Here is a 57,671-nt window from a genome sequence, read left to right as displayed (position 1 = left end):
CCAACGGGCCCACAGGTCTGCCTGGGGATATTTCCGTATGGCGCCGAACAAGCCCAATACTGTAGTGCTCGGGTGACTACGGCCTGTCGTATCGGCCAAGCGGAGGCATCCGAGAGACGACTCACGAACATGGGGCTGTCTATCGTGACCTGGGGTTTCTTCAGCACGGCGAGATGTCGCGCACATTTCCTCACAGGACCCGTCCAACTGGTGGGCACGGGGGCCTCCGCGCTGACACGGGGAGCGCCACATGCTTGCCAGTGACCTGATGGCCGCTTTCTGGCGACCGTTACGGAAGATGGTCAAGGAGCACGGCGTACCCCGCACCCGACTGTGCAGGGAACTGGGCCTGGGCGCTTCCGGCTTGTCCGAGCTGCTGAACGGCAAGCGCGCCAAGGCTCCGAGTTGGGACACGGTGCGGACGATCGTGACCGCCTGCGACGAGGCCTCGCAACTCGAGTACTGGCGTACGCGGCTGACGGAGCTGGAGACGGAACTCGAACGCATCGTCCCTGGGCGGCGGGAGGAACAGCCGGGGACCGCGGACGATCGTGACGCTTCGGCCGACTGTTCCGTCTGCGCCGACGAGTACGAGGACGAGCGTTTCCGGGCATCCGTACGGGCACTGGTCGGCGACGAATGGCAGATCCGGTCCTTCGGCGCGGCGACGAGGGTCCTCGCGAGCCGACACCCCGTTCTGCGCCGCGACGCCGAGACCCTCGTCGAAGACGAGGTGGAGTCACGGGAGGATCTGGCAGTCTTCCGCGACCGCTTCGAAGACATCGCCCGGCGCATGCTAGCCGGACTCGGCCCCAGGGTGCGCCAAGCGTGCCACCTTCACCGCGTGGGGCTCCTGCGGGCGGCGCACACGATTCTGCTGCTGGAGGGCAGCGTCAGGAGCCCGTCGCTCGACGCGCTGTGGACCGAGGGCCGGGCCGGTGGCACGCTCGGCATGGAGGACCTCTCGGCCACGGCTCTCGGTGACGGCACCCTGGCGTCCGGAACCCTGCCCATCACCGACGTGCCGTATGTCGACCACCGTGCCCGCATCCTGGCCCACTACGAGTCCGCAGAGTCCTGGGGGGACGACGAGAACCCCCCTGCCGCCGCCGAGGTCTCCACGGCCGTGTACGAGTCCCGCCTCGCGGAAGTGGCCGCCGAATGCCCCGAACTGCTCGTGTGGGCGACCATGCTGGACGGCCCGCACGCGATGCGGGGCCTGGACGCCTGCCCGAAGGGAGAGGCACGAGAGCATCTGGAGGCGCTGTACCAGGAGGTAGGGGCACAGAACGGGGGCTTGGACGGCCTGGAGACCCTCCTGCGGGCCCTCACCCGCCAGACCACGCCGGGTGCGTGGCCGGCCCGGCTCTCGGAGATCTACCGGCACGAGCTGAACCGGCCGATCTCGCCTGTCGGGGAGGCTGACGACGAGCCGAGCCCCTGCATCCCGCGTCTTTCCGAGGGATACGTGAACCCGGCCTTCCGGGTCGCCGTCCACTCGCCCCACGGAATGCCCCACGTCGATGCCTGGTGGAGCAGCCGCCCCCTGAGCGAAGAGATCCAGGGCTTCCTGGCCGCATATCTCACCGGTTTCCCGACGGTCCGCCCGCTGATCGTCCTGGGCGACCCCGGCGCGGGCAAGTCACTGCTCACACGGCTGCTCGCCGCCCGTCTCCCGCCCGAGGACTACCTCCCCATCCGGATCGAGCTCCGCAACGTCTTCGCCGACGCCGACATCCTCGAACAGATCCGGCAGGCGTTGCGGCTCGCCACCCTCATGGACGTCACGTGGGCCACGGTCACGGAGCTGTCGGACGGAGTGCTGCCCGTCCTGATCTTCGATGGCTTCGACGAACTGCTCCAGGCCAGCGGCGCCGACCACTGGCGCTATCTGCAGGACATCGCAGACTTCCAGGAGGCCTCGGCCCGCAACGGCCTCCCGGTGGCCGCCATCGTCACCAGCCGCACGGTCGTCGCCGACCAAGCGAAGTTCCCCGACGACAGCGTCATCATCCGTCTGGAACCCTTCGACGGGACCCGCATCGCCCGCTGGACGGACACGTGGAACAGGGCCAACGCCAGCTACTTCCGGCGTAACAGGCGCAAGGGACTCGCACCGCTCCGCCGAGACCTCGGTGCCATCTACCCGGATCTGGCGGGTCAGCCTCTCCTGCTGCTCATGCTCGCTCTGTACTTCAGCGTGGAGCAGGGAGCGGGACCGGCGCGCGTCGACCACGCTTCCATGAGCCGCGTCGATCTGTACGAGCGGCTCTTTCGCCTCTTCGTCCGCCGCCAGATCACCAAGCTGGAGCCCGGGCTGCGCCCCAGGGCCTTGGAGGAGCGCATCGAGAACGAACTCGACCTCCTGTCGGTCATAGCCGCCGCCATGTTCAACCGCGGCAGCCAGGGAGTCAGCGCGGAGGAGGCCGACCACGATCTCCGCTTCCTGCGCGCCCCCGACAGCAGGACAGCCTGCCCCGAGGCCCGGCTTCTTTTCGGCAGGTTCTTCTTCATCCATGAGGCCAGGGCCACCTTCGAGCAGGGAGCCGACCGGCGGTGGTACGAATTTCTGCACGCCACCTTCGGAGAGCACCTGGTCGCCCGGAAGATCGCCCGCACTCTGGCCCGCTGCCCCGACGGCGGCCCTCACGACGGCCTGTTGTTCGACCTGCTCTCCCACTCCCTGCTGACCGACCGCGCCCAGATCCTCGACAACCTCCGCGACCTCCTGTCCTCCTGGGACGCCGTACGCCCTCTCTTCCCCACCGCACTCGACGAGCGTCCGGCCGAGAGCCGCACGGGCTACACGGCGAGACCGGCCCGCGTCACCCACCGCCATGCCTGCTACAGCGCAAACCTCCTCCTGCTGGCCCTGGCCCCGGGTCAGGTGGTCAACTTTTCCGAACTCGTCGCCGACGCCCCCGACCCCGCTGCCCACTGGACCGAGCACGCACTGCTCTGGAAGTCCCAACTGCCCTCCGACTCCTGGGACGCCTTCACTCGCGCGGTGGGCAGCGTGCCCCAGCGGGCGGTCTTCGGCGCACTGGAGGGGCGGCGGGACATAGCTCTCTGCCTGGGCCGACACGAGGTGCCCGACACGGTGAGTCGCGCCGCCTGGGTGCTGGACCCGACCGAGAAGGAGACCGCACCGGACATGGACGACCAGTCGTCCTCGTCCGACCGGTGGCACGAGACGCTGCGCCGCGCCCGCCTGCTGTACGACCGCGATGTGGAGCTCCTCCTGGAGCCTGCGCTCCCGGTGTTCGAGGAACTCGACGAACTCACCCGCACCTGCTCCGTCGACCAGTTCGGACGGGGAACGTCTGTGGCTCATGCCCTGGTCACCCTGATGGTGTGCGAAGCCGCGCCCGCCCGTGACCTGATGACCCGCTACAAGACATGCCTGCGTGCCCTTGACGGCTCCATGGGGCCATGGGCCGAAGAGCGACTCGTCGCACTGGTCGCCCAACGGTTGGTGGGCGAGAGCGACCGGCTTCCCCGGGACTTCGTGAGCGACACCGTGTGGACCCTGGCGCGTGCGTGGGCGGAGCTCAGGCCTCTCTCCGACAGGGACGAGCGGACACCTCTGCATCTGCTCTCAGTGGCCTGCCGCCAGCTCGCCCGCGCCTGCGACGAACAACTGGCTGTCGCCGCCGCTCGGCTTCTTGCGCTCGACGCCGGGCAGGTGGTGAGCGACCTGGCCATCGACGTGGCCGGGGAGCCGCCCGTGCCCGACGTCACGACCACGCACGACGTGCTTGCCCGGCTCCACCGCAGAGTACAGACGCGCGCCGACCCGGACGCGCGTGCACTGTCCGGCCTACGCCTGCTGAAACTGGCCGTCGCGCTCGACCAGCGCGAGTGGTGCGATGCCTACGGCACACAGGTACTGGACACCATGGACGCCGCAGGCTTGGACGGCGTGCTCCCGTCAGAGGCCGAGTACGTCAGAGGGGTGGACGGACGGCGCGCCTCCGACGAGTGAGCGCCGCCCCGCAACGTCCTGACCCCTCAGCCCGCGTCCTTGTCGTCGGCGATGAGCCGGTCCAGCTTCTCGGCAAACCAGAGGGACACGGCTCCGGTGACGATCGGCCCCACCCCGGACAAGGGTTCCCCGGCGAGTTGCCCCAGGGTTTCGGCGACGGCCCCCGCCACCGACCCGGCGGCCACGGCGACCCTCCATGATCACCGCGCTCCGCAAGGTGACGATCTTTCCCATGACATCCTCCCGAACCAGTAGGTGTGACCCCACCTTCGAGGAGCCGCGCAGGAGAGTGGCAGAACACCGAAGCACCCCGAAGACGACGGGTAGCGGCCGACGATCGGCGGCAGCACCCCGAACAGCAAAAAGACCCCTGATGGACAGGGGTCTCAGCTGGTGTCCGAGGGGGGACTTGAACCCCCACGCCCGATAAAGGGCACTAGCACCTCAAGCTAGCGCGTCTGCCATTCCGCCACCCGGACAAGGTGTCTGCCGTGCGAGGTGTCCCCCGCGGCGACAGAGAAAACATTACCAGGCTTTCCGGGGCCCTCGATCACACCCCGTTCCCGGAGGTCCCGGGCGTGAACGGCGTGTGACGGGCCGGTCCCGGTCTTGGGGCGGGCCCCCGGGCAGGAGGAGGATGAGGGGGAACCACCAGCAGCGACAGCGGGAGGAAGCAGCGTGAGCGAGACGGACACGGCCAGGCGCGTGACCGGTGAGGACGAGGTCGTGGACCTCTGCCGCGAGCTGATCCAGATCGACACCAGCAACTTCGGCGACCACTCGGGCCCGGGCGAACGCAAGGCCGCCGAGTACGTGGCGGAGAAGCTCGCCGAGGTGGGTCTCGAACCGAGGATCTTCGAGTCGCACCCGGGCCGTGCCTCGACGGTGGCCCGCATCGAGGGCGAGGACCCGTCCCGGCCCGCGCTGCTCATCCACGGCCACACCGACGTCGTCCCGGCCAACGCCGACGACTGGACCCACCACCCCTTCTCCGGTGAGGTCGCCGACGGCTGTGTGTGGGGCCGGGGCGCGGTCGACATGAAGGACATGGACGCGATGACCCTCGCGGTCGTCCGGGACCGGTTGCGCAGCGGTCGCAAGCCCCCGCGCGACATCGTCCTCGCCTTCCTCGCGGACGAGGAGGCCGGCGGCACGTACGGCGCCAAGTACCTGGTCAAGAACCACCCCGACCTCTTCGAGGGCGTCACCGAGGCGATCAGCGAGGTCGGTGGGTTCTCCTTCACCGTCAGCGAGCAGCGGCGGCTCTATCTGATCCAGACGGCCGAGAAGGGCATGCACTGGATGAAGCTGACCGTGGCCGGCACCGCCGGGCACGGCTCGATGATCCACCGCGACAACGCCATCACCGAACTGTCCGAGGCCGTCGCCCGCCTCGGCCGCCACACCTTCCCTGTGCGGGTCACCAAGACCACCCGCGCCTTCCTCGACGAACTCGGCGACGCGCTCGGCACCGAGCTGGACCCGGAGAACATGGAGGGCACCCTCGCCAAGCTCGGCGGGATCGCCAAGCTCATCGGCGCCACCCTCAGCAACACCGCCAACCCCACCCAGCTGGGCGCCGGCTACAAGGTCAACGTCATCCCCGGCGAGGCCACCGCGCACGTCGACGGACGGTTCCTGCCCGGCTTCGAGGAGGAGTTCCTCGCCGACCTCGACAAGATCCTCGGGCCCAACGTGCGGCGCGAGGACGTGCACTCCGACAAGGCGCTGGAGACGTCCTTCGACGGGGCGCTGGTGGACGCCATGCAGTCCGCGCTGGTCGCCGAGGACCCGGCCGCGAAGGCGGTCCCGTACATGCTCTCCGGCGGTACGGACGCCAAGTCCTTCGACGACCTCGGTATCCGCGGCTTCGGCTTCGCCCCGCTGAAGCTGCCGCCGGAGCTGGACTTCGCGGGCATGTTCCACGGCGTCGACGAGCGCGTGCCGGTGGAGGGCCTGAAGTTCGGTGTGCGCGTGCTCGACCGGTTCCTCGACGCTTCCTGACCTTCTTGGGTGTCGGAGCGACTCCTTTATTCGGTAGCGCGTACGAAGATCGACCGGGTCGGGTGAATCGGACCATAAGCTCGTAGCTCCATTCATCCCTCCTCGTTACAGGTGATGTGACTCGCTCTTCGGGGTCGCTTTGCCAACAAGGAGGAATAATGATCAAGAAGGTCGTCGCTGCTGCGGCTGCCACCGGTGGTCTCGTGCTCGCGGGTGCGGGTCTGGCTGTTGCCGACGCCGGCGCCCAGGGTGCCGCTATCGGTTCCCCGGGTGTCGCGTCCGGCAACGTCGTCCAGGTGCCCGTTCACGTCCCTGTGAACGTGTGCGGCAACACGATCAACGTGATCGGGCTGCTGAACCCCGCCTTCGGCAACACCTGCATCAACAAGTGACGTTGTGCCTCACCCAGTGAGGGTCCGATAGCCGTTGGCCCCGGAGTGTGCGCCATGCACTCCGGGGCCGACCGGTTCCCCGGACAAGGTGAAGAAGATCAGACCATAGGGCTAAGGCAGGTAATTCAGACATGCGACAGGTCACCCGCAAGGGCCTGATGACGATGGCGGCCGCGTCCGGCGTCCTCGCCGCGGCCGGCGGTTACGCGCACGCCGATTCCGGCGCCCAGGGCTCCGCGACCCATTCGCCCGGCGTCCTCTCGGGCAACAACGTGCAGGCGCCGGTCGAGGCCGAGGTCAACGTCTGCGGCAACACCGTCAGCGTCGTCGGGCTGCTCAACCCCGCGTCCGGCAACAAGTGCTCCAACGGCGTCAAGACCGGCAAGCACACCGGTGGTTCCGGATCGTCGTACGGGGGCTCGCGGGCGCAGGGGCACGCCGGTGACTCGCCCGGTGTCGCGTCGGGCAATCAGGTGCAGGCCCCGGTGCACGTACCGGTCAACGTCTGCGGCAACAGCGTCAACGTGGTCGGCGTCGGCAACCCGGCCACGGGCAACGAGTGTGCCAACGGCGGCGGCCACCACGGCTCGTCGCACGGCGGTGACCACGGCTCCTCCCACGGCGGCGGCGGATCCCACGCGGACGGTCACACCGGCAACTCGCCGGGCGTCGGCTCCGGCAATCATGTGCAGGTCCCCGTGGACGTCCCGGTCAACGCCTGCGGCAACAGCGTCAGCGTGATCGGTCTCGGCAACGGCACGACCGGCAACGACTGCGTGAACACGGGCGGTGGAGGGTCGCACGAGAACCCCGGTAACCCGGGCAACCCCGGCAACCCTGGGAACCCCGGCAACCCCGGCAACCCCGGCAACCCCGGGAACCCCGGTAACCCCGGCAACCCGGGCAACCCGGGCAACCCCGGGAACCCTGGTCACCCCGGTAACCCGGGCAACCCCGGTTCCCACGGCCCGGGTGGTGGCACCAACACGCCGGGTACCCAGACCGTCACCCGGCCCGGGGCAACCGGGCAGCTCGCCCAGACCGGCGCCGAGGTGCCGCTCGGCCTCGCCCTGACGGTGGGCGCCGGCACGCTCCTCGGGGGCGCGCTGATCTACCGCAAGGCACGGGCCACCGCCCGGTAACCGGACCCCGCGCACAGGAAACGGAGCGGGCCCCGCACCAGCGGGGCCCGCTCCGTTTCCTCTGCTCACATCACCACGTGGCCCGCACCTGGCGGATGATCCGTCGGCGCAACCGCACCCTGCGGCTGCCATCGCGCAGCAGACTCAGTCGGTCCAACTCCCAGTGTCCGTACTCGGCATGGTCCGTCAGCAGGCGTGTGGCGTCCTTGCGGGAGACCCCGCGCGGTACGTACACGTCGACAAATTCGTATTCCGGCATCGGTATCTATTGTGCGGGCTGGGGCTCGGTACGGATAGCGTCTGCACTATGTCTGATGCTGCGCAGCCCACCGCTGCCGAGGTACGCGCCGCCGCCGAGGCGGTCAAGACCGCGCTCGACCGCCACCTGGCCGCGGTCGAACGCCGGTCGGGTGAGGACGACCCGGCCGTCTACGAGGCGTTCAACGAGCTGGCCGCGGCCGCCGAGGAGTACGACGAACTGCTCTACGACCGCTACGACGAGGTCACTCCCTTCGAGATCCCCGGCACCGAGGACATGCCGCCGTACACCGGCCCCGAGGAGCCGGGCGCGCTGAGCGTGCTGATCCGGCGGGACTACACGGTGGTGGAGCCGCAGCGGTTGCTGGCGCAGGCGCAGCGGGTGGAGGCGGCCGACGAGCCGTCCGCCGTCGGCGTCGGCGACGACGCGGCGTCGGCCACCGTCCACGGCGCCCTGGGCGTTCTGTTCGGCGAGTTCGAACCGGACGAGATCGCCTCCCGGCACAAGGAGTTCGGCCTGGAGGAGGGCGACTCCACGCTCTGGGTCACCGCCGGGGACGACACGGCCGACCCCGGGGAGTGGCTGGAGGCCCCGTTCGAGAACGTCGACCCCCAGCGGGTCGTCTGCCGCTTCGACGTCAGCGCGGTCTTCGACGAGGACGACATCGAGGACGACATCGAGGACGTCGAGGACGAGGTCGATGTCGACGAGGACCTGGACGAGGACGAGGAGTTGGAACCGCTGGACGCGGACCGGTAGGGGGCCGGGCCGCCGGCCCCCCCGGGACTCGGATCCGCAGGTGGGCGGCAGCCGCGCCCACCCCGGCCCCCGGTGTCAGCCGGCCGGGGGCACCTGCGCCTTGAGCAGGGCCGGGAGGCGGGTCGTGCGGGGCTTCGGGGGGACCTCGGCGACCGCGCGGGGGAGCATCTGCTCGACGCCGTGGACGACGGAGAGGTGTCGTTCCGCGCGGGAGAACGCGGTGTAGACCCAGGGACGGCTGAGTGCCGTGCCCGCGTCACCCGGCAGTACGACCACCGCGGCCGGCCAGCGGTGTCCCACCGCCTGGTGCGCCGTGAGCGCCCACCCGTGCCGTACGGCCGTGTCGACGCGCTCCTTCGGCACGACGACGGCGCCCCCCGCGCACTCCAGGTGCAGCCCCTCCGCGTCGGCCTTCACGACGCGCCCCGGCGTCGCACGGCCCGGCACGGGGGAGTGGACGACACGGTCACCGGGGTCGAACCCGCCGAAGCGACCCGGCCCGGGGTTCAGCCGCTCCTTCAGTGCCGTGTTCAGCGCACGGGTGCCCGCCGCGCCCCCATGACCGGGGGTGATCACCTGCACCTGCTCGGCCGGGACACCGAAGGCCCTCGGCACGGAGTCCACGACGAGCTGCACGGTCCGGTGCACCGCCTCCCCGGCGTCCCGCACCGGCACGATCACGACCTCCTTGCCGGGCGCCTCCACCTGGTTCAGCTCCCCGATCCCGATCCCGGAGACCAGCTCACCGAGCGGGCCGGGGTCAGGGGTCCGTGAGGAGACCTGCGTGCAGGCCCGAGCGGCGAGGAGGTCCGCGAACACCCGCCCCGGCCCGGCGGACCACAGCACCCCCGGATCGCCGCTGAGCACCAGCCGCGCCCCGTCGGGCAGCGACTCGACCAGGACGGCGGCGGTCTCCACGTCGAGCTGCGGCGCGTCCAGCACCACGAGCAGATCGAGGGCGAACGCGCCCTCGGCGTCCCTGCCGGGCCCCTCGGCTCCGGCCAGCAGCCCGCCCACGGTGACCACGGCGGAACCGCCCGCCCCGGCGTCGTCGGGGGCCGCGCCGCCCGTCCCGGCCCCGTCCAGCAGTGCGGCGAACCGCCGTCGGCCGTCCGCGCTGTGCGTGGCCGCGTACGCCCGCAGCCCGAGGGCGCGCGCTGCGGCGACCAGCGCGGCGGGCTCGGCGCGGGCGGCCTCGCCGCCGGTGTGCAGGACGAGCCCGTCCCCGGCGACGGCGCGGATCAGTTCGGCGGCGGGACGGGGCGCCGACGCGGCCGCCGACGCCCAGTCCGTGGTGTCGTCCTTGGGCAGGGAGTTCACGATCCGGGCGAGGCCGTCGGCGAGGCTCTCCTCGGCGAGGGCGTAACGCTCCAGGCCGACCAGGACACGCACCGGGCGCTCCGGCTCCTCCTCGTCGTCCTCGACGTCGGTGGCCGCCGCGACGGGTGGGGCGTCGTCGAGCGCGTCCTGGAAGATCAGCGCCTCGCCTTCCGCGACGGCGCTCCGCACGGCCTCGTCCGGGTCCGGCACCGCACGCTGGGCGAGCGCGGCGGTGAGGGCCGGCATCTCCAGCGCGGTGTGCCCGGCGACGGCGGCCTGCTCCAACAGCCATACCGTGACCGCCCGGCCGCGCCGCTCGTCGTCCGGTCCGCACTCCGCGCCGAGCAGCGCCCGCGCGAAACCGTCGGCCTGTTCGGGCCGGACCCCGACGACCCGCAGCAACTGCCAGGGGTCCTCGCGCAGTCGGTCACCGGCGCCCTCGCCGAGCGCCTCGGCGACCTGCGGCGCCAGCGTCTGCGGTGCGCCGCCCTCGGCCAGCACCGCGCGCACCGCCCCGACCGTCTCGCCGGAGGGCGCCACGGCGACGGGGGCCGCCACCGGTTCCGGGCGCCGCACCGGTTCCGGCGCGGGCCGCCGGGGCGCGGGCTCCGGCTCCGCGAAGACGGTGGCCGAGGGCTTCTGCCCGCCCTCCACGGCCCGTACGGCCGCCAGCAGGTCGGCTGCCGTGCCGCTGAGCTTGGCGCCCGCGGTGACAGGCCCCTTCTTCTCGGCCTTGCGGCGCTCGATCCGCTCCCGCTCCAGCTTCTGCGCCGCCAACTCGGCCTGGGCCTCGGACAGATCGGATGCGCCGTCGGCGCTCTCCGCGCCGGCAGCCGCGTCCTTCGTGGCCTCCTCGGCACCCGCGTCCTCGGCGGTCTCGGCGTCGGGCGTTGCGTCGGCGCGGTCCCCCGGCTCGTCCGGCTCCGTGGTCCCGGGCTCCGTGCTCACAGCGTGCTCCAGTCGTGATCGGGATAGCGGTGCACGGGCGCCGACACGTCGTCGAGAGCCCGGCAGATCTCGTCAGGAAGACTAAGGGTCTCCACTGACAACGCCGCCGTGAGCTGGAGCGCGTTGCGCGCGCCGACGATGGGCGCGGCGACGCCCGGCCGGTCCCGGACCCAGGCGAGGGCGACCTGGAGCGGCGTCACGGCGAGCCCGTCCGCGGCGGTCTGCACCGCGTCCACGATGCTGGTCGCCGTGTCGTCGAGGTACGGCGCGACGAACCGGGCCATGTGCTCGGAGCCGCCCCGCGAGTCCGGCGGTGTGGCGTGCCGGTACTTCCCGGTCAGCACCCCCCGGCCCAGCGGGGAGGACGGGAGCAGCCCGACCCCGAGGTCCAGCGCGGCCGGCAGCACCTCGCGCTCGACGCCGCGCTGGAGCAGGGAGTACTCCATCTGCGTACTGGCCAGCCGGGTGCGTATCCCCGGTGCGGCGAGCTGCCAGGTGGCCGCCTTCGCGAGTTGCCAGCCGCAGAAGTTGGAGACCCCGGCGTAGCGGGCGCGGCCGCTGCTGACGGCCAGGTCGAGGGCGTGGAGCGTCTCCTCCAGCGGGGTCTCGGGGTCGTAGGCGTGGAGGTGCCAGAGGTCGACGTGGTCGGTGCCGAGGCGGGCCAGGGAGGCGTCCAGGGCGGCGAGCAGATGACCGCGGGAGCCGTCGAAGCGACGGTCGGGGTCGGGGACGCTGCCCGCCTTCGTGGAGATGACCAGGTCACGGCGGGGCACAAGGCCGTCCATCAGCCGGCCGAGCAGATATTCGGCCTCGCCGTCGCCGTACACGTCCGCCGTGTCGACAAGGGTGCCGCCCGCCTCCCAGAACACCTTCAACATGTCCGCGGCGTCATGCTCGTCCGTGTCGCGGCCCCACGTCAGGGTGCCGAGCCCGATCCGGGACACACGCAGGCCGGTACGGCCGAGATGCCTCTGCTCCATGGACGCCGACATTACTGTCCGGAGTTCGCCGTGTGGGGGCCTGTGGACGACCGATTTCCCCAGCGCACCGCGCGACCGGCCACGACGCACCCCGCACTGGCCCCTCTGCGGCCTCCCCCCGGTAGGGTCGGGCGGAACAAGGACGTTACTGATCGGTAAGGGGAAGGCGGGTCTATATGAAGCTCGGGATCAACCTCGGCTACTGGGGCGCCGGGATGGACGGGGACAACCTGGCCGTGGCCCAGGAGGCCGACCGCCTCGGCTACGCGGTGTGCTGGGCGGCGGAGGCGTACGGCTCGGACGCCGCCACCGTGCTCAGCTGGGTCGCCGCCAAGACCGAACGCATCGACGTCGGCTCGGCCATCTTCCAGATCCCGGCCCGCCAGCCGGCGATGACCGCCATGACCGCCGCGACCCTCGACTCGCTCTCCGGCGGCCGGTTCCGCCTCGGCCTCGGGGTGTCCGGCCCGCAGGTCTCCGAGGGCTGGTACGGCGTGAAGTTCGACAAGCCGCTCGCCCGCACCCGCGAGTACGTCGAGATCGTCCGCAAGGCGATGACCCGAGAGCGTCTGTCCCACGACGGCGAGCACTGGACGCTGCCGCTGCCCGGCGGCCCCGGCAAGCCGCTCAAGCTCACCGTGCACCCCACCCGCGAGCACATCCCGCTGTACATCGCCGCGATCGGTCCGAAGAACCTGGAGCAGACCGGTGAGATCGCCGACGGCGCGCTGCTGATCTTCCCGTCGGCCGCCCACCTGGAGGACACCGCCGTCAAGTACCTCCGCGCGGGGCGCGAGAAGGCCGGCAAGACCCTCGACGGCTTCGACGTGTGCCCGACGCTGCCGCTCGCCCTCGGCGACGACAAGGACGTCACGACGCTCGCCGACACCTTCCGCCCGTACACCGCGCTGTACGTCGGCGGCATGGGCAGCCGCAAGCAGAACTTCTACAACCAGCTCGCCCAGCGCATGGGCTACGAGAAGGAGGCCGCCGAGATCCAGGACAAGTACCTGGCCGGCGACAAGGCCGGTGCCGCGGCCGCGATCCCGCACGAGCTGATCGACCAGACGACGCTCCTCGGCTCCGTGGAGCGCATCGCCGACCGGATGAAGGCCTACAAGGAGGCCGGCGTCACCACCCTCACGCTGGCGCCCGCGGGCTTCACGCTGGACGAGCGGATCGCCGCGCTGCGGGCCGGCACCGAGGCCCTGGAGCGGGCCGGGCTCGCATAGCGGGAGGGGCCGGTACGCCGGCCCTGAGAAGTTCTACGGCCGTGGTGGGGGCTCGGGGGTCTTCCCCGCCACGGCCGTCACGGGACACAACGCGCCGACGGCCCTGTCGGTTACGCGTCCTCGCGGCCCTGTCGTCCTTCGTTTGGCGGATTTGTCCGACACAGCTGTTGCCCGACTCCTGGTACCCCATTTGACTCGTTTTTCAGGGTCCTGCAGAGAGGTGCCTCCCATGCTTTCGGCCAAGAGCCTGTTCCAGGAGATCATCGACGACGACGAGTCGTTCCGGTTGTTCTGCTCCATCGCCGCCAGCGGCGAGTCGCAGGGCGGCTGGGAGAACGCGCGCATCGCCGCGCTCGTCCCGGAGAGCGAGCGCGCGCTCGCCCCCAGGATCACCCGCCACGGCGCGGACGAGGACAAGCACGGACGGATCTTCAACGCCCTGATGAGGAAACGCGGCCTCGAACCCGCAAAGGTCCCGCCGGAGACCGACTACACGATGCTCCTGGAGCGCGAGGGCATCGGACTGGCCCACGAGAAGCTCAAGGCCGACCAGGCCCTCACGGAGCGGGACATCATCGTCTACCTCTCCCACAGCCGCGTCACCGAACAGCGCGCCTCCGAGCAGATGGTGCTGCTCCGCAAGCACTTCGCCGACCATCCGGAGATCGGCAAGGCCGTCCGGATGATCTCCGACGACGAGGACAACCACCTCGCGTACACCCACGAGGAACTCCTGCGGTTCGCCGCCGCCGGACACGGCCGCCTCATCCAGCGGACCCTGCGCGAGTGCGCCCTCGCCGAGATCGCCGTCTACCGGGACGTCAGCCTCGCCGTGATGGCCCACATGGGGCGCGTCCTCGGCTGGTCGAAGGCCAAGTCCGCCGTGCTCGCCGCGGGCATCCACGCGGTGTACGCCTACGAGCGGGCCTTCGGCTGGCGCCGCATGGTCACCCTGGAGATGCCGGAGCGCCGCGACGCCCTCGGCGGACCGGCGACCACGGCACCCGAGTTCGCCTGATCCCGGGCCCGAACAGCCGCACGCGCGCGTGGAGCACTCCCGGCTCCGCCCGGCCCTCCCCGCGCGCGGCGGCCCGTCGTCACAGCCACCCGCGCCGCTTGAACAACCGGTACACCAGCACCTCCAGCCCGGCCGTCACCGCGATCACCACCGGATACGACCACACCCAGCGCAGCTCGGGCATGTGCTCGAAGTTCATGCCGTAGATCCCGGCGACCATCGTGGGGATCGCCGCCATGGCCGCCCACGCGGAGATCTTCCGCATGTCGTCGTTCTGCCGGACGCTCATCTGCGCGAGATGCGCCGAGAGGATGTCGGACACCAGCCGGTCCAGGCCCTCGACGGACTCGTTCACGCGGGTGAGATGGTCGCTGACGTCACGGAAGAAGGGCCGGGCCTGCTCGTTCACGAACGGCACCGCCGAGCCGGTCGCGCCCTGGCCGGAGAGCCGGGTGAGGGGGGCGGCGAGCGGGCCGGTGGCGCGGCGGAACTCCAGCACCTGGCGCTTGAAGGTGTAGATCCGCGACGCGGTGTTCCGTGAGCCGCCGACGTCCGGGGAGAACACCTCGGCCTCCAGCTCCTCCAGGTCCGTCTGGAGCTCGGTCGCCACCTCCAGGTAGTGGTCGACCGTGGCGTCCGTGATCGCGTACAGGACGGACGTGGGTCCCTCGCCCAGCAGCTCCGGCTCCCGCTCCAGCCGCCGTCGTACGGCGTTCAGGGGCGAGCCCCCGCCGTGGCGGACGGTCACCACGAAGGCGTCGCCGAGGAACACCATGATCTCGTCCGTGCTCACCGTGTCCCCGGCCGGCTCGTACACGACCGGCTTCAGCACCATGAACAGCGAGTCCTCGTACACCTCCAGCTTCGGCCGCTGGTGCGCCTTCAGGGCGTCCTCGACGGCCAGCGGATGCAGGGCGAACTCCTCGGTGACGAGGGCGAACTCCTTCTCCGTCGGCTCATGCAGGCCGATCCACACGAAGCCGCCCGAGGCACGCGCGGCGGTCAGGGCGTCGGAGAGGTCCTCGGGCCCCTCGGTGCGGTGGCCGTCGCGATAGACGGCACAGTCGACGATCACAGGGAGTTCCTTTCTCGACGGTGGAGCGGCAGGAGGGGCGTCTAGGCTGGCCGCATGCCCACGTTGATCCTTGTCCGGCACGGCCGGTCCACCGCCAACACCGATGGGGTGCTCGCCGGGTGGACGCCCGGCGTCGCCCTCGACGAGCGCGGCACCGCGCAGGCCGCGGCACTGCCCGGCCGTCTCGCCGGGCTGCCGATCTCCGAGGTCGTCACCAGCCCCCTCCAGCGCTGCCAGGAGACGCTGCGCCCCCTCCTGGAGGCCCGGCCCGAGCTGAGCCCGCACACCGACGACCGCATCGGCGAGTGCCACTACGGCGACTGGTCCGGCCGCAAGCTCGCCGAACTCACCGACGAGCCCCTGATGCAGGTCGTCCAGTCGCATCCGACGGCCGTGCAGTTCCCCGGCGGGGAGTCGATGCGGGAGATGCAGCACCGGGCGGCGGAGGCGGTACGGGAGTGGAACGCGCGCGTGGAGCGCGACCACGGAGCGGACGCCGTCTATGTGATGTGCTCCCACGGCGACATCATCAAGTCGCTCGTCGCGGACGCACTCGGACTTCATCTGGACCTCTTCCAGCGGATCTCTGTCGAACCGTGTTCCATCACCGCGATCCGTTACACACGACTGCGGCCGTTTCTCGTCCGCCTCGGCGACACCGGGGACTTCGCGTCCCTGGCGCCGCGTGAGGAGCCCCCGACCGGCGACGCCGCCGTCGGGGGCGGCGCGGGAGCACCGTGATCGTCAACCGCAGTAGGGTGAAGCGGTCGCGAAGGCGCTGAACCCGTCAGCAGCCGGAGCGACCGGTCCCGACGTCGATTCCAATGGAGACAGGACGTGTCCCGTCAGGTGTTCCTCTACGACCCCCCGGACCGCTTCGTGGCCGGTACGGTCGGGCTGCCCGGGCGCCGGACCTTCTTCCTGCAGGCCTCCTCAGGGCAGCGGGTCACCAGCGTGTCCCTGGAGAAGACCCAGGTCGCCGCGCTCGCCGAGCGCATGGACGAGCTGCTCGACGAGGTCGTGCGGCGCAGCGGGGGCAGTGCCCCGGTGCCCGCCGTCGCCCCCACCGAGGTCTCGGACACGGCACCGCTGGAGACCCCCATCGAGGAGGAGTTCCGGGTCGGCACCATGGCGCTGGCCTGGGACGGAGACGAGCAGCGCATGATCGTCGAGGCCCAGGCACTGGTCGAGCTGGACGCCGACTCCGAGGAGGACCTCGCCGAGGCGGAGGAGCGGCTCCTCCAGGACGAGGAGAACGGCCCGCCGATGCTCCGCGTCCGCCTCACCGGCGCGCAGGCCAGGGCCTTCGCCAAGCGCGCCCTCGACGTCGTCAACGCGGGACGGCCGCCGTGCCCGCTGTGCAGTCTTCCGCTCGACCCGGAGGGACACGTATGTCCGCGCCAGAACGGATACCGCCGCGGGGAGTGACCTCCGACGGGCGGACCCCGGCCGCCGTGCTGCTGGCCGAGGGCGAGCTGACCGTGCGCGGTCAGGTGCGCGAGGCGTCCAACGCGGTCCTGTACTGCTCGGTGTCGTACGAGGGACACGAGGCCGCCTGCGTCTACAAGCCCGTCGCCGGGGAGCGCCCGCTGTGGGACTTCCCCGACGGGACGCTCGCGCAGCGCGAGGTCGCCGCGTACGAGGTGTCCGAGGCGACCGGGTGGGGGCTCGTACCGCCCACGGTGCTGCGGGACGGGCCGTACGGCGAGGGCATGTGCCAGCTGTGGATCGAGGGGGTGCCCGGTTCGGAGCTGCTCGCCCTCGTGGACGGTGAGGAGGCGGGGGAGGGCTGGAAGGCCGTCGGCCTCGCCGAGGTCGGCGACGGCGAGACCGCGCTCCTCGTGCACGCCGACGACCCGCGACTGCGCCGCCTCGCCGTCCTCGACGCCGTCATCAACAACGCGGACCGCAAGGGCGGCCATCTCCTGCCGGCCGCCGAGGACCGGCTCTACGGCATCGACCACGGTGTGACCTTCAACGTCGAGAACAAGCTGCGGACCCTGCTGTGGGGGTGGGCGGGGGAGACCCTCACGGACGAGGCCGTCGACGTGCTGAAGCGGTTGCGGGACGCGTTGGGCGACGGTGGGGAACTGGCGGCGAAGCTGTCGCCCCTGATCACGGCCGCCGAACTGGACGCCACCAGGGAGCGGGTCGCCACCCTGCTGAGGACCGGCCGCCACCCGGAACCGAGCGGCGAATGGCCGGCGATCCCGTGGCCGCCGGTGTGAAGCGGTGCGGCAGGGCCGGTGGGCTGGAGGACGGCGGCCGGCCCGGGGGCCTTCGGGGGCGCGGGGAACTGCGCGATCAGCCCCCACCACCCGCGGTCGCCGTGCATCGTGTACTCCCGAACCGTTGGGCGCCCCCGGCTTAAGCCCGGAGGGATCGGGTTAGGCTCGTGGCATGTATGCCTGGCCCGCTTCTGAGGTCCCCGTCCTGCCCGGCAAGGGCCGCGACCTGAGGATCCACGACACCGCGACCGGCGGTCTGGTCACCCTTGACCCCGGTCCCGTCGCCCGTATCTACGTCTGCGGTATCACCCCGTACGACGCGACCCACATGGGTCACGCGGCGACCTACAACGCGTTCGACCTCGTCCAGCGCGTGTGGCTCGACACCAAGCGGCAGGTTCACTACGTCCAGAACGTCACCGACGTCGACGACCCGCTGCTGGAGCGGGCCGAGCGCGACGGCATCGACTGGGTGGCCCTCGCCGAGAAGGAGACCGCCCTCTTCCGTGAGGACATGACCGCCCTGCGGATGCTGCCGCCGCGGGAGTACATCGGCGCCGTCGAGGCCATCCCCGGCATCGTCCCGCTCGTCGAGCGGCTCCGCGACGCCGGCGCCGCGTACGAACTCGAGGGAGACATCTACTTCTCCGTCGAGTCCGACCCCCACTTCGGCAAGGTCTCCGGTCTCGACGCCGCCGCGATGCGGCTGCTGTCCGCCGAACGTGGCGGCGACCCGGACCGGCCCGGCAAGAAGAACCCCCTCGACCCGATGCTGTGGATGGCCGCGCGCGAGGGCGAGCCCAGCTGGGACGGCGGCTCCCTCGGCCGCGGCCGGCCCGGCTGGCACATCGAGTGCGTCGCCATCGCCCTGGACCACCTCGGCATGGGCTTCGACGTGCAGGGCGGCGGCTCCGACCTCGCCTTCCCGCACCACGAGATGGGCGCCTCGCACGCGCAGGTGCTGACCGGCGAGTTCCCCATGGCCAGGGCGTACGTCCACGCCGGTATGGTCGCGCTGCACGGCGAGAAGATGTCGAAGTCCAAGGGCAACCTCGTCTTCGTCTCCCGGCTGCGCCAGGACGGGGTGGACCCGGCGGCCATACGGCTCGCGCTCCTCGCCCATCACTACCGGGCCGACTGGGAGTGGACCGACCAGGTCCTCGAGGACGCCGTCGCCCGGCTGGGCCGGTGGCGTGCCGCCGTCTCCCGGCCCGACGGGCCGTCCGCGGAGGCGCTCGTCGAGGAGATCCGCGAGGCTCTCGCCGACGACCTGGACGCCCCGGCCGCGCTCGCGGCGGTCGACCGCTGGGCCGCGCTCCAGCAGGAGCAGGGCGGCACGGACGAGGGGGCACCCGGTGTCGTCTCCCGCGCCGTGGACGCCCTCCTCGGCGTGGCCCTGTGAAGTAACGACTCTGCACAGGCGGCGCAGCGATGACCGGCCGTCACACGTGACACGTGCTCAAGGCGGCGCGGTGGTGCCGCGGCGAGGGGCGCCTTCTCCGGACGGAGGGGGCGCCCCTTTCGCGTACACGGGCGAGCCGACGACGCTGTCGAGGCCCTGTCGGTCGGTTGCCGGAGGCTGCGGGGTGGGGCGGCATGTGATGGGGTGACAGACGTCAGTCGAAGCCGGACCGGCCAGCCGCCGGTCCCTTCGTGGAAGGGACGCACAGTGGCACCCCCGCACTCCTCCTCCCGCTCCTCCCTCTCCCCCCATTCCGCCCAACGCCCCGTCAGCCGACGTGGACTGCTCACGGCATCGGCCGCCACCGCGGGCGCCCTGCTCGTCGGGACGTCGGCCGCCGGGACCGCGTCCGCCGCCGGGACCGCCGCGACGGCCGGGAAGACCTGGCCGGACGTCATCCCGCTCCCCAACGGCTTCCGCCCCGAGGGCATCACCATCGGCGGCGGCCCCTACGCCTATCTCGGCTCCCTCGGCGACGGCTCCATCTACCGCGCCGACCTGCGCACCGGACAGGGCCGCATCATCTCCGCCGGACCCGGCACCCCCTCCGTCGGCCTCGAACTCGACGGACGGGGACGGCTGTTCGTCGCCGGACGCGCCCAGGGCGCCCGTGTGGTCGACGTACGCACCGGCGCGGTCCTCGCCTCGTACCGGCTCACCACGACGACGCCCAGCTTCGCCAACGACGTCTTCCTGACCTCGCGGGCCGCCTGGTTCACCGACTCGTTCCAGCCGGCCCTCCACGCCCTGCCGCTCGGCAGGCACGGTGAGCTGCCGCACGCGGACGACGTGGTGACGCTCACCCTGCGCGGCGACTGGGCCCAGACGCCCGGCGAGACGGTCAACGCCAACGGCATCACCGGAACCCCGGACGGCAAGGCCCTGCTCGTCGTGCAGTCCGGCGCCGGGGGACTGCACCGGGTCGACCCGCGCACCGGCGTCACCCGGCTCGTCGACCTCGGCGACTCCGCGCCCCTCACCAACGGCGACGGCCTGCTGCTCCTCGGACGGCGGCTGTACGTGGTGCAGAACCGTCAGAACGCGATCGACGTGTTCAAGCTCGCCGCGGACGGCCGCTCCGGCATCTTCGAGGGCCGACTCACGGACCCGGACTTCGACGTCCCGACGACCGTCGCCGCCCACAAGAACCGCCTGTACCTGCCCAACGCCCGCTTCACCACGACCCCGACACCGGACACGACGTACATGGTCGTCGCCGTGGAGCACTGACCGGCGGCCGAAGGACCGGCCCGGACCAGGGAGACCGCCGAGCTCCCCGCACCCTGCGCCAGGGAGCGGGGAGCGCGCGGTCTACGTCCGCTCACGGGACCGGGCCGATCAGTCCTCCGACGACTCCTCGTCGTCGCCGCCCGCACGTGGGGGTTTGGGCGGTCGCGCCCGGCCACCGGGGTTGTCCTTCGGGTTCCACGCGCCGGGGCCGGTGTCGCCCCCGTCGGCCGTGGCGTGACCGCCGGCCGCACCGGTGGGGCCGCCGTCGCGGCGCCGCAGATACCGCTCGAACTCGCGGGCGATCGCCTCGCCCGACGCCTCCGGCAGCTCCGCGGTGTCCCGCGCCTCCTCCAGCGTCTGCACGTACTCCGCGACCTCGCTGTCCTCGGCGGCCAGCTGGTCCACGCCCACCTGCCAGGCGCGCGCGTCCTCGGGCAGCTCGCCCAGCGGGATGCGCACGTCGATCAGGTCCTCCAGGCGGTTGAGGAGGGCCAGCGTCGCCTTCGGGTTCGGCGGCTGCGACACGTAGTGCGGCACCGCGGCCCACAGCGACACCGCAGGGACCCCGGCGTGCGTGCACGCCTCCTGGAGGATGCCGACGATGCCCGTGGGGCCCTCGTACTTGGTCTCCTCCAGGTCCATCCGCTGCGCGAGATCCGGGTCCGACGTGACCCCGCTGACGGGGACCGGACGCGTGTGCGGGGTGTCACCGAGCAGGGCGCCCAGGATCACCACCAGCTCCACGCCCAGCTCGTGGGCGAAGCCCAGCAGCTCGTTGCAGAACGAGCGCCACCGCATCGACGGCTCGATACCCCGGACCAGCACGAGATCACGGGGCTTCTCGCCGCCGACCCGCACCACCGACAACCTTGTCGTCGGCCAAGTGATCTTGCGTACGCCGCCGTCCAGCCACACCGTGGGCCGGTTCACCTGGAAGTCGTAGTAGTCCTCGGCGTCCAGCGCCGCGAACACCTCGCCCTTCCACTCCCGGTCCAGGTGCGCGACCGCGGTGGAGGCGGCGTCGCCGGCGTCGTTCCAGCCTTCGAACGCGGCCACCATGACTGGGTCGATCAGCTCGGGAACCCCCTCCAGCTCGATCACCCAGCGCCTCCTTCCGACGTGCCCTCGCGTACGCCCCAACCTTACGGCGTGCCCAGGGGGCCTTCGCAGCCCCCTTGCACGGGGGAGTGAACGGATCAATGCCCCGTTCGCGCGGCGGAAACACGCGCCGCCCGCCGGGTGCGAGTGATCATCGCCTCACAGCATCGCCTCACAGCGACGACCGCAGCCACTGCTCGACGCTCGCGATGTGGACCGTCGCCCAGGAGCGGGCGGCCTCGGCGTCGCGGTCGCGGAGGGCGGCGAGGATGGCGCGGTGTTCGTGGAGGGTGCGGCTGACGGCGTCCTCCTGGGTGAGGCCCCGCCAGACGCGGGCCCGGGTGGTGGGGCCCGACAGGCCGTCCAGGAGGGAGCAGAGCACGGAGTTCCCGGAGCTGCGCACGATGCCCTTGTGGAACTCCAGGTCGCAGGCGACCAGTTCCTCCACCGACGGATCGTCACCCAGCTTGTCCAACTGCGCTCCCAGAGCGTCCAGTTGCTGCTCGCTGATGCGCAGGGCCGCCATCGCCGTGGCGGCCGGCTCCAGGATGCGGCGCACGGCGAGGAACTCCAGGACCGTGTCGTCGCGGTGGAAGTCGACGACGAAGCTCAGCGCCTCCAGCAGGAGCTGCGGGTCCAGGCTCGTCACATACGTGCCGTCGCCCTGCCGTACGTCCAGGATGCGGATCAGTGACAGGGCGCGCACCGCCTCGCGCAGGGAGTTGCGGGACAGCCCCAGATCGGCGGCGAGCTCGCTCTCCTTCGGCAGTCGGTCGCCCGGGCGCAGCGCCCCGGAGACGATCATGTCCTTGATCTTCTCGATCGCCTCGTCGGTGACTGCCATGGCGCCGCCCTCCCTGCCGTTCCCTGCCTGATCAGACATCCGATGTCTCAGGTCATTATGGGCCTCCCGTCGCGGGAGCGTTCCCCGGTCGGCGGTAGTGCCCCGTCCGGGTGCCGGGACGAGTGGCTCCTCCGGCTGCGGTTCTCGGCCATTTTCGCAGGTCACGTAGGGCTCCGGGCATCCTCGGTCCATCGGCGGTCCTACGCTGATCACACGATCCGGAGTCAGGAGGCACGGGGGTGGGGATGCGGATCCGACCGGCACGCACCGACGAGGCGGCGGCGCTGACCGAGCTGGTAGTGCGCTCGAAGGCCCACTGGGGGTACGGCGCGGAGTTCCTGGAGGCGTGCCGGGCGGAGCTCACCATCCGCCCGGACGACATCCACCGCCATCGCGTGGTCGTCGCCGAGGACGCCGACCACGGCGTCGTGGGGGTGGCGTCGCTGGAGGGGGCGGCACCCGAGGGCAGCCTCGGTCTGTGCTTCGTCGAACCCGCCGCCATCGGCCGGGGCGTGGGCCGCGCCCTCTACTTCCATGTGACGCGTGCCGCCCGCGAGCTCGGCTTCGCCCGGCTCATCATCGAGGCGGACCCGAACGCCGAACCCTTCTACCGCCGGATGGGCGCCCGCCCCGTCGGCCGCACGGCCTCCGGTTCCCTCGCGGGCCGTGAACTCCCGCTTCTCGAAGTGCGCCTCCCGCCCCGGACCGAGGGCTGGACGCAGGCGTGGACCGCGGGGCGCCGTGCCGTCCACCTCGGCAACGTCGCCGGGTTCCAGTCCCAGTTCGGCCCCGTCTCCCCGCAGGCCGCCCACTACTCCTGCCTGGCCGCGTTCCTCTCACCCCACCCGGCCGTCCTGATCCTGCCCGCCGCCGTCCCGCCGGACTGGACCGACCTGATCGGCCGCCCCCTGGGCTGGGACCCCGTGGAGGTCTACGACGGCCTCACCGAACCACCCGGCCGGCGGGAGGGCCGGGCGGACGGCCGGCCGGGCGGCCCCACGGCACGTGCGACTCGGCCGGCCCCCGACGCTCAGGGCGACACCCTGACCTGGGCCGTCCTGTCCCGCCCGGCCCTGCTCCGGCGGCTGAACTCCCTCGACCTGCCCCTCCTCCCCTGGGGCCGCACCCCCGCGGTCGCGGAGCTGACCGGCGTACCCCTGGACCCCGAAGCGCTGCGGTACGAGTCCAAGCGGGCCTCGCACGAGCTGTTCACGCGGCTCGCCCCGGCCCACCCGGAGGTCCGGGTGCCCGAGCAGTGGCAGCCGGCCACCCGGCGGGAGGAGGCACGTCTGCTGCGGAGGAGGGCCCGCGCGGGCCTGGCGACGGTCGTCAAGACCGAGCACGGCGCCGGGGGTTCCGGCACCGTCGTGATCCGGGACCAGGGCCGCGGCGGCCTGCCACGCCTGAGAAGACCTCCGCTGCCCCGAGGGCCCCTCCTGCTGGAGGAGTTCGTCGCCGGGGAGACCGAGCCACGGGACGTGACCTTCGACGGACTGGTCGACGCGGACGGCCGTGTCCACGTGGTGGGCGTCGCCGTCATGGACGTCCTCGGCACCGCCTACCGGGGCGCCACCGTGGGCCCCGGTGTCGTACCGCCGGCGCTCGCCGAGGCCGTGGCCCGGTTCGGTGCCGCCGTGGGGGAGCGGATCGCGGCCGGCGGCCACCGGGGCTGGTTCGACGTCGACTTCGTGACCGGCTCCGACGGTCGCCCGGCGCCCACCGAGATCAACCTCCGGATGACCGGACCGTCCGTCGCCTTCACGGTCAAGGCGCGGCTGGACGAGACCCGAGGGAGCGACCACCTCGTCCGCAGCGTCGACCATGTGCCTCTCGGCGCCCGGCTGCCCGGCCCCGCCCTGTCCGCCTTCCTGCGTGAGACCACCGCGCGCTGCGCCGGGATCGACGCCGTCCTGCTGCCCTCGATCCCCACCGCCGCCTTCGCGCCCGCCCCCTACCTGGGCGTCGTCCTGGCCGCGCACACCCGTGAACGCCTCGACGCCGCCGAGGCCCTGGTGCGCACGGCGGCCCGCGACACCGGCCGTCTGTTCACGGCCTAGGGGCGATCGCCGCGGGCTCGGGCCGTCGGGTCACGTACACCGCCACCACCACCGCCGCGATCATCAGCGGCACGTTGAAGGCGTACACCAAGGCCGCCTGCCGTTCCCAGTCGTTCTTCGCCGCCAGCCGGTAGAAGTTGTCCTGCGGCCACCACGAGACGAGCAGCCACACCACGGCCAGGTGCGCCGCCGTCGTCAGTCCGCCGGAGCGGCCCTGGCGGCGCATCAGCGGGCGCCCGGCGATCAGGAAGGCGAGGCCGACACCGAACGCCAGCAACTCGGCGGCGTACAGCCCCCGGAAGAGCCACGACCACGGCGTGGGCACAGAGGTGAGGTCGGTCGAGCCCGGCCAGAGGACATCGGTGAGGATCGCGGCGAGCGGCAGGACCACGACGAGCACCGCGCAGCCCACCCCGTACAGGAACCCGGCAGGGCCCGCGCCCGCGCCGCCGCCCTTGCCGTTCACCGGCCCGGACGTCCCGTGCCGCGCGGGCAGCGGCAGCAGCCTGCGGTCGACCCGCCCGGCCCCGTCACGGGGCAGGGCCTCCAGGGTCACCACGGCCGCCGGGATCTCCTGGTCCGGCACCACGCCCCGCAGCCGGGCGCGTATCTCGTCGGCGCCCGGAGCGGCCGTCGGGGAGGCCGGGACGACGTAGGCGACGAGTTGCTCCCCGTCCACCGCGGCGATCACCGACTCCCGTATGCCGGGATGCGCGCCCAGCGCCGTCTCGGCCCGGTAGGGGTCGACGGTACGGCCGCGGACACGGACCCGGTGTGCCAGCCGGCCGCCGAACTCCAGCAGCCCGTCCTCCCGCAGCGTTCCCGCGTCCCCGGTGGCCACCGCGTCACCGCCGCCCGAACCGACGGAGCGGTCCGACCCGCCGGAGCCGTCGGGGGCCCCCGCACCGGCACAGCTTCCCGAGCCGTCGGAGCGATCCGAGCCGTCGGTGCCGTCGGTGCCGGCGGCGACGCCGTCCGGGGGTGTCAGCCAGATCTCGCCCTTGCGGACCTCGGTCCGGCAGCCGGGGAACGGGCGGCCGAGGAGGCTGACCCGGCCGGGTTCGGCCACCGGGCCGGTGAGCTGGTCCGTCTCGAACCAGGCGCCGCAGCCCGCGACCTCCACGGTCCCGTAGACGTTGAGCAGCCGTGCCCCGGGCGCCAGCCGCCCCTGGAGCCGTACCTGCTCGTCGAGGCCGAGCCGTTCCCCACCGACGGCCACCAGCCGCAGTCCCGCGGGCGGCGCCGCCCGGTCGAGCAGCAGCCGGGCCGCGTACGGGTCGGTGTCCAGCACCGTGACGCCCCCGACGTAGGGCCGCTCCCACAGGGCGGGCCCGGTCTCGTCACCCGGCAGCACCAGCGTGCCGCCGGAGCTCAGGGCCCGGACCCAGCCGTAGGTGAACGCGGCGGCGTCGGCCGGCGCGGTCACCAGATGGACGTCGGAGGGCCGCAGCCCGAACGTCTCGGCCCAGGCCCGGTAGGCGTCGTGCAGGCGCTGGTGGCCGACCTCGACCGCCCGCCGCTCGCCCGAGGTGCCCGCCGAGAACAGCACCGCCGCCGTCACCCCGCAGGGCGCGGCGGCGGGCTCGGGGGAGTGGGCGTCGATCAGCGCCGCGTCGGTGTCCAGGCAGACCACGGGCCGGCCGGTGCCGTCGTCCACGGCCGGCGCGTACCGCGCGTGTGTCAGGACCGTGCGCGCCCCGGACCGCTCCAGTGCCCGCCCGATGTCCCCCGTCGACTGCCGCGGGCCGATCAGGGCGAAGGCACCGCCCGCCTTGAGTACGCCCAGCACGGCGACCAGGACGTCCGGCGTCCCGGAGGCGCACACCGCGACGGTCTCACCGGTGCCGAGTCCCGAGTCCAGCAGATGCCGGGCCAGACGGTTGGCCCGGCCCTCCAGTTCCCCGTACGTCAGCCGGGCCGTCGCGGTGGTCACCGCGGGCCGGTCGGGCGTCAGTCGCGCCCATGCCTCGAACAACCGATGGAGTTCGTTTGCCCCGTTCATGACCATTGATCATGGCAGAGGCGGGGCCCACCGGGAAGAAGATCCGACCGGCAAGAGATCCCACCGGCAAGAGATCCCACCGGGAACAGATCCGACCGGGGAGAAGATCCGACACAGGCCGAGGGGGCGGTTCCACCGAGGTGGTGGAACCGCCCCCTCGCGGTCCGGCCCCGGAGCGGCGGGGGCCGGTTCCCGGCCGTCCGGCCCCGGTCAGGGGGGAGGCCGGACCGGCAGGCGGGTCTACTTCTTGTCGAGCAGGTCCTGGACCTTCGTACGGACCTCGTCCGTCGCCAGACCCCGGATCGTCAGTGTCGTCCGGCGGCGCAGCACGTCGTCGGCGGTCTCGGCCCACTCGGTGTCACGGGCGTACACGACCTGCGCCCAGATCTCCGGCGCGTCGGGGTGGACCCGCTCGGCCAGCTCGGGGTTCTCGTTGGCGAGACGGGCGATGTCGAAGGCCAGCGAACCGTAGTGCGTGGCCAGGTGCCGCGCGGTGTCGGCTCCCATGCGGGGGCCCGGCGCCGGACGGTCGGTGAGCAGCCGGTGCGCGACCGCCCGCGGGTTGGCGATGCCCGGCAGCGGCAGCTTCCGCGGCAGCGTGGAGACCGGCTCGAAGTCCTCGCCCAGCGGGTGGCCCGGCAGGGTCTCCAGCTTCTTCATGATGGTGCGGCCGATGTGCCGGAACGTCGTCCACTTGCCGCCCGCGATGGACAGCATGCCGCCCCGGCCCTCGCTGACGACCGTCTCCCGCTTGGCCTTGGCGGTGTCGCCGGGGCCGCCCGGCAGCACCCGCAGGCCCGCGAAGGAGTAGGTGATCAGATCGCGGTCGAGCTGCTGGTCCCGGACGGAGAACGCGGCCTCGTCCAGGATCTGGGATATGTCCTTGTCGTTGACGGCGACGTCCGCGGGGTCGCCCTCGTACATCTCGTCCGTGGTGCCCAGCAGGAGCATGTCCTCCCAGGGCAGGGCGAACGTGATGCGGTACTTGTCGATCGGGGTGGCGAGCGCGGCCTTCCACGGGGAGGTCCGCTTCAGCACCAGGTGCGCGCCCTTGGACAGCCGGATCGAGGGGGCCGCGTTCGGGTCCTCCATACGGCGCAGGTGGTCGACCCACGGCCCGGTCGCGTTCAGCACCAGCCGGGCGCTCACGCCGAACTCGTCGCCGGAGAGCCGGTCGCGCAGCTCGGCGCCGGTCACCCGGCCCTTGGTGAAGCGCAGGCCGGTGACCTCGGCGTGGTTCAGGACCACCGCACCGGACTCGACGGCCGCGCGGACCGTCATCAGCGCCATCCGGGAGTCGTTCATCTGACCGTCGCCGTACACGGCCACGGCCTTCAGGTTCTCGGTGCGCAGCTCGGGCACGTCCTGCGCGGCCTTCGCCGGCGACAGCAGATGCCCGACGCCGTCACCGAACGCCGACAGCGCGGAGTAGGCGAAGACGCCCGCCCCGAGCTTCGCCGCGCCGTGCGGCCCGCCCTTGTACACGGGGAGGTAGAACGTGAGCGGGTTCGCCAGGTGGGGGGCCACCTGGCGGGAGACCGCACGGCGCTCGAAGTGGTTCTCCGCCACCAGCTTCACCGCGCCGGTCTGCAGATAGCGCAGACCGCCGTGGAGCAGCTTGGAGGAGGCGGAGGAGGTGGCGCCGGCGAAGTCACCGGCGTCGACCAGCGCCACCCTGAGCCCGGACTGCGCGGCGTGCCAGGCGGTGGAGATGCCCAGGATGCCGCCGCCGATCACGAGGAGGTCGTACGACGCCTTGGAGAGCTGTTCCCGGGTCTCGGCTCGGCTCGGGTTCGAGCCGGACGCCGGGCGCGTCCCCAGGGCAGGCAGGGCTTGCAGGGTGGACTGACTGGTCATGTCGGGTTCTTACTCCTCATCAGAGCCGGTACCGGAGGCTTGGGGCCCCGGCTCAGCTCTCGTCCTCGAGCCAGCCCATGGTCCGCTCGACGGCCTTGAGCCAGCTCTTGTACTCACGGTCGCGGGTCTCCGCGTCCATGCGGGGGGTCCACTCGGCGGCCCGCCGCCAGTTGGAGCGCAGGTCGTCGGTGCTGGTCCAGAAGCCGACGGCGAGACCGGCGGCGTAGGCGGCGCCGAGGCAGGTCGTCTCGGCGACCATCGGGCGCACCACGGGGGCGTCCAGGAAGTCCGAGAGGGTCTGCATCAGCAGGTTGTTGGAGGTCATGCCGCCGTCGACCTTGAGGGCCGAGAGCTCGACGCCCGAGTCCTTGGTCATGGCGTCCGTGATCTCACGGGTCTGCCAGGCGGTGGCCTCCAGGACGGCGCGCGCGAGGTGCGCCTTGGTGACGTACCGGGTGAGGCCGGCGATCACACCGCGGGCGTCGGAGCGCCAGTACGGGGCGAACAGACCGGAGAAGGCCGGTACGAAGTACGCGCCGCCGTTGTCCTCGACCGAGAGCGCGAGCGTCTCGATCTCGGCGGCGGTGGAGATGAGGCCCATCTGGTCGCGCATCCACTGCACCAGCGAACCGGTGACGGCGATCGAGCCCTCCAGCGCGTACACCGGGGTCTGGTCGCCGATGCGGTAGCCGACGGTGGTCAGCAGACCCGAGTACGAGTTGATGATCTTCTCGCCGGTGTTCATCAGCATGAACGTGCCGGTGCCGTAGGTGGACTTGGCCTCGCCCTCGGAGAAACAGGTCTGGCCGAACAGGGCCGCCTGCTGGTCGCCGAGCGCCGAGGCGACCGGGATGCCGCCGAGCAGGTCGCCGAGCCTGCCGCCGGTGATCTCGCCGTACACCTCGGCGGAGGAACGGATCTCCGGGAGCATCGCCAGCGGCACACCGATGGACTCGGCGATCTTCTCGTCCCACTCCAGGGTGTGGAGGTTCATCAGCATGGTGCGGGAGGCGTTGGTGACGTCGGTGTAGTGCTTGCCGCCGTTGACACCGCCGGTCAGGTTCCAGATGACCCAGGTGTCCATGGTGCCGAAGAGGATGTCGCCGGCCTCGGCGCGCTCGCGCAGGCCCTCGACGTTGTCCAGCAGCCAGCGGGCCTTCGGGCCGGCGAAGTACGAGGCCAGCGGCAGACCGGTCTCACGGCGGAAACGGTCCTGCCCGACATTGCGGCCGAGCTCCTTGCACAGGGCGTCGGTGCGGGTGTCCTGCCAGACGATGGCGTTGTGGACGGGCTCGCCGGTGTTCTTGTCCCAGAGCAGCGTGGTCTCGCGCTGGTTGGTGATGCCGATGGCCTTGATGTCGTCGCGGGTGATGCCGGCCTTCTGGATGGCTCCGGCGACGACTTCCTGGACGTTGGTCCAGATCTCGTTGGCGTTGTGCTCGACCCAGCCCGGCTTCGGGAAGATCTGCTCGTGCTCCTTCTGGTCGACGGAGACGATACGGCCGTCCCGGTCGAAGACGATGCAGCGGCTGGAGGTGGTGCCCTGGTCGATGGCGGCGATGAAGGGGCCGGCGGTGTGGGCGTCGGTCACGGTGTGCTCCTGAAGGTCAACTGGTCGAAGGGCGGTACGTACGGCGCGTGCCGGGCGTCGGGTGACATCTGCGGCTCGCTCGTAGGTGGTGCTCTTAGGCGAACGCGACGTTGTAGATACCCGCGGCGATGGCGGCGCCGATCAGCGGACCGACCACCGGGACCCAGGCGTAGCTCCAGTCGGAGCCGCCCTTGTTGGGCAGGGGCAGAAGGGCGTGCACGATGCGCGGACCGAGGTCACGGGCCGGGTTGATCGCGTAACCGGTCGGACCGCCGAGGGACAGACCGATCGAGACCACGACGAGCGAGGTGATCAGGGCACCGAGGGTGCCGAGGCCCTTGCCGCTGTCGTTGAGGCCCTGGGTGAGGACCGCGAGGACCAGCACGATGGTGCCGATGACCTCGGTGGCGACGTTCTGCACCGCGTTGCGGATCTCGGGGCCGGTGGAGAAGATCCCGAGCACGGGGCCCGCACCGGTCTCACGGGCCTCGACGGCCTTCGCCTTGGTGGTCTCCGCGCCCGGACCGCCGACGATCTCCTTGTCGGTGAGGTGGGCGTGGAACTGGCCGTAGTAGGCGACCCAGACCAGAGCGGCGCCGATCATCGCGCCGAGCAGCTGCCCGCCCCAGTAGGTGGGGACCTGGCTCCACTCGATGCCGTTGTCCTTCAGCGCGAGCGCGAGGGTCACGGCCGGGTTCAGATGGGCGCCGGAGAGCGGCGCGGAGGTGTAGACGGCCGTCAGAACGGCAAAACCCCACCCGAAGGTGATGGCGAGCCAACCGGCGTTACGGGCCTTGGAGGCCTTCAGCGTAACGGCGGCGCAGACGCCACCGCCGAGCAGGATGAGTATGGCGGTACCGATGGTCTCGCCGATGAAGATGTCGGAGCTGGACACCCGCGACTCCTTTGTCCTTCGTCCAGGGGAAGGCGGACCCCGGGTCCCATTCCGGGGGTCCGCGCCCTCGGGGGTGAGAGCTGTACCGGCCCTTGGCGTTGTCACACTCTAGCGCGTATTGCCGGTAGGTGTTCGACAATGCCGACCGATGGACGGGAGTCTTGCTGTGGCGTGAGTGGCTCGTCAAGGGTCCTGTTATCGAAAACTCGATCGTTATTGATCGAACTGCCTTGGTGATCTTGCGTCGGCTGCTATGGGTGCGCGCCGAGACCGTCACGAGCGCGTACGGCGAGGGCCGGGACACTGTCGGTGTCCCGGCCCTCGAAGGATCGGCGGCCGCCGCACGGCACGCGCGCGGCGGCCCGGCGGTGGTGGGGAAGCGGGGTCAGAAGCGGGCGGCGCCCAGGTCGCGCGAGACGGCGCGGGCGCAGTCCCGCACCGCCGCGATCAGCTCGGAGCGCAGCTCGCCGTCCCGGCGCAGCCGCTCCACGGCGCCCGTGATGCCGACCGCGCCGACGGGCATGCGCCGCCGGTCGTGGATGGGGGCCGCGATCGAGGCGACGCCCTCCCAGGTCTCCTCGACGTCCGCCGCGTACCCGCGGGCACGGGTGAGGTCCAGGACGCCCTCGAAGTCGTCCGGTTCGCACACGGTCCGCTCCGTGAACGCCTTGCGTTCGGTCTCCAGGACCTCGCTGTGCGCCACCGGGTCGTAGGCCGCGAGGACCTTGCCGAGGGCCGTGGAGTGCAGCGGCTGCATGGCCCCTATCTCCAGCACCTGCCGGCTGTCGTCGGGCCGGAAGACGTGGTGCACGATCAGCACACCCTGCTGGTGCAGCACCCCCAGGTGGACGCTCTCGCCGCTGGAGCGGGCCAGGTCGTCCGTCCACACCAGGGCCCGGGCCCGCAGTTCGTGGACGTCGAGATAGGTGGTGCCCAGGCGCAGCAGCTCGGCGCCCAGCTGGTAGCGCCCGGAGGCGTCGTCCTGCTCGACGAAGCCCTCCTGCTGGAGGGTGCGCAGTATGCCGTGGGCGGTGCCTTTGGCGAGGCCCAGCGACGAGGCGATGTCCGACAGGCCGAGTCGTCGCTCGCCCCCCGCGAGCAACCGCAGCATCGCGGCCGCCCGTTCGAGCGACTGGATGTTCCGTGCCATCGCCGTCCTGCCTCCGTCCCCTTCGACCGCCGCCCGCACATGAACTTCCAACGTTCGGCAATGTCGAACACTACCGGTCGTTGCCGACCTCTCGCTAATGGCCGTCACCACCTTTTCGGCCGAACGGGCCCCGAGTGGCGCCCTTCCGGTGCCGGTCCCGTGTCCGTCCGGTGCGCATCCCATGGACACCAGGTGTCCGAGCGGTGTCGGCGTTCGTCCGTCGAGGGAGTAAACCGCACTCGACCGCTCATGCCACGCCGGTCCGCCCCGTGGACGCCCCTGACCCCGCCCGGCGCTCCGGGCTACCCTGACGGCGTGCGCCTTCCGTGGGAAGACGCAAAGCCGACAGCCGTCGCACTCCAGGGAGCACCTTCATGGCCTCGTCGCCGAATCCGTCCCCTTCGTCCGCCGCCGCAGGGCGGGCCCGTTCCGACGCCCTGCGCGAGGCCCTCGCCACCCGTGTCGTGGTCGCCGACGGCGCGATGGGCACCATGCTCCAGGCCCAGGACCCCACCCTGGACGACTTCCAGCAGCTGGAGGGCTGCAACGAGGTCCTGAACGTCACCCGCCCCGACATCGTCCGCTCGGTGCACGCCGCCTACTTCGAGGCGGGTGTCGACTGCGTCGAGACCAACACGTTCGGCGCGAACCTCACGGCCCTCGGCGAGTACGACATCCCCGAGCGCACCGCCGAGCTGTCCGAGGCCGGCGCCCGCATCGCCCGCGAGACCGCCGACGAGTTCGCCGCGCGCGACGGCCGACAGCGCTGGGTCCTCGGCTCGATCGGCCCCGGCACCAAGCTCCCCACCCTCGGCCACACCACGTTCACCGCCATCCGCGACGCCTACCAGCAGAACGCCGAGGGCCTCCTCACCGGCGGCGCCGACGCCCTGCTCGTGGAGACCACCCAGGACCTCCTCCAGACCAAGGCGTCCGTCCTCGCCGCCCGCCGCGCCATGGCCACCGCCGGCTACGACGTCCCGCTGATCGTGTCGGTCACCGTCGAGACCACCGGCACGATGCTTCTCGGGTCCGAGATCGGCGCCGCGCTGACCGCGCTGGAGCCGCTCGGCATCGACATGATCGGCCTGAACTGCGCCACCGGCCCCGCCGAGATGAGCGAACACCTGCGCTACCTGTCGCGGCACTCCCGCGTCCGGCTCTCCTGCATGCCCAACGCCGGCCTGCCCGTGCTCACCAAGGACGGCGCCCACTACCCGCTGACCGCCCCCGAGCTGGCCACCGCCCAGGAGAACTTCGTCCGCGAGTACGGCCTCTCCCTCATCGGCGGCTGCTGCGGCACCACCCCCGAGCACCTGCGCCAGGTCGTCGAACGCGTCCGCGACCTCACCCCGGCCGAGCGCCGCCCCCGCCCCGAGCCCGGCGCCGCCTCCCTCTACCAGACCGTTCCGTTCCGCCAGGACACCTCGTACCTGGCCATCGGTGAGCGCACCAACGCCAACGGCTCCAAGAAGTTCCGCGAGGCGATGCTGGGGGGCCGCTGGGACGACTGTGTGGAGATGGCCCGCGACCAGATCCGCGAGGGCGCCCACATGCTCGACCTCTGCGTCGACTACGTGGGCCGCGACGGCGTCGCCGACATGGCCGAACTCGCCGGCCGCTTCGCCACCGCCTCCACCCTGCCCATCGTCCTCGACTCCACCGAGGTCGACGTCATCCAGGCGGGCCTCGAGAAGCTCGGTGGCCGCGCGGTCATCAACTCCGTCAACTACGAGGACGGCGACGGCCCCGAGTCCCGCTTCGCGAAGGTCACCCGGCTCGCCCAGGAGCACGGCGCCGCGCTGATCGCCCTCACCATCGACGAGGAGGGCCAGGCGCGGACCCCCGAGAAGAAGGTCGAGATCGCCGAGCGGCTCATCGACGACCTCACCGGCAACTGGGGCATCCACGAGTCGGACATCCTCATCGACACCCTGACCTTCACCATCTGCACCGGTCAGGAGGAGTCCCGGAGGGACGGCATCGCCACCATCGAGGCGATCCGCGAACTCAAGCGCCGTCACCCGGACGTGCAGACCACTCTCGGTCTGTCCAACATCTCCTTCGGCCTCAACCCGGCCGCCCGCATCCTCCTCAACTCGGTCTTCCTCGACGAGTGCGTCAAGGCCGGCCTCGACTCGGCGATCGTGCACGCCAGCAAGATCCTGCCCATCGCCCGCTTCGACGAGGAGCAGGTGCGCACCGCCCTCGACCTCGTCTACGACCGCCGCGCCGAGGGCTACGACCCCCTCCAGAAGCTCATGGAGCTCTTCGAGGGCGCCACCGCGAAGTCCCTGAAGGCGGGCAAGGCCGAGGAACTGGCGGCCCTGCCGCTGGAGGAGCGCCTCAAGCGCCGCATCATCGACGGCGAACGCAACGGCCTGGAGGCCGACCTCGACGAGGCGCTGCTGACCCGCCCGGCCCTCGACATCGTCAACGACACCCTCCTCGACGGCATGAAGGTCGTCGGCGAGCTGTTCGGCTCCGGCCAGATGCAGCTGCCGTTCGTCCTGCAGTCCGCCGAGGTCATGAAGGCCGCCGTCGCCCACCTCGAACCGCACATGGAGAAGAGCGCCGACGGCGAGGAGGCGGGCAAGGGCACCATCGTCCTCGCCACCGTCCGCGGCGACGTCCACGACATCGGCAAGAACCTCGTCGACATCATCCTGTCCAACAACGGCTACAACGTCGTCAACCTCGGCATCAAGCAGCCGGTCTCCGCGATCCTCGACGCCGCCCAGGAGCACCGCGCCGACGTCATCGGCATGTCCGGGCTCCTGGTCAAGTCCACGGTGATCATGAAGGAGAACCTGGAGGAGCTGAACCAGCGGGGCCTCGCCGCGAACTACCCCGTCATCCTCGGCGGCGCCGCCCTCACCCGCGCCTACGTCGAGCAGGACCTGCACGAGATCTACGAGGGCGAGGTCCGCTACGCCCGCGACGCCTTCGAGGGCCTGCGCCTGATGGACGCCCTGATCGGCGTCAAGCGCGGTGTGCCCGGCGCCAAGCTGCCCGAACTGAGGCAGCGCCGGGTCCGCGCCACCGCCACGGCCGTCGAGGAGCGCCCCGAGGAGGGCCACGTCCGCTCCGACGTCGCCACCGACAACCCCGTGCCCACCCCGCCGTTCTGGGGCACCCGCGTCAGCAAGGGCATCCAGCTCAAGGAGTACGCCACCTGGCTGGACGAGGGCGCCCTCTTCAAGGGCCAGTGGGGGCTCAAGCAGGCCCGCACCGGCGACGGTCCCAGCTACGAGGAGCTCGTGGAGACCGAGGGCCGGCCCCGGCTGCGCGGTCTGCTGGACCGCCTCCAGACCGAGAACCTCCTCGAAGCGGCCGTCGTCCACGGCTACTTCCCCTGTGTCTCCAAGGACGACGACCTCATCATCCTCGACGACGCCGGCAACGAACGCACCCGTTTCTCCTTCCCCCGCCAGCGCCGCGGCCGCCGGCTGTGCCTCGCCGACTTCTTCCGCCCGGAGGAGTCCGGCGAGACCGACGTCGTCGGACTCCAGGTCGTCACCGTCGGCTCCCGCATCGGCGAGGAGACCGCCAAGCTCTTCGAGTCCAACGCCTACCGCGACTACCTCGAACTCCACGGCCTGTCCGTGCAGTTGGCCGAGGCGCTCGCCGAGTACTGGCACGCCCGGGTCCGCGCCGAGCTCGGCTTCGGCGGTGAGGACCCGGCGGCCATCGAGGACATGTTCGACCTCAAGTACCGGGGCGCCCGCTTCTCCCTGGGCTACGGCGCCTGCCCCGACCTGGAGGACCGCGCCAAGATCGCCGAGCTCCTCGAGCCCGAGCGCATCGGCGTCCAGCTCTCGGAGGAGTTCCAGCTCCACCCCGAGCAGTCCACCGACGCCATCGTGATCCACCACCCCGAGGCGAAGTACTTCAACGCGCGCTAGCACGCCGCAGGGCCGCCCTCTGGGCGATGACGGGAGTTTGACGACAGCCCTTAGAGCCACCGAACAGCGCCACGCCCCTGTGGCGACCCGGACGAAAGGCGCTTCGTCGCGCGGCGTCGTACACTGGTCGGTCCACCGCAGGCCGGTTCCCCACCCGGGAACCGGCCTGCTCGTCCCACAAGGAGGTGCGCCGGATGACCACGACGATCCCCGCGCTAGGAACCCGGACGGCCGAAGGCTCCGCCCTGCAGGCCGTGCTCCTCGACATGGACGGAACCCTGGTGGACACCGAGGGTTTCTGGTGGGACGTGGAGGTCGAGGTCTTCCGCTCCCTCGGCCACACCCTCGACGAGTCCTGGCGTCATGTCGTGGTCGGCGGCCCCATGAGCCGCAGCGCGGGCTTCCTCATCGAGGCCACCGGCGCCGACATCACCCTCGCCGACCTGTCCGTGCTGCTCAACGACGGTTTCGAGGCCCGGATCGGACACGCCCTGCCGCTGATGCCCGGTGCGGCGAGACTCCTCGCCGAACTCGCCGCGCACGGCGTCCCCACCGCCCTGGTCTCCGCCTCCCACCGGCGCATCATCGACCGCGTCCTGACCACCCTCGGCCCCCAGCACTTCGCCCTGACCGTCGCCGGCGACGAGGTGGAACGCACCAAGCCGTTCCCCGACCCCTACCTCCTGGCGGCCGCCGGGCTGGGCGCCGACCCGGGCCGGTGCGCGGTCATCGAGGACACCGCGACCGGTGTCGCGGCCGCCGAGGCGGCGGGCTGCCACGTCGTCGCCGTGCCCTCCGTGGCCCCCATCACCCCTGCCACCCGGCGTACCGTCGTGACCTCGCTGGAAGAGGTCGACCTGCCATTCCTGCACGGCCTGATCACGCTCTGACGGCGACGGAAATGGGCCAGTCCATGCACCCAGCGTGAACAATTGAAAGCACAATAAAACCCAAGATCACTAACAGGCTTCCAGTGCCCGGAATTCCGGCCGGAGGAAACTGAATTCCCGCCATCGGGAAGCCCGTGCAGCCTGTGACGTTGACCACTCGGACCCGGCCCGCGCGGCCGGGTCCGGCACGTCCAAACCCCGCTTTCAGGGGCGATTGGCGCGCCCAAGTGTCCCGATTCGTGCAGGGTGCACCAAACATTCCACCGGTGCCCTCATCCGTGTGTCCGCACCCGGTTCCACAGCGTGAGGGGAACTCAACTCCGGTGCGCGCGGCCGCCTTACACGGGGCGGGCTAATCTCGACGCGGAAACATCGCCGTACCGCCCCGGGACCCGCCCGCACCACCCCGCTGGCACCCGTCCCGGAATTGAGCTCTGGAGAAACTCGAGCATGAACCGCAAGACCCTGGTGCTGCCGGCCGTCCTCGGCCTGCTCGCCCCGGTGATCGCCGCCTGCGGCGCCACCGACGGCGCGAGCAGCGACGGCGACGCGATCGTCGTCGGCACCACCGACCGGTTCACCGCCTCGAAGGAGGCTCCGGCCCCGATCGACCCGGCCTACGCCTACGACGTCGGCACCTGGAACATCCTCCGCCAGACCGTCCAGACCCTCCTCGTCCAGCCCAGCGGCGACGGCGAACCGGAGCCCGAGGCCGCCTCCCGCTGCGGCTTCACCGACACCGGCAGCGAGCGCTACGTCTGCACCCTGCGCGACGGCCTCAAGTTCGCCGACGGCAGCCCGATCACCGCCGAGGACGTCAAGTTCTCCATCGACCGCGCCCGCTCCATCAAGGCCGACAGCGGTGTCTTCGCCCTGCTCTCCACCATCGACCTCGTCGAGACCAAGGGCGACAAGCAGGTCATCTTCCACCTCAACGGCCCCGACGCCACCCTCCCGTACAAGCTGTCCACCCCCGTCGCCGGCATCGTCAACCCCGCCGACTACGACAAGGACAAGCTCCGCGACGGCTTCAAGGTCGACGGCTCCGGCCCCTACACCCTGGACGCCGAGGTCGAGAACAACGAGCTCGTCAAGGCCGTCTTCACCAAGAACCCCCACTACCGGGGCCACTTGGACCCGAAGAACGACCAGATCGAACTGCGTTCCTTCGCCGACCCCGACGCCATGGGCAGCGCGCTCGAGAACGGCGACATCGACCTGATGACCCGGACCATGACGCCGGAGCAGATCGACAAGTACGCCAAGTCCGAGGACGAGAACATCGACCTCATCGAGTCCTCCGGCCTGGAGATCCGCTACCTCGCCTTCAACACCGACGCGTCCCCGGTCAAGAGCACCGCCGTCCGCCGGGCCGTCGCCCAGCTCATCGACCGCGGCGCCCTCGTCTCCAAGGTCTACGGCTCCCAGTCCGAGCCCCTCTTCTCGGTCGTCCCGGCGGGCATCACCGGCCACTCCAACTCGTTCTTCAACAAGTACGGCGACCCCAGCGTCCCCAAGGCAACCGAGATCCTGAAGCAGGCCGGCATCACCACCCCGGTCAAGCTCACCCTGCACTACACGACCGACCACTACGGCGCCGCCACGAAGACCGAGTTCGAGGTCCTGAAGAAGCAGCTCGACGCCGGCGGCCTGTTCGACGTCACCATCAAGGGCGCGCCCTGGTCCACCTTCCGCCCCGCCGAACAGAAGGGCGAGTACGCCGTCTACGGCATGGGCTGGTTCCCGGACTTCCCGGACGCCGACAACTACCTCGCGCCCTTCCTCGACAAGGACAACTTCCTCAACTCGCCGTACGACAACAGCGAGATCCGCAGCAAGCTGATCCCCGAGTCCCGCCGCGAGGCCGACCGGCTCACGGCCTCCAAGAGCCTGACCGGCATCCAGGACATCGTCGCCGACGACGTGCCGATCCTCCCGCTGTGGCAGGGCAACCAGTACGTCGCCGCCCGCGACGACGTCACCGGCGCCGAGTACGCCCTCAACTCCGCCTCCACGCTCCAGCTGTGGCAGCTCGGCCGCGGCATCGGCGACTGACCGTCACTCCTCACCACGCGCGCCGGCACCCGGGGGAGTTCGGCGCGTCCCGACACCCGACGACGACACAAGGCACTCACACGTGAACATGCGCACCCAGTGGCCCGTCCTGACCATCGCGACAGGGCTGGCCGCCGGCCTGCTGACCGGCTGCGGCTCCGAATCCGGGGGGACCGGCGACTCCGGCTCCAACGTGGTGCTGGGGATGACCGACGACGTCCTGGCCACCGACCCCGCCTCCGGCTACGACCCGGGTTCCTGGCTCCTCTTCAACAACGTCTTCCAGTCGCTGCTGAGCTTCCCCAACGGCGCCACCGAGCCCGAGCCGGACCTCGCCGACGAGTGCTCCTTCGCCGACTCCAAGACCACCGTCTACGAGTGCACCCTGAAGAAGGGCCTGAAGTTCAGCAACGGTGAGGACCTCACCGCGAAGGACGTCAAGTTCTCCTTCGACCGCATGCTGAAGATCAACGACGACGCCGGCCCGGCGATCATGTTCCCCATGCTCGACAACGTCGAGACGCCGGACGACAGCACCGTCCGCTTCAACCTGAAGTACGCCGACGCCACCTTCCCCAGCAAGATCGCCTCCGGAGCCGGCGCCATCGTCGACGAGAGCTCCTACGACGCCGACGGTCTCCGCAAGGACGGTGAGGCGGTCGGCTCCGGCCCCTACAAGCTGGAGTCCTTCGGCAAGGACCAGGCCGTCTTCGCCGTCAACGACAACTACAAGGGCCCCGCCGACGTCGAGAACGAGGGCATCACCCTCAAGTTCTTCCACGGCAAGCAGGACGCCCTGAAGAAGGCCCTCCTGGAGGGCGAGGTCGACGTCGCCTTCCGCGGCCTCAGCGCCGGAGCCATCTCCGACATCGAGACCGACACCTCCACCGCCAGCGGCGTCGAACTCGTCGACGGCACCGGCGCCGAGGTCCAGCACCTCGTCTTCAACATGAACGACCCGGTCACCGGCAAGATCGGCGTCCGCCGCGCCATCGCCCACCTCCTCGACCGCGAGGCCCTCGTCGACGAGGTCTACCAGGGCACCGCCACCCCGCTGTACTCGATCATCCCGGCGGGCATCACCGGCCACAACACCGCCTTCTTCGACACCTACGGCGCCCGCCCCTCGAAGGCCAAGGCCGAGGCCGCCCTGCGCGCCGACGGCATCACCGACAAGGTCGAACTCACCCTCTGGTCCACGCCGTCCCGCTACGGCCCCTCCACCGACCAGGAGCTCGAGGCCATCGCCAAGCAGCTCAACGACTCCGGCCTGTTCGACGCCAAGGTCAAGTCCGTTGAGTTCGCCCAGTACGAGAAGGACATAGCCGCCGGCAAGTACGGCCTCTACGTCAAGGGTTGGGTCCCGGACTACCCGGACCCCGACAACTTCACCAGCCCCTTCTTCGGCAAGGGCAACGTCCTCGACAACAACTACTCCAACAAGACCATCACCGGTGAGCTCCTGCCGAGCACGGCCGCCCAGAGCGACCGCTCCGCCACCGAGCAGGAGTACGCCGAGCTGCAGAACCTCGTCGCCGAGGAGGTCCCCTTCCTCCCCGTCTGGCAGGCCAAGCAGTACGCCGTCATCCGCGACAACGTCTACGGCCTCGAGTACTGCCTCGACGCGTCCACCGTGTTCCGCTTCTGGGAGATCAGCAAGGACTGACGGCCCGTCCCCCGACGGCCCACCAGGCGTCGAGGCCCCCGTCAACACCCGAGGGCGCCCCCTTCACCACGAAGGGGGCGCCCTCGGCGCGTCGTCGACCCGGCGTCCGCTACTGCGCGCCGGGACGCACCAGCCCGCTCTCGTACGCGTACACCGCCGCCTGCACCCGGTCCCGCAGCCCCAACTTGGTGAGCACATGGCCCACATGCGTCTTCACCGTCGTCTCGCTGACGAACAGGTCGGCCGCGATCTCCGCGTTCGACAGACCCCGTGCCACCAGCTTCAGCACCTCGACCTCACGGTCGGTCAGCGTGTGCAGGGTGTCCGGCACCGGCTCGTCCCCCGACGGCAGATGCTCCGCGTACTTGTCGAGGAGCCGGCGCGTGATGCTCGGCGCCAGCATCGCCTCACCGCCCGCGACCACCCGGATCGCCTGCACCAGCTCATGCGCGGGCGCGTCCTTCAACAGGAATCCGCTGGCCCCGGCCCGCAACGCCTCCACCACGTACTCGTCCAGGTCGAACGTGGTCAGCACCAGTACCTTCGCCGGCCCGTCCCGCCCGGGACCGGTGATCTGACGGGTCGCCTCCACCCCGTCCATACGGGGCATACGAATGTCCATCAGAACCACATCGGGCTGCAACGCCCGCACCTGGTCGAGCGCCTGGAGGCCGTCTCCGGCCTCCCCGACGACCGCGAGGTCCTGCTCCGCCTCCAGAATCATCCGGAAGCCGGTACGCAGCAGCGGCTGGTCGTCGACCAGTAGGACGCGGATGGCCACGAAAAATCTCCTTCGCTAGTCCGGGCCCATTCTGCCCTGCGCCTCGGCGGGAGACTCCGGCGACCTCACCTGCAACGGATACGGCGGGGGAGTACCCCCGAATTCCGGACACACCGCCTGGTGATCACACCAGCCGCACAGCTTCGTCGGCCGGGGCCGCCACTCACCGGTCTCCGTGGCCAGCCGGATCGCCTCCCACAGCGCGAGCAGCTTGCGCTCCACCCGCTCCAGATCCGCCATCACCGGGTCGTACGTCAGCACATCGCCACTGCCCAGATACACCAGCTGCAGCCGACGCGGCACCACCCGCTTCAGCCGCCACACCACCAGGGCGTAGAACTTCATCTGGAACAGCGCGCCCTCCGCGTACTCGGGCCGCGGTGCCTTCCCCGTCTTGTAGTCGACGATCCGCACCTCACCCGTCGGCGCCACGTCCACCCGGTCGATGATCCCGCGCAGCCTGAGCCCCGAATCCAGCTCCGCCTCCACGAACAACTCCCGCTCGACCGGCTCCAACCGGGTCGGGTCCTCCAGTGTGAACCAGCGCTCCACCAGCCGCTCGGCCTCCGCCAGCCAGCCCGCGAGCCGCTCGCCCTCCGGGTCGTCCGCGAACAGCTCCACGACCTCCGGCCGCGACTCCCGCAGCCGGTCCCACTGCGCCGGCACCAGCGACTTGGCCTTCGGCGCCGTCCGCTCCACCGCCGGCGAGTCGAACAGCCGCTCAAGCACGGCGTGCACCAGGGTGCCCCGCGTCGCCGCCTCGCTCGGCTTCTCCGGCAGCCGGTCGATCACCCGGAAGCGGTAGAGCAGCGGACACTGCATGAAGTCACTGGCCCGCGAGGGCGACAACGAGGACGGCGGCGCCGCCTCCCGCGCGGGGCGCGCGCCCTCTTCGCCGGTGCCGGCGCCGGTGCCGTCGGTGCTGGTTTCCATGACGACAGACCATACGGCCCACCACTGACAGTGACCGCCATGGGGCAGCCGCGAGGAGCGTCGACCGGCCCGAACCTCCCCGGCCCGCCCCGCCCACCGAGAGGCCCGTGTGCCTGCTGCGACGCGGGGAAAACTGAGGGGGTGCCGGGGCGGAACCCAGGACGGCGACCGCATAGCATCGACCACAGACCCTTCCGCCACTGGACACCGGCGCGGAAGACGCTTCGAACGAGGGGACATCGTGGAGACGAGCGGCGGGAGCGGGCAGCCGCGGTCGGGCAACGGCGACGCGACCGAACACACGGACGGCGAGACCACCCACACCGCCGACCTCGCCCCCACCAACCCTGCCGAACCGACACCCGAGGGCACCCCCGCCCCCCGTCGAGACCCGCAGACCACGGAGGGCGCCGAGGGCGCCGAGGGCGCCGAACCCTCGGACCTCACGGACGAGACCGGGGCGGACACGAAGGCCGCCGGGGGAGCCGAGAAGCAGGGCGCCACCGAGGGCGCCCGGACGCCGGAGGCCGCCGGAGGCACGGAGGAGCTCGGAGAGCCGACCGCTCCCGAAAACCCCCAGTCACCCGCCGACGCGCAGCAGCCATCCGCCGACGCGCAGCCCTCCGAGCACCCCTCGCCCTCAGCGGACACGCAGCCGTCCGAGGAACCCCGCCCGGTCGACGGCCCCCGGCAGCCCGCGGACGCCCTCTCTCCGGAGGGCCACCGGCGAGCCGCAGACACCCCCTCGTCCGAGAGCCCTCAGCGACCCGACGTCCCCCACTCGCCGGACGGCCCCGCCTCTCTCCGCAAGGACCCCTCGGCCGAGTCCTCCGCCGGCCCCTCCTCCGGGTCCGAGGACACCGCCAGTACCGCTCGGCCCTTCGCCCACGGTGGCGGACCCAAGCCTCCCGAGCGGCCCAAGGAGCCCGGGGGCGGCATCCTCATGGGGCGGCCCTTCGGCGTACCCGTGTACGTCGCGCCCAGCTGGTTCCTCGTCGCCGCCCTCATCACCTGGGTATTCGGCGGCCAACTCGACCGCGTCCTGCCCGAACTCGGCGCCCTGCGCTACCTCGTCTCCCTCTTCTTCGCGGTCGCCTTCTACGCCTCCGTCCTCGTCCACGAACTCGCCCACACCATCGCCGCCCTCCGCTTCAAACTCCCCGTACGCCGCATCCAGCTCCAGTTCTTCGGCGGCGTCTCCGAGATCGAGAAGGAGTCCGAGACCCCGGGCCGCGAGTTCGTCCTCGCCTTCGTCGGCCCTCTCCTCTCCCTGGTCCTCGCCGGCGTCTTCTACCTCGCCCTCCTCGCCGTCGAACCCGGTACGGTCCCCGGCGTCCTGCTGGCCGGCCTGATGATCTCCAACCTGATCGTCGCCGCCTTCAACCTCCTCCCCGGCCTGCCCCTCGACGGCGGCCGCATGCTCCGCGCCGTCGTCTGGAAGATCACCGGCAAGCCCATGAGCGGCACCGTCGCCGCCGCCTGGGTCGGCCGCGCCCTCGCCCTCTCCGTGCTCATCGGACTGCCCTGGCTCACCCAGTCCGGCCTCTTCGGCGCCGACGCCACCGACAGCGTCGGCATGGACACCGTCCTCGACGCCCTGCTCGCCGCGATCCTCGCCGCCATCATCTGGACCGGCGCCGGCAACAGCCTCCGCATGGCCCGCCTGCGCGAACACCTCCCCGAACTGCGCGCCCGCGCCCTCACCCGCCGCGCCGTCCCCGTCGAGACCGACACCCCCCTCTCCGAAGCCCTCCGCCGCGCCAACGACGCCGGCGCCCGCGCCCTCGTGGTCGTCGACGCCGACGGCGAACCCCTCTCCCTCGTCCGCGAGGCCGCCATCGTCGGCGTCCCCGAACACCGCCGCCCCTGGGTCGTCGTCAGCGGCCTCGCCCAGGACCTCACCGACGGCATGCGCGTCTCCGCGGAACTCGCCGGGGAAGAACTCCTCGACGCCCTCCGCGCCACCCCCGCCACCGAATACCTCGTCGTCGAGGAGACCGGCGAGATCTACGGCGTCCTCTCCGCCGCCGACGTGGAACGCGCCTTCGTCAAGGCCATGGCCAGGCCCTCCTGACCCGCACGGCCCCCACCACCCGGGCACAGCCGTGGTCTCCGGCCCCTTCGGGGACCGGTAGGCTGGTCACATGTCCGAACCGACCGGTGCCGCCCGCCGTCGCGGGCCCTTCAAGGTCGGGGACCAGGTTCAGCTGACCGACCCCAAGGGCCGCCACTACACGTTCACGCTCGAAGAGGGAAAGAACTTCCACACCCACAAGGGTTCCTTCCCCCACGACGAGCTGATCGGCGCACCCGAGGGCAGCGTTGTCCGCACCACCGGTAACGTCGCCTACCTCGCGCTGCGCCCCCTGCTCCCCGACTACGTCCTGTCCATGCCCCGCGGCGCCGCCGTGGTCTACCCCAAGGACGCGGGGCAGATCCTCGCCTTCGCCGACATCTTCCCCGGCGCCCGCGTCGTGGAGGCCGGCGTCGGCTCCGGCTCGCTCAGCAGCTTCCTGCTGCGCGCCATCGGCGACCAGGGCATGCTCCACTCGTACGAGCGCCGCGCGGACTTCGCCGAGATCGCCCAGCAGAACGTGGAGCGCTACTTCGGCGGCCCCCACCCCGCCTGGCAGCTCACCGTCGGCGACCTCCAGGACAACCTGTCCGACACCGACGTCGACCGCGTCATCCTCGACATGCTCGCCCCCTGGGAATGCCTGGAGGCCGTCTCCAAGGCACTCGTCCCCGGCGGCATCCTCTGCTGCTACGTCGCCACCACCACCCAGCTCGCCCGGACCGTCGAGTCCATCCGCGAGATCGGCTGCTTCAACGAGCCGACCGCCTGGGAGACGATGATCCGCAACTGGCACATCGAGGGCCTCGCCGTCCGCCCGGACCACCGCATGATCGGCCACACCGGCTTCCTGCTCACCGCCCGTCGCCTCGCCGACGGCGTCGAGCCCCCCATGCGCCGCCGCCGCCCCGCCAAGGGCGCCTACGGCGAGGACTACGCCGGCCCCAACGCCGACGGCGGCAACGCCCGCTGACCCCACCGGCAACCCACCCTTGACGTGGCCGAGTTCCCCGCAGCGCCCGGGAACTCGGCCACGCCGCTCTCCCGTTGACGCGCCACCAGGGCACCCCACGAACCCCGCACCCCGCCGTTCCACCCCGCTGTGACGTGTGGCACCATGCGGGGCATCCCCACCGCCACAGCCCTCTCAGGAGACGCTCCTAGTGCAGCAGCCCGCGGTCCCGGAACTGGCACACGCGCACACCCGCCCGATCCACTGGCTCGCCACGGCCACCGCCCTCGCCGGAGTCGTGGCCCTGTCGTCGGCCCTCCAACCGGACGCGGCGAGAGCCGCCCAGCCCGGCCCCGGGCCCAAGCCCGCTCCGGCCGCGGTCGCCGCCCCCGACCCCGCCGACGTCGACCTGCCCCTGGACTGCGGCCCCGTGGACATCGTCATCAAGGAACAGGCGTCCGGAGACCTCGACGGCGACAGCCGCCCCGAGACGGTGGCCGTCGTCCACTGCGACGCCGCCATGGGCACCCCGCCCGACGCCGTCTACGTACTCACCCGCTCCACCGACGCCGCACGGCCCCGCGTCGTGGCCACCCTCGTCGCCCCCAAGGACCGCGACACCGTCACCGACTTCGCCGTCCGTGACGGAGCCGTCACGGCCACCCTGCACGGCTACTCCTCGCGCAAGGTGCCCAATTGCTGCCCCGACGTCACCGACGACGTCGAATGGCAGTGGCGGAACGGGGCGTTCGTCCGCTCGACGCCCGCTGGTACCCAAAGCGTGTGACACCCCGCCCAACGGGATGTGATCACCCGGCAAACCCGGTGTGAGAAAGCAGACACGGCATGGCGTGGAGTGCCCGACCGGTCACTCCGCGTCCGGGCCGTACACCTCGACCCTGTCCGAAACCCGGCGCACGTGGATGCACTCACCCGGACACTCCTTCGCCGAGTCCACCACGTCCGTCAGAAGCGGCAGCGGAACCGGCGTCGTCGCCCCCGGAGCCTGCAGCAACTCGTCGTCCACGCTCTTCACATACGCCAGCCCGTCGATGTCCAGCTCGAACACCTCGGGCGCGTACTGCGCGCAGATACCGTCACCGGTGCACAGGTCCTGGTCGATCCAGACCTCGAGCGCCTCGCCCACGGTCCCGGACTCCTGTCGCACGGTCATCTCTCCTGCCATTCCTCTCGCCACGGTCGGGAACCATGCAGGCCCTGACGGGTGTTGAACACTTCGACCCTACCCGGACCGGCTTCCCAATCATGTTCCGTGGGTATTCCCCTGGCGTGAGGGAGAGCGCAAGGGTGAAGATCGGACACACCCCGACCGTCTTTGTGATCTAGGGGTTTCAATCGACACCCACCCAGGTAGGGTCTGGAAGCGTCCAGCTCCCCTTGGAGGAGGTGAGGACCGTGGCAGCCCACGACGACGACATGAACCGCGGCATCCGCCCGGGACGAGGGTCCGACGACCCGGCCGGGCAGATTGCCTACCTTGAGCAGGAGATCGCCGTCCTGCGACGCAAGCTCGCCGACTCTCCGCGACACACGAGGATTCTCGAAGAGCGGATCGTCGAGCTGCAGACCAATCTGGCCGGCGTGTCCGCACAGAACGAGCGGCTCGCCAACACGCTCCGTGAGGCCCGCGACCAGATCGTGGCCCTCAAGGAAGAAGTCGACCGGCTCGCACAGCCCCCGGCCGGCTTCGGTGTCTTCCTCACGGCGAACGAGGACGGCACGGCCGACATCTTCACCGGAGGCCGAAAGCTCCGCGTGAACGTCAGCCCCAGCGTCGACCTGGAAGAGCTCCGGCGCGGCCAGGAAGTCATGCTCAACGAAGCGCTCAACGTGGTCGAAGCCATGGAGTACGAGCGCGTCGGGGACATCGTCACCCTCAAGGAGATCCTCGAGGACGGCGAGCGCGCCCTGGTGCTCGGGCACACCGACGAGGAACGGGTGGTACGGCTCGCCGAGCCGCTGCTGGACGTCACCATCCGCCCCGGCGACGCCCTGCTGCTCGAACCCCGCTCCGGCTACGTCTACGAGATCGTCCCGAAGAGCGAGGTCGAGGAACTCGTCCTCGAAGAGGTCCCGGACATCGGCTACGAACAGATCGGCGGCCTCGGCGGCCAGATCGAGGCCATCCGCGACGCGGTCGAGCTCCCGTACCTCTACCCCGACCTCTTCAAGGAGCACGAGCTGAGGCCGCCCAAGGGCGTCCTCCTCTACGGGCCCCCCGGATGCGGCAAGACGCTCATCGCCAAGGCCGTGGCCAACTCACTGGCCAAGAAGGTCGCCGAAGTGACCGGCCAGGCCGCGGGCAAGAGCTTCTTCCTCAACATCAAGGGACCCGAGCTCCTCAACAAGTACGTCGGCGAGACCGAGCGGCAGATCCGCCTCGTCTTCCAGCGTGCGAGGGAGAAGGCCAGCGAGGGCACCCCCGTCATCGTCTTCTTCGACGAAATGGAATCCCTCTTCCGCACCCGCGGATCCGGAGTCAGCTCGGACGTGGAGAACACCATCGTCCCCCAGCTGCTCGCCGAGATCGACGGCGTGGAAGGCCTGCAGAACGTGGTCGTGATCGGCGCCTCCAACCGCGAGGACATGATCGACCCCGCCATCCTGCGCCCCGGCCGACTCGACGTGAAGATCAAGATCGAGCGTCCCGACGCCGAGGCCGCCAAGGACATCTTCGGCAAGTACCTCACCGAGCGCCTCCCGCTGCACTCCGACGACCTCGGCGAGCACGGCGGCAGCAAGGCCACCACCGTCCAGAGCATGATCCAGACGGCAGTGGAACACATGTACGCCGAATCCGAGGAGAACCGCTTCCTGGAAGTCACCTACGCCAACGGAGACAAGGAAGTCCTCTACTTCAAGGACTTCAACAGCGGCGCCATGATCGAGAACATCGTCGGCCGCGCCAAGAAGATGGCGATCAAGGACTTCCTCGAGAAGAACCAGAAGGGCCTCCGCGTCTCCCACCTCCTCCAGGCCTGCGTGGACGAGTTCAAGGAGAACGAGGACCTGCCCAACACCACCAACCCGGACGACTGGGCCCGAATCTCCGGAAAGAAGGGCGAACGGATCGTCTACATCCGTACCCTGATCACCGGAAAGCAGGGTGCCGACACCGGACGCTCCATCGACACGGTGGCGAACACCGGACAGTACCTGTAAAAGACAGGGCGGCTGCGGGTGCCCTCAAGGGGGTACCCGCAGCCGACTGTTTTTCGGGTCACGGCTGGAGCAGTCAATGACGCAAATGATCTCCCCACCAGCGCGAAGCCGTTCTAGGCTCGTTCGTACCGCCGAGTCGCGCAGTGCGGGGACGGGCACCGCACACGCACCGGAGCGCCAGCGGTACTTGAGCAGCGTCCCCGACCGAGGGCGCCGCCGGGCAAGGAGGGCCGCATGACCGTACGGCGAGTAATGGGCATCGAGACGGAGTACGGGATCTCCGTCCCCGGCCACCCCAATGCCAATGCCATGCTCACCTCGTCCCAGATCGTGAACGCCTACGCGGCGGCGATGCACCGGGCCCGCCGGGCCCGCTGGGACTTCGAGGAGGAGAACCCGCTGAGGGACGCGCGAGGCTTCGACCTCGCCCGTGAGGCCGCCGACTCCAGCCAGCTCACCGACGAGGACATCGGCCTGGCCAACGTCATCCTCACCAACGGCGCACGCCTCTACGTCGACCACGCACACCCCGAATACAGCGCCCCCGAGGTCACCAACCCCCGGGACGCCGTCCTCTGGGACAAGGCCGGCGAACGGATCATGGCCGAAGCCGCCGATCGGGCGGCCCAGCTCCCCGGCGCACAGCCGATCCACCTCTACAAGAACAACACCGACAACAAGGGCGCCTCCTACGGCACGCACGAGAACTACCTGATGAAGCGGGAGACCCCCTTCTCGGACATCGTGCGCCACCTCACGCCGTTCTTCGTCTCCCGCCAGGTCTTCGCCGGCGCCGGACGCGTCGGCATCGGCCAGGACGGCCACGAACACGGCTTCCAGCTCAGCCAGCGCGCGGACTACTTCGAGGTCGAGGTCGGTCTGGAGACCACCCTCAAGCGCCCCATCATCAACACCCGCGACGAACCCCACGCGGACGCCGAGAAGTACCGCCGCCTCCATGTGATCATCGGCGACGCGAACCTCTCGGAGATCTCCACCTACCTGAAGCTGGGCACCACCGCCCTCGTCCTGTCCATGATCGAGGACGGCTTCATCGCCGTCGACCTCGCCGTCGACCAGCCCGTACGCACCCTCCACCAGGTCTCCCACGACCCGACGCTGCAACGCCTCATCACGCTCCGCAGCGGACGCACGCTGACCGCCGTGCAACTCCAGATGGAGTACTACGAGCTGTCGCGCAAGTACGTGGAGGAGCGGTTCGGGGCGGACGCCGACGACCAGACCAAGGACGTCCTCAGCCGTTGGGAGGACACCCTGAACCGCCTGGAGAACGACCCCATGAGCCTGGCCGGAGAGCTGGACTGGGTCGCCAAGCGGGAACTCATGGAGGGCTACCGGCGCCGTGACGGCCTCGACTGGGACGCCGCCCGGCTCCACCTGGTCGACCTCCAGTACGCCGACGTACGGGCCGAGAAGGGCCTGTACAACCGTCTCGTGGCCCGCGGCAGGATGAAGCGGCTCCTCGACGAGACGGAGGTCGAGCGGGCCCGTACGAAGCCGCCGGAGGACACCCGTGCGTACTTCCGCGGCCGCTGTCTGGAGCAGTACGCCGACGACGTCGCGGCCGCCTCCTGGGACTCCGTGATCTTCGATCTTCCGGGCCGGGATTCGCTCCAGCGGGTTCCAACCCTCGAACCCCTTCGCGGAACGCGAAATCACGTCAAGGAGCTCCTGGACCGCTGCCGCACGGCAGAAGACCTGGTCAGGGTCCTGTCCGGCAACTGAACAGGGCATCAATCGTGATCAGCCGGGCAGGGTGGAAACACCGCTGTCCGGGAATCATCGAGGTGGCCCCCGGACGTTGTGGAAACAACGGGGCCAATGTCAGACCGGGCTTGTAGGGTCTGATCATGACCGATCGGCAGGAAAGCCGACCTGCCGACCATGTCGGGCGAACTGAGCGGGGTGAGGGTTATGGCGACCAAGGACACCGGCGGCGGACAGCAGAAGGCCACCCGTTCCACCGAAGAGGTCGAGGAGGCGCCCGAGGCGCAGGCTTCGGAGGACCTCAAGGAACGGCAGGAGAAGCTGAGCGACGACGTCGACTCGGTTCTGGACGAGATTGATGATGTCCTCGAGGAAAATGCGGAGGACTTCGTTCGAAGTTTCGTTCAGAAAGGCGGTCAGTAGCCTTTAAAGCGAAGGCTATGGGGGCGCTCGAGTTGACAAGTGAAGACGGCGTGAAGTGTTGCTCGCGGTGCAAGGAGTCCAGGCCGCGGGCAGCCTTCGCCAGTAATAAGACGGCCCGTGATGGGTTGCAGGCCTACTGCAGGGAGTGCTGGGCGGAGTATCACCAAGCTCGGCAGCTGGCCAAGGGTAAGAATGTGCGACCGCGTGTGGAGACGCCAGAAGGGCACAAGTTCTGTCGGTGCTGCGGCCAGGTCAAGCCGCACAGTGAGTGGCATCGAAACGCAACGGCATCCGATGGCCTCTCGACTAGTTGCAAGGCATGCCGGGCTGCCAAGGGGCGCGCGGGTCACCTGAAGCGCAACTACGGCCTCACCGAAGCCGAACGCGACGAGATGATCGCCTCGCAGATGGGGCTCTGCGTGATCTGTTTGAAAGCCCCGGCCATTCATGTGGATCACTGCCACAAGACGGGTAAGGTCCGAGGCGTACTGTGCTTCAACTGCAATTCGGCCATCGGCAAGTTGGGAGATGATCCCGACGCTGTTCGTCGGGCTGCCGCCTACTTGGAAGGATCCTCGTGGAAGCCAACACTCGTAGCACCGGGCGTCTACCAGCTGCCTTCCTGACGCCTGGGTCGTCGTCCTTCATGGACTTCCTGTCTGACCACCAGCCGGAGCTGCTGCCCGGCAAGCGGCAGCTGCCGCCGACCCAGGGCGTGATCGAGGCCCCGCACGGCACGACGATCGTGGCCGTGACGTTCCCCGGCGGTGTGGTGCTCGCCGGTGACCGACGGGCCACGATGGGGAACATGATCGCGCAGCGGGACATCGAGAAGGTGTTCCCCGCGGACGAGTACTCGGCGGTGGGAATCGCCGGTACGGCCGGTCTGGCCGTGGAGATGGTCAAGCTGTTCCAGCTGGAGCTGGAGCACTTCGAGAAGGTCGAGGGGGCCCAGCTCTCCCTGGAGGGCAAGGCGAACCGTCTGTCGACCATGATCCGTTCCAACCTCGGCATGGCGATGCAGGGTCTGGCGGTGGTCCCGCTGTTCGCGGGCTACGACGTGGACCGGGAGAAGGGCCGCATCTTCTCCTACGACGTGACGGGCGGCCGTTCCGAGGAGTCCGGTTACGCGGCCACGGGCTCCGGCTCGATCTTCGCGCGCGGTGCCATGAAGAAGCTCTTCCGTGAGGACCTGACCGAGGAGCAGGCCACGACGCTCGTGGTGCAGGCTCTGTACGACGCGGCTGACGACGACTCGGCGACCGGTGGTCCCGATGTCGCCCGCCGGATCTACCCGATCGTCACCGTGATCACCGAGGACGGCTTCCGTCGGCTCACCGACGAGGAGTCCTCCGGGATCGCCCGCTCGATTCTGGAGCGGCGCCTGGAGCAGCCCGACGGTCCGCGGGCCGCGCTGCTCTAGCCGGTCCGGCGCGGGCGGCCCTCCTATCAAGGTGATCCAGTGACTTCGACAGAAAGGGACGGATAACCGGTGTCGACGCCGTTCTATGTCTCACCCCAGCAGGCCATGGCCGACCGGGCGGAGTACGCCCGCAAGGGCATCGCCCGTGGCCGCAGCCTGGTCGTGCTGCAGTATGCCGACGGCATCGTGTTCGTCGGCGAGAACCCGTCCCGTGCGCTGCACAAGTTCAGCGAGATCTATGACCGGATCGGTTTCGCGGCCGCCGGCAAGTACAACGAGTACGAGAACCTGCGGATCGGTGGTGTGCGCTACGCCGACCTGCGGGGGTACACCTACGACCGTGACGATGTGACCGCGCGCGGTCTCGCGAACGTCTACGCCCAGACGCTGGGCACGATCTTCTCCTCGGCGGCCGAGAAGCCGTACGAGGTGGAGCTGGTCGTGGCCGAGGTGGGGGAGACGCCCGAGGGCGATCAGATCTACCGTCTGCCGCACGACGGCTCGATCGTCGACGAGCACGGTTCGGTCGCGGTGGGTGGTAACGCCGAGCAGATCAGCAGCTATCTGGACCAGCGTCACCAGGACGGTATGTCCTTGGCGGAGGCCCTGAAGCTGGCGGTTCAGGCGCTGTCGCGGGACACCAACGGCACGCAGCGGGAGATCCCCGCCGAGCGGCTGGAGGTGGCGGTCCTGGACCGTACGCGTCCGCAGCAGCGCAAGTTCAAGCGCATCGTCGGCCGTCAGCTGGCCCGTCTGCTGGAGACGGACGGCGCGTCCACGGAGGCCGAGAGCTCCGAGGAGGAGTAGGCCCGGAGTCCAGCAGCACCCCGCCCGTAGTGCGCCCCGGCCGATCATGGCCGGGGCGCGCGGCGTTGGAGGGTGGCCGCCGCTCACCCCGATGGCGTATTCAGGCCCCTGAGCGGGCCGTGGAGCCCCGTACGACGAGTTCCACGGGGATGTCTCCCTGCTGGGGTGTGCGGCCCTCCAGGACGGCCAGGAGGGCGGCCATGCCGCGTTCCCCGAAGGTTTCGGCGTCGAGGCGCACGGTGGTGAGTTCGGGGTCGAGTGCGGTGGCGAGGCCGAGGTCGTCGACGCCGGTGACGGAGATGTCGTCGGGGACCCTGAGCCCGAGGCGGCGCAGTGCCTTGTAGGCGCCGGCGGCGAGTTTGTCGTCGTCGCAGACGAGTGCGGTGGGCCGGGGGCCGCCGGGCCCGGTGAGCGCGGCCTCCGTGGCGGCCAGGGCGCCCTCGATGGAGATGGGCGCGGATGCCGTCCGCAGGGTGGTTCCGGCGACCGAGGCGACCCGGGTGGCGAGTTCCTGGGCGCGTACCTCGAAGGTCCAGGAGGGGACGTCGGCGGCGAGGTGCAGGAAGTGGCGGTGGCCCAGGGCGAGAAGGTGGTCGGCGACCTGTCGTGCGCCGTCCCCGATGTCGAGGTTGACGGTGACAGCCCCGTGGCTGCCCCGGGGGTCGCTGTCGAGCATCACCAGGGGCAGCTGGTCGCCGCGGATGGCGCTGAGGGCGTCGGCGGCCATGGAGGAGGCGATGACGCCGTCGAGGGCGGCCTGGGCGGAGGCGAAGGGGTCGCGGGCGGGGCCGACGCCTTCGGGGGAGGGGTAGAGGACGACGCCGAAGCCGTGCCGGGCGGCCACGCGGGCGGCTCCCGTGTAGACGCCGCCGAAGAACTCGGTGGTGAGGGCGGGGACGACGAGGAGGACGGTGCGGGTGCGGCCGAGGCGCAGGTTGCGTGCGGCGAGGTTGGGCCGGTAGCCGAGGTCGCGGGCGGCTTCGCGGACGCGTTCGGCGGTGGTCTCGGAGACGCGGCCGCGCCATTTCTCGCCGAGGACGAGGGAGACGGCGGCCTGGGAGACGCCGGCGGCCTGGGCGACGTCACGGCTCGTGGGCCGTGTACTACCTCGTGCCACCGTGGGCGTGCTCCTTCGTGGGACTCCTGCGTATGGACTCGTCGTCCGCGCTCATGGTACGTATGGCAACGGACGTTATACGTAACACTTCCCCTGTCGGCCCGTGCGGACCGGTAGGGGCGGCGAGTCGACGAGAGTCGTTCGAGGGGCGGAACATGGCAGCCGGATACCTGGAGATCCTCAGGGCGCGGCACGCCGCGCGTCTGCTGGCGGGCACCCTGGTGGGGCGGTTGCCGAACGCGACGGCCGCGATCGCGATCGTGCTGTTCGTGCGTGCGGAGGGCGGGACGTACAGCCTGGCGGGGGCGCTGGCCGCCGTGTACGGCGTGGCGAACGCCGTGGGGCAGCCCCTGCTGGGCCGGCTGGTGGATCTGCGTGGGCAGCCGCGGGTGCAACTGCCCGCGGCGCTGGTGTCGGCTCTCGGCATGACCGTCTTCGCGCTCTCCGGTCTGGATCGGCTGCCGGTCGCGTATCTCTCGATGGCGGTCGCGGGGCTGTTCACGCCTCCGTTGGAGGGCGGCCTGCGGGCCCTGTGGTCGTCGGTCCTGCGCCGGGAGGACCAGGTGCACACGGCGTACGCGATGGACGCGGTGGCCCAGGAGGTCATGTTCACCGTGGGGCCGCTGCTGGTGACGCTGTGCGTGGCCCTGTGGTCCGCCGCGGCGGCGCTGATCGTGCTCAATGTCATCGGGGTGCTCGGCGCGCTGTGGGTGGTGGTCTCGCCGCCGTCCCGGGCCTGGCGGTCGGCGCCGCGCGAGGCGCACTGGCTGGGCGCGCTGCGCTCGCCGGGGATGCTGGCGCTGCTCGGCGCCTTCCTGTTCGTGGGGATCGCGCTGGGGTCGATCACGGTTGCCGCCGTGTCGTACGCGGACGGTCACGGCGGGGACGCGGTGTACGGCTGGTTGATGGCGGGCGTGGGCCTGGGCGCGCTGGTCGGTGGCACGGCGTACGGGGCGCGGCGGTGGAGCGGGGCGGCCGAGCGACGGTTGCAGGTCCTGGTGGGGCTGCTGGCGGTCTGTTACGTGCCGTTGACGCTGATGCCGGGTCCGGTAGGGATGACGGGGCTGACGACGCTCGCGGGGGTGTTCCTGGCGCCGGCGATCGCGTGCGGGTTCGTGCTGGTGGACCGGCACGCGCCGCGGGGGACGGTGACGGAGGCGTTCTCGTGGATCGTGACGACGTTCACTGTGGGCCAGTCGGCGGGTACGGCGGTGGCGGGGCCGGTCGTGGAGTGGGGCGGGACGCTGTGGGGCTTCGTGGTGCCGGGTGCCGCGGGGGCCGTGTCGCTGCTGGTTCTGCTGGCGACGGGACGGGTTCTGGCTGCTCCCTCGGGGGGTGCGGTGGTTGCGGTCTCATCGGAAAATGATCCAAACCGTGCTGTCGAACCCCGTTTCAGGTCGGTGGATCGGGCGTAATGTTCAGTCATGGACCGCCGCATTTTCGGGCTGGAGAACGAGTACGGCGTCACGTGCACGTTCAGGGGACAGCGCCGTCTGTCTCCTGACGAGGTGGCGCGGTACCTCTTCCGCCGTGTCGTGTCATGGGGCCGCAGCAGCAATGTGTTTCTGCGGAACGGGGCCCGCCTCTATCTCGACGTGGGCTCACATCCGGAATACGCGACACCCGAATGTGACAATGTGACCGAGCTGGTCACTCACGACAAGGCCGGCGAGCGCATTCTGGAAGGACTGCTGGTCGACGCCGAACGCCGCCTGCACGAGGAGGGAATCGCGGGCGACGTCTACCTCTTCAAGAACAACACGGACTCGGCGGGCAACTCATACGGTTGCCATGAGAACTATCTGGTGGCGCGGCACGGGGAGTTCTCCCGGCTCGCGGACATCCTCATTCCGTTCCTGGTCACGCGGCAGTTGCTGTGTGGCGCGGGCAAGGTGCTGCAGACGCCGCGTGGCGCTGTGTACTGCGTGAGTCAGCGCGCGGAGCACATCTGGGAGGGCGTCAGCTCGGCGACGACGCGTTCCCGGCCGATCATCAACACGCGTGACGAGCCGCACGCGGACGCGGAGCGGTACCGCCGGCTCCATGTGATCGTGGGCGACTCGAACATGTCCGAGACGACCATGCTGCTGAAGGTCGGGGCCACCGATCTGGTGCTGCGCATGATCGAGGCGGGCACGGTGATGCGGGACCTGACACTGGAGAACCCGATCCGGGCGATCCGCGAGGTCAGCCATGACATCACGGGCCGCCGCAAGGTGCGGCTGGCCAGTGGCCGGGAGGCGTCCGCGCTGGAGGTGCAGCGCGAGTACTTCGAGAAGGCCGTGGACTTCTGCGAGCGGCGCGGTATCCGCACGGGCACCGTGGAGCAGGTGCTGGAGCTGTGGGGCCGCACGCTGGACGCGATCGAGGCAGAGGACCTGGACCGGATCGGTACCGAGATCGACTGGGTGATGAAGTACAAGCTCATCGAGCGGTACCGGGCCAAGCACAACATGACCATGTCGCATCCGCGGGTCGCTCAGATAGACCTCGCGTATCACGACATTCACCGTCGTCGTGGGTTGTACTACCTCCTGGAGAGGAAAGGTCAAGCCGCCCGGATCTGCAATGACTTGAAGATCTTCGAGGGCAAGTCGGTTCCTCCGCAGACGACTCGGGCGCGGCTGCGTGGTGACTTCATCCGGCGGGCGCAGGAACAGCGCCGGGATTTCACGGTCGACTGGGTGCATCTGAAGCTCAACGACCAGGCGCAACGCACGGTGTTGTGCAAGGACCCGTTCCGTTCGGTGGACGACCGGGTGGAGAAGCTGATCGCAGGAATGTGAGCCGGAATGTTCCGTCCCGTCTCCCGCCCTCGAATTGACCCGGGCGGGAGGCATCCGAGTCGGAACGCAACGCGGGGCGCCGTACGTTTGCCGTACGGCGCCCTTCTCACGCCGTAGAGTTGCGCGCACGCATCCGACAAGATCGACCGATACGAGGCCCTCACCGTGCGCCGACGCTCACTCCTCATCGCTGTCCCCGCTGGACTGGTCACGCTCGCCGCCTGTGGTGACGACAAGTCCGACTCGGCCAAGGCCAGCAGCAGCCCGTCCGCGTCGGCGAGCGCGGCGAAGCCGCCGAAGATCGTGGACGGTCCGCTGCCCGCGATCACGGCCGGGGTGAAGTTCGACGAGAAGCCGACCGTCGCGAAGGGCAGTGGGGAGCCCTCGAAGAACCTGGCCGTGAAGACGGTCATCGCGGGCACGGGCAGGACGGTCGCCGAGGGCGACTACATCCAGGCGAACTACCTGGGGCAGATCTGGAACACGGCCAAGGTCTTCGACAACTCCTACGACCGCAAGACGCCGCTGGTCATCCAGCTGACCCCGCAGGGCATCATCGACGGCTGGCGCTATGCGCTGACCGGCAAGAAGGCCGGCAGCCGGGTCCAGATGGCCGTGCCGCCGACCTGGGGCTACGGCAAGCAGGGGAACGCCCAGGCGGGTATCAAGGGCGACGACACGCTGGTCTTCGTCGTGGACATCCAGAACACGTTCAACGCCAAGAGCTCCGCCAAGGGCAAGAACGTCCCGCAGAACGACGCGAAGCTGCCGAAGGTGAGCACGAACACCGACGGCAAGGCCCCCACCATCGACATCCCGAAGGTGGACCCGCCGACCGCCCTGGCCGCGACGTACATCATCGAGGGCGACGGCCCGGAGGTCGCCGCCGACGACAGCCTGCTGGTGCAGTACAAGGGCGTCATCTGGGACACCGGCAAGGAGTTCGACTCCTCGTACAGCCGGGACGCGCTGAGCTCGTTCGGGATGCAGCAGGTCGTCAAGGGCTGGCAGCAGGGCATGGCGGGCAAGAAGGTGGGCAGCCGCCTGCTGATCGTGATTCCGCCGAAGCTGGGTTACGGCGACACGCCGCCGAGTGGCAGCGACATCAAGAAGGACTCCACGATGGTCTTCACCGTGGACATTCTCGCGAAGATGTGAGTGCGCGGGATGCGAGACTGTCCCGCGTTGTCTTTTCGTACAAGAGCAGGAGCCTGAAGACGTGAGCATTGAGAAGCCCGAGATCGACTTCCCCGGTGGCGAGCCCCCGAAAAACCTTGAGATCAAGGACATCTGGGAGGGCGAGGGCGAGGTCGCGCAGGCTGGCCAGACCGTCACCGTGCACTACGTGGGCGTGTCCTTCAGCACCGGCGAGGAGTTCGACGCCAGCTGGAACCGTGGTACGCCGTTCCGCTTCCCGCTC

General features: G+C 70.5%; 46 protein-coding genes and 1 tRNA gene. 30 read left to right on the top strand and 17 right to left on the bottom strand.

Annotation, left to right across the window (positions count from 1 at the left end):
* Nucleotides 1-250 precede the first annotated feature (250 nt).
* Nucleotides 251-3,985, top strand: a complete 3,735-nt coding sequence (locus SMA5143A_RS10630; protein ID WP_146193891.1) for an AAA family ATPase — start codon at nucleotides 251-253, stop codon at nucleotides 3,983-3,985.
* Between the two features lie 26 nt (nucleotides 3,986-4,011).
* Here the strand turns inward: SMA5143A_RS10630 and SMA5143A_RS42950 are convergent, their stop codons facing one another.
* Together SMA5143A_RS42950 and SMA5143A_RS10625 are read right to left on the bottom strand one after the other, a co-directional pair.
* Nucleotides 4,012-4,170 carry a hypothetical protein gene (locus tag SMA5143A_RS42950; RefSeq protein WP_181361805.1) on the bottom strand — a complete coding sequence of 53 codons (159 nt, stop codon included), beginning with the start codon at nucleotides 4,168-4,170 and terminating at the stop codon, nucleotides 4,012-4,014.
* 206 nt (nucleotides 4,171-4,376) lie between these two features.
* A tRNA-Leu gene (locus SMA5143A_RS10625) sits at nucleotides 4,377-4,464 on the bottom strand.
* Between the two features lie 199 nt (nucleotides 4,465-4,663).
* Here SMA5143A_RS10625 and SMA5143A_RS10620 point away from each other — a divergent pair.
* From SMA5143A_RS10620 to SMA5143A_RS44560, 3 genes are all read left to right on the top strand, one after another.
* Nucleotides 4,664-5,989, top strand: a complete 1,326-nt coding sequence (locus SMA5143A_RS10620; protein ID WP_107462621.1) for a M20/M25/M40 family metallo-hydrolase — start codon at nucleotides 4,664-4,666, stop codon at nucleotides 5,987-5,989.
* Nucleotides 5,990-6,147: 158 nt separating this feature from the next.
* Nucleotides 6,148-6,381, top strand: coding sequence for a chaplin ChpH (chpH, locus tag SMA5143A_RS10615; RefSeq protein ID WP_099965647.1), 234 nt, complete (start codon nucleotides 6,148-6,150; stop codon nucleotides 6,379-6,381).
* A 131-nt stretch (nucleotides 6,382-6,512) separates the two neighbouring features.
* On the top strand, nucleotides 6,513-7,523 hold the full coding sequence (locus tag SMA5143A_RS44560) for a chaplin (protein WP_107462620.1): 1,011 nt from the start codon (nucleotides 6,513-6,515) through the stop codon (nucleotides 7,521-7,523).
* Nucleotides 7,524-7,593: 70 nt separating this feature from the next.
* On the opposite strand, the gene SMA5143A_RS10605 is transcribed toward SMA5143A_RS44560, so the two are convergent.
* Entirely contained in the window at nucleotides 7,594-7,782 is a 189-nt protein-coding gene (locus SMA5143A_RS10605; RefSeq protein ID WP_005485166.1) for a DUF5703 family protein, read from the bottom strand.
* A gap of 48 nt (nucleotides 7,783-7,830) precedes the next feature.
* Here SMA5143A_RS10605 and SMA5143A_RS10600 point away from each other — a divergent pair, with 48 nt between their 5' ends.
* Nucleotides 7,831-8,541: a hypothetical protein gene (locus tag SMA5143A_RS10600; RefSeq protein ID WP_107462619.1), complete on the top strand. Its 711-nt coding sequence runs from the start codon at nucleotides 7,831-7,833 to the stop codon at nucleotides 8,539-8,541.
* Between the two features lie 75 nt (nucleotides 8,542-8,616).
* On the opposite strand, the gene SMA5143A_RS10595 is transcribed toward SMA5143A_RS10600, so the two are convergent.
* Both SMA5143A_RS10595 and SMA5143A_RS10590 read right to left on the bottom strand, forming a co-directional pair.
* Nucleotides 8,617-10,809, bottom strand: a complete 2,193-nt coding sequence (locus SMA5143A_RS10595) for a helix-hairpin-helix domain-containing protein (protein WP_107462618.1) — start codon at nucleotides 10,807-10,809, stop codon at nucleotides 8,617-8,619.
* Nucleotides 10,806-11,789 (bottom strand): aldo/keto reductase, encoded by a 984-nt coding sequence (locus SMA5143A_RS10590; RefSeq protein ID WP_107462689.1) that lies wholly within the window; start codon nucleotides 11,787-11,789, stop codon nucleotides 10,806-10,808. Before SMA5143A_RS10590 ends, SMA5143A_RS10595 begins: the two co-directional genes overlap by 4 nt.
* Before the next feature lie 176 nt (nucleotides 11,790-11,965).
* Here SMA5143A_RS10590 and SMA5143A_RS10585 point away from each other — a divergent pair, with 176 nt between their 5' ends.
* The gene (locus tag SMA5143A_RS10585; protein ID WP_107462617.1) at nucleotides 11,966-13,021 is read left to right on the top strand and encodes an LLM class F420-dependent oxidoreductase; all 1,056 of its coding nucleotides are present in this window, start codon (nucleotides 11,966-11,968) and stop codon (nucleotides 13,019-13,021) included.
* Nucleotides 13,022-13,250: 229 nt separating this feature from the next.
* Entirely contained in the window at nucleotides 13,251-14,039 is a 789-nt protein-coding gene (locus SMA5143A_RS10580) for a hypothetical protein (protein ID WP_107462616.1), read from the top strand.
* Between the two features lie 79 nt (nucleotides 14,040-14,118).
* Here SMA5143A_RS10580 and corA read toward each other — a convergent pair whose 3' ends face one another.
* Entirely contained in the window at nucleotides 14,119-15,114 is a 996-nt protein-coding gene (gene corA, locus SMA5143A_RS10575; protein ID WP_107462615.1) for a magnesium/cobalt transporter CorA, read from the bottom strand.
* Nucleotides 15,115-15,168: 54 nt separating this feature from the next.
* Here corA and SMA5143A_RS10570 point away from each other — a divergent pair, with 54 nt between their 5' ends.
* The 5 genes from SMA5143A_RS10570 (at nucleotide 15,169) to SMA5143A_RS10550 (ending at nucleotide 20,034) form a co-directional block, all read left to right on the top strand.
* Nucleotides 15,169-15,855: a histidine phosphatase family protein gene (locus SMA5143A_RS10570; RefSeq protein ID WP_107462614.1), complete on the top strand. Its 687-nt coding sequence runs from the start codon at nucleotides 15,169-15,171 to the stop codon at nucleotides 15,853-15,855.
* Between the two features lie 96 nt (nucleotides 15,856-15,951).
* Complete coding sequence (locus SMA5143A_RS10565; protein ID WP_055514112.1) at nucleotides 15,952-16,542, top strand: DUF3090 domain-containing protein; 591 nt, start codon at nucleotides 15,952-15,954, stop codon at nucleotides 16,540-16,542.
* Entirely contained in the window at nucleotides 16,506-17,342 is an 837-nt protein-coding gene (locus tag SMA5143A_RS10560; RefSeq protein WP_107462613.1) for an SCO1664 family protein, read from the top strand. Before SMA5143A_RS10565 ends, SMA5143A_RS10560 begins: the two co-directional genes overlap by 37 nt.
* A gap of 172 nt (nucleotides 17,343-17,514) precedes the next feature.
* Complete coding sequence (gene mshC, locus SMA5143A_RS10555) at nucleotides 17,515-18,744, top strand: cysteine--1-D-myo-inosityl 2-amino-2-deoxy-alpha-D-glucopyranoside ligase (RefSeq protein WP_107462612.1); 1,230 nt, start codon at nucleotides 17,515-17,517, stop codon at nucleotides 18,742-18,744.
* Nucleotides 18,745-19,011: 267 nt separating this feature from the next.
* On the top strand, nucleotides 19,012-20,034 hold the full coding sequence (locus SMA5143A_RS10550) for a superoxide dismutase (protein ID WP_107462611.1): 1,023 nt from the start codon (nucleotides 19,012-19,014) through the stop codon (nucleotides 20,032-20,034).
* A 108-nt stretch (nucleotides 20,035-20,142) separates the two neighbouring features.
* Here SMA5143A_RS10550 and SMA5143A_RS10545 read toward each other — a convergent pair whose 3' ends face one another.
* Entirely contained in the window at nucleotides 20,143-21,135 is a 993-nt protein-coding gene (locus SMA5143A_RS10545; RefSeq protein ID WP_099965637.1) for a PAC2 family protein, read from the bottom strand.
* A gap of 169 nt (nucleotides 21,136-21,304) precedes the next feature.
* Nucleotides 21,305-21,976 (bottom strand): FadR/GntR family transcriptional regulator, encoded by a 672-nt coding sequence (locus SMA5143A_RS10540; protein WP_107462610.1) that lies wholly within the window; start codon nucleotides 21,974-21,976, stop codon nucleotides 21,305-21,307.
* 245 nt (nucleotides 21,977-22,221) lie between these two features.
* Here SMA5143A_RS10540 and SMA5143A_RS44555 point away from each other — a divergent pair, with 245 nt between their 5' ends.
* Nucleotides 22,222-24,033, top strand: a complete 1,812-nt coding sequence (locus tag SMA5143A_RS44555; RefSeq protein WP_308812031.1) for a GNAT family N-acetyltransferase — start codon at nucleotides 22,222-22,224, stop codon at nucleotides 24,031-24,033.
* Here SMA5143A_RS44555 and SMA5143A_RS10530 read toward each other — a convergent pair.
* The 5 genes from SMA5143A_RS10530 to SMA5143A_RS10510 form a co-directional block, all read right to left on the bottom strand.
* Nucleotides 24,023-26,035, bottom strand: a complete 2,013-nt coding sequence (locus SMA5143A_RS10530; RefSeq protein WP_181361804.1) for an AMP-binding protein — start codon at nucleotides 26,033-26,035, stop codon at nucleotides 24,023-24,025. The two genes, SMA5143A_RS44555 and SMA5143A_RS10530, sit on opposite strands and share 11 nt — an antisense overlap.
* 240 nt (nucleotides 26,036-26,275) lie before the next feature.
* The gene (locus tag SMA5143A_RS10525; RefSeq protein ID WP_107462608.1) at nucleotides 26,276-27,892 is read right to left on the bottom strand and encodes a glycerol-3-phosphate dehydrogenase/oxidase; all 1,617 of its coding nucleotides are present in this window, start codon (nucleotides 27,890-27,892) and stop codon (nucleotides 26,276-26,278) included.
* A gap of 52 nt (nucleotides 27,893-27,944) precedes the next feature.
* Nucleotides 27,945-29,483: a glycerol kinase GlpK gene (gene glpK, locus SMA5143A_RS10520; RefSeq protein WP_107462607.1), complete on the bottom strand. Its 1,539-nt coding sequence runs from the start codon at nucleotides 29,481-29,483 to the stop codon at nucleotides 27,945-27,947.
* Nucleotides 29,484-29,577: 94 nt separating this feature from the next.
* Entirely contained in the window at nucleotides 29,578-30,378 is an 801-nt protein-coding gene (locus tag SMA5143A_RS10515) for an MIP/aquaporin family protein (protein ID WP_107462606.1), read from the bottom strand.
* 385 nt (nucleotides 30,379-30,763) lie between these two features.
* Entirely contained in the window at nucleotides 30,764-31,528 is a 765-nt protein-coding gene (locus SMA5143A_RS10510; protein ID WP_099965632.1) for an IclR family transcriptional regulator, read from the bottom strand.
* Nucleotides 31,529-31,902: 374 nt separating this feature from the next.
* On the opposite strand from SMA5143A_RS10510, the gene metH reads away from it, so the two are divergent.
* The 4 genes from metH (at nucleotide 31,903) to SMA5143A_RS10490 (ending at nucleotide 40,044) form a co-directional block, all read left to right on the top strand.
* Nucleotides 31,903-35,433 carry a methionine synthase gene (gene metH, locus SMA5143A_RS10505; RefSeq protein ID WP_107462605.1) on the top strand — a complete coding sequence of 1,177 codons (3,531 nt, stop codon included), beginning with the start codon at nucleotides 31,903-31,905 and terminating at the stop codon, nucleotides 35,431-35,433.
* 194 nt (nucleotides 35,434-35,627) lie between these two features.
* Nucleotides 35,628-36,323 carry an HAD family hydrolase gene (locus SMA5143A_RS10500; RefSeq protein WP_107462604.1) on the top strand — a complete coding sequence of 232 codons (696 nt, stop codon included), beginning with the start codon at nucleotides 35,628-35,630 and terminating at the stop codon, nucleotides 36,321-36,323.
* Nucleotides 36,324-36,773: 450 nt separating this feature from the next.
* Nucleotides 36,774-38,378: an ABC transporter substrate-binding protein gene (locus SMA5143A_RS10495; protein ID WP_107462603.1), complete on the top strand. Its 1,605-nt coding sequence runs from the start codon at nucleotides 36,774-36,776 to the stop codon at nucleotides 38,376-38,378.
* A gap of 82 nt (nucleotides 38,379-38,460) precedes the next feature.
* Nucleotides 38,461-40,044: an ABC transporter substrate-binding protein gene (locus SMA5143A_RS10490; RefSeq protein ID WP_107462602.1), complete on the top strand. Its 1,584-nt coding sequence runs from the start codon at nucleotides 38,461-38,463 to the stop codon at nucleotides 40,042-40,044.
* A gap of 109 nt (nucleotides 40,045-40,153) precedes the next feature.
* Here SMA5143A_RS10490 and SMA5143A_RS10485 read toward each other — a convergent pair whose 3' ends face one another.
* The gene (locus SMA5143A_RS10485) at nucleotides 40,154-40,825 is read right to left on the bottom strand and encodes a response regulator (protein WP_055523022.1); all 672 of its coding nucleotides are present in this window, start codon (nucleotides 40,823-40,825) and stop codon (nucleotides 40,154-40,156) included.
* A gap of 15 nt (nucleotides 40,826-40,840) precedes the next feature.
* Nucleotides 40,841-41,758, bottom strand: a complete 918-nt coding sequence (locus tag SMA5143A_RS10480; RefSeq protein WP_107462601.1) for a RecB family exonuclease — start codon at nucleotides 41,756-41,758, stop codon at nucleotides 40,841-40,843.
* Between the two features lie 241 nt (nucleotides 41,759-41,999).
* Here SMA5143A_RS10480 and SMA5143A_RS10475 point away from each other — a divergent pair, with 241 nt between their 5' ends.
* From SMA5143A_RS10475 to SMA5143A_RS10465, 3 genes are all read left to right on the top strand, one after another.
* On the top strand, nucleotides 42,000-43,832 hold the full coding sequence (locus SMA5143A_RS10475) for a site-2 protease family protein (protein WP_107462600.1): 1,833 nt from the start codon (nucleotides 42,000-42,002) through the stop codon (nucleotides 43,830-43,832).
* A gap of 70 nt (nucleotides 43,833-43,902) precedes the next feature.
* Nucleotides 43,903-44,805 (top strand): tRNA (adenine-N1)-methyltransferase, encoded by a 903-nt coding sequence (locus tag SMA5143A_RS10470; RefSeq protein ID WP_107462599.1) that lies wholly within the window; start codon nucleotides 43,903-43,905, stop codon nucleotides 44,803-44,805.
* 190 nt (nucleotides 44,806-44,995) lie between these two features.
* Entirely contained in the window at nucleotides 44,996-45,571 is a 576-nt protein-coding gene (locus tag SMA5143A_RS10465; protein WP_107462598.1) for a hypothetical protein, read from the top strand.
* Between the two features lie 81 nt (nucleotides 45,572-45,652).
* Here SMA5143A_RS10465 and SMA5143A_RS10460 read toward each other — a convergent pair whose 3' ends face one another.
* Entirely contained in the window at nucleotides 45,653-45,958 is a 306-nt protein-coding gene (locus SMA5143A_RS10460) for a ferredoxin (RefSeq protein WP_107462597.1), read from the bottom strand.
* 242 nt (nucleotides 45,959-46,200) lie between these two features.
* On the opposite strand from SMA5143A_RS10460, the gene arc reads away from it, so the two are divergent.
* The 6 genes from arc (at nucleotide 46,201) to prcA (ending at nucleotide 52,348) form a co-directional block, all read left to right on the top strand.
* Entirely contained in the window at nucleotides 46,201-47,967 is a 1,767-nt protein-coding gene (arc, locus tag SMA5143A_RS10450) for a proteasome ATPase (protein ID WP_055521104.1), read from the top strand.
* A 234-nt stretch (nucleotides 47,968-48,201) separates the two neighbouring features.
* Nucleotides 48,202-49,713: a depupylase/deamidase Dop gene (gene dop, locus SMA5143A_RS10445; RefSeq protein ID WP_375136474.1), complete on the top strand. Its 1,512-nt coding sequence runs from the start codon at nucleotides 48,202-48,204 to the stop codon at nucleotides 49,711-49,713.
* Between the two features lie 189 nt (nucleotides 49,714-49,902).
* Complete coding sequence (locus tag SMA5143A_RS10440) at nucleotides 49,903-50,118, top strand: ubiquitin-like protein Pup (protein ID WP_030606474.1); 216 nt, start codon at nucleotides 49,903-49,905, stop codon at nucleotides 50,116-50,118.
* 17 nt (nucleotides 50,119-50,135) lie between these two features.
* On the top strand, nucleotides 50,136-50,744 hold the full coding sequence (locus tag SMA5143A_RS10435) for an endonuclease VII domain-containing protein (protein ID WP_181361803.1): 609 nt from the start codon (nucleotides 50,136-50,138) through the stop codon (nucleotides 50,742-50,744).
* On the top strand, nucleotides 50,696-51,541 hold the full coding sequence (gene prcB, locus SMA5143A_RS10430; RefSeq protein WP_055521101.1) for a proteasome subunit beta: 846 nt from the start codon (nucleotides 50,696-50,698) through the stop codon (nucleotides 51,539-51,541). Before SMA5143A_RS10435 ends, prcB begins: the two co-directional genes overlap by 49 nt.
* Nucleotides 51,542-51,610: 69 nt before the next feature.
* Entirely contained in the window at nucleotides 51,611-52,348 is a 738-nt protein-coding gene (gene prcA / locus SMA5143A_RS10425) for a proteasome subunit alpha (protein ID WP_055540797.1), read from the top strand.
* A 100-nt stretch (nucleotides 52,349-52,448) separates the two neighbouring features.
* Here prcA and SMA5143A_RS10420 read toward each other — a convergent pair whose 3' ends face one another.
* The gene (locus SMA5143A_RS10420; RefSeq protein ID WP_107462595.1) at nucleotides 52,449-53,465 is read right to left on the bottom strand and encodes a LacI family DNA-binding transcriptional regulator; all 1,017 of its coding nucleotides are present in this window, start codon (nucleotides 53,463-53,465) and stop codon (nucleotides 52,449-52,451) included.
* A 155-nt stretch (nucleotides 53,466-53,620) separates the two neighbouring features.
* Between SMA5143A_RS10420 and SMA5143A_RS10415 the strand changes: the two genes are divergently transcribed.
* The 4 genes from SMA5143A_RS10415 to SMA5143A_RS10400 all read left to right on the top strand — a co-directional run.
* Nucleotides 53,621-54,880 carry an MFS transporter gene (locus tag SMA5143A_RS10415; protein ID WP_107462594.1) on the top strand — a complete coding sequence of 420 codons (1,260 nt, stop codon included), beginning with the start codon at nucleotides 53,621-53,623 and terminating at the stop codon, nucleotides 54,878-54,880.
* Between the two features lie 9 nt (nucleotides 54,881-54,889).
* Nucleotides 54,890-56,251, top strand: coding sequence for a Pup--protein ligase (pafA, locus tag SMA5143A_RS10410; RefSeq protein WP_055517796.1), 1,362 nt, complete (start codon nucleotides 54,890-54,892; stop codon nucleotides 56,249-56,251).
* Between the two features lie 165 nt (nucleotides 56,252-56,416).
* Complete coding sequence (locus SMA5143A_RS10405) at nucleotides 56,417-57,409, top strand: FKBP-type peptidyl-prolyl cis-trans isomerase (protein WP_107462593.1); 993 nt, start codon at nucleotides 56,417-56,419, stop codon at nucleotides 57,407-57,409.
* A 61-nt stretch (nucleotides 57,410-57,470) separates the two neighbouring features.
* Nucleotides 57,471-57,671 (top strand): FKBP-type peptidyl-prolyl cis-trans isomerase (locus tag SMA5143A_RS10400; RefSeq protein WP_181361802.1); only part of this gene is annotated, 201 nt, incomplete at its 3' end.

The sequence above is a fragment of the Streptomyces sp. MA5143a genome (assembly GCF_900290235.1).
Lineage (GTDB): Bacteria > Actinomycetota > Actinomycetes > Streptomycetales > Streptomycetaceae > Streptomyces.
This window is presented reverse-complemented; position numbering and strand designations above follow the sequence as displayed.

What these genes read in the sequence shown, in the direction of transcription:
- SMA5143A_RS10630 (WP_146193891.1), top strand. Translation starts at nt 251, where the DNA reads ATGCTTGCCAGTGACCTGATGGCCGCTTTCTGGCGACCGTTACGGAAG.
- chpH (WP_099965647.1), top strand. Translation starts at nt 6,148, where the DNA reads ATGATCAAGAAGGTCGTCGCTGCTGCGGCTGCCACCGGTGGTCTCGTG.
- SMA5143A_RS44560 (WP_107462620.1), top strand. Translation starts at nt 6,513, where the DNA reads ATGCGACAGGTCACCCGCAAGGGCCTGATGACGATGGCGGCCGCGTCC.
- SMA5143A_RS10605 (WP_005485166.1), bottom strand. Translation starts at nt 7,782, where the DNA reads ATGCCGGAATACGAATTTGTCGACGTGTACGTACCGCGCGGGGTCTCC.
- SMA5143A_RS10600 (WP_107462619.1), top strand. Translation starts at nt 7,831, where the DNA reads ATGTCTGATGCTGCGCAGCCCACCGCTGCCGAGGTACGCGCCGCCGCC.
- SMA5143A_RS10590 (WP_107462689.1), bottom strand. Translation starts at nt 11,789, where the DNA reads ATGGAGCAGAGGCATCTCGGCCGTACCGGCCTGCGTGTGTCCCGGATC.
- SMA5143A_RS10585 (WP_107462617.1), top strand. Translation starts at nt 11,966, where the DNA reads ATGAAGCTCGGGATCAACCTCGGCTACTGGGGCGCCGGGATGGACGGG.
- SMA5143A_RS10580 (WP_107462616.1), top strand. Translation starts at nt 13,251, where the DNA reads ATGCTTTCGGCCAAGAGCCTGTTCCAGGAGATCATCGACGACGACGAG.
- SMA5143A_RS10570 (WP_107462614.1), top strand. Translation starts at nt 15,169, where the DNA reads ATGCCCACGTTGATCCTTGTCCGGCACGGCCGGTCCACCGCCAACACC.
- SMA5143A_RS10560 (WP_107462613.1), top strand. Translation starts at nt 16,506, where the DNA reads ATGTCCGCGCCAGAACGGATACCGCCGCGGGGAGTGACCTCCGACGGG.
- mshC (WP_107462612.1), top strand. Translation starts at nt 17,515, where the DNA reads ATGTATGCCTGGCCCGCTTCTGAGGTCCCCGTCCTGCCCGGCAAGGGC.
- SMA5143A_RS10540 (WP_107462610.1), bottom strand. Translation starts at nt 21,976, where the DNA reads ATGGCAGTCACCGACGAGGCGATCGAGAAGATCAAGGACATGATCGTC.
- SMA5143A_RS44555 (WP_308812031.1), top strand. Translation starts at nt 22,222, where the DNA reads ATGCGGATCCGACCGGCACGCACCGACGAGGCGGCGGCGCTGACCGAG.
- SMA5143A_RS10530 (WP_181361804.1), bottom strand. Translation starts at nt 26,035, where the DNA reads ATGAACGGGGCAAACGAACTCCATCGGTTGTTCGAGGCATGGGCGCGA.
- SMA5143A_RS10525 (WP_107462608.1), bottom strand. Translation starts at nt 27,892, where the DNA reads ATGACCAGTCAGTCCACCCTGCAAGCCCTGCCTGCCCTGGGGACGCGC.
- SMA5143A_RS10510 (WP_099965632.1), bottom strand. Translation starts at nt 31,528, where the DNA reads ATGGCACGGAACATCCAGTCGCTCGAACGGGCGGCCGCGATGCTGCGG.
- metH (WP_107462605.1), top strand. Translation starts at nt 31,903, where the DNA reads ATGGCCTCGTCGCCGAATCCGTCCCCTTCGTCCGCCGCCGCAGGGCGG.
- SMA5143A_RS10500 (WP_107462604.1), top strand. Translation starts at nt 35,628, where the DNA reads ATGACCACGACGATCCCCGCGCTAGGAACCCGGACGGCCGAAGGCTCC.
- SMA5143A_RS10495 (WP_107462603.1), top strand. Translation starts at nt 36,774, where the DNA reads ATGAACCGCAAGACCCTGGTGCTGCCGGCCGTCCTCGGCCTGCTCGCC.
- SMA5143A_RS10480 (WP_107462601.1), bottom strand. Translation starts at nt 41,758, where the DNA reads ATGGAAACCAGCACCGACGGCACCGGCGCCGGCACCGGCGAAGAGGGC.
- SMA5143A_RS10470 (WP_107462599.1), top strand. Translation starts at nt 43,903, where the DNA reads ATGTCCGAACCGACCGGTGCCGCCCGCCGTCGCGGGCCCTTCAAGGTC.
- SMA5143A_RS10460 (WP_107462597.1), bottom strand. Translation starts at nt 45,958, where the DNA reads ATGACCGTGCGACAGGAGTCCGGGACCGTGGGCGAGGCGCTCGAGGTC.
- dop (WP_375136474.1), top strand. Translation starts at nt 48,202, where the DNA reads ATGACCGTACGGCGAGTAATGGGCATCGAGACGGAGTACGGGATCTCC.
- SMA5143A_RS10440 (WP_030606474.1), top strand. Translation starts at nt 49,903, where the DNA reads ATGGCGACCAAGGACACCGGCGGCGGACAGCAGAAGGCCACCCGTTCC.
- SMA5143A_RS10435 (WP_181361803.1), top strand. Translation starts at nt 50,136, where the DNA reads ATGGGGGCGCTCGAGTTGACAAGTGAAGACGGCGTGAAGTGTTGCTCG.
- SMA5143A_RS10415 (WP_107462594.1), top strand. Translation starts at nt 53,621, where the DNA reads ATGGCAGCCGGATACCTGGAGATCCTCAGGGCGCGGCACGCCGCGCGT.
- pafA (WP_055517796.1), top strand. Translation starts at nt 54,890, where the DNA reads ATGGACCGCCGCATTTTCGGGCTGGAGAACGAGTACGGCGTCACGTGC.